Here is a 55,972-nt window from a genome sequence, read left to right as displayed (position 1 = left end):
GGTGATCGACGGGCAGGTCAGCCTGCGGGATCTGGTGGATGGCTTGAACGCGATCGGCATTGGCGCGCAAGAAACCATCTCGATTTTGCAGGCCATCAAGGCCGCCGGTGCGCTTCATGCCGAATTGGAGATCATCTGATGACGCCCGTGACTGCTCCGGTCCTATCCGCCGCCGCCGAACCTGCCGCCATGCCTCGGGCGGAAAACGCATCGGATGACGTCGCGCGCGTGGCAAGGGATTTCGAGGCGATGTTTCTGGGGCTTTTCGTCAATGACATGATGAAGGACACGATGCCCAGCACCATGAGCGGCGGGCATGGCGAAGAGGTGTTCCGCAGCCTGCTTGGAAATGAGATCGGCAAGGCCATGGCCGAGGCGGGCGGCGTCGGCATTGCGGCCTCGGTCGAAAAGGCCATGCGGGCCTATCGCAAATGACCGGTATCACCGCCTCTTCCGCGATTTCGCGTCTGGGCCAGCGTCTGGGCGAGCGCCGCCGCCGCCGAAGCGAAGGCGCGCATCCCGCCTTTACCTCGGACGATCTTCAGAACATTTCCGATTTCGAGAAACTGGTCGAAGACACGATCCGGCTGCTCAATCTTGAGAATGATGGGCTGGCATCGGGGAATGTGCTGCGGGTCGCAGAATGCTACGAGGCCAAGTCTGGCCTGCTCAGGGAACTGACGCTGAAACAGCCGGTCATCGAGCCGTTTCTCAAGGAGGACGTCCCCGAACTGACCCGGCTGCGGGAACTGCTGCGCCAGCTTGCCGAGAACCTGCGCCGCAACGGGGAATTGCTTTCGGCGATGGCAGCGGCGTCACGATCCATCCTGTCCGAGATCGACCATATCCGGCGACGGCAAAGCCTGGACGGGATCTATGACAAATCCGGCCAGCGCCGCCCCGGAATGGGGCCAAGACCCAACGCAACCGGCCAGAAACTATGAGTTTCTCAAAAACCTGAACGCGAAATTGACGCCCTTGGTTCTTACTGGGGTTGCACGGCACAGAAGGCCGTGAGGCTTCGAGAATCGAAGTCCGTTACAGCATTTGATAGGGACAGATCAGAATGACCTCGCTTATCACCAACTCCTCCGCGATGAATGCTCTCAGCACGCTGCGGAACGTCAACAAGAACCTCGCCACCACGCAGAACCGCATTTCGACCGGTCTGAAGGTCGAGAGCGCCGCGGATAACGCCGCTTATTTCCAGATCTCGGAAACCATGAAGGGCGATTCCTCGGCCTATGCCTCGATCAATGAGGGGCTGACGCTGACCAAGAACTCGATCTCGACCGCGCGTCTGGGGTCGGAGAGCATTCAGGATCTGGCCACCCAATTCCTGGAAAAAGTCTCGTTTGCGCAAGGCACCAAGGGTGGTCTGGCTGAAATCAAGGCGGACCTCGACGAACTGGTCAAGCAGATGGAAACGACGCTGAGCCAGTCGACCTTCAACGGCGACGATATGCTGGGCGCTTCTACCTACGGCACCGGCGATGTCTCGGGCAGCGCGATCACGACCGCAGGTGTGCTGACCGGGGCCAGCAACGCCAATACCGAGGTCGGGAACGATCGCAGTGTGGTGACGGGGATCAGCCGCACCGGTGGGACCTATGCCACGACCGACATTACCGTCGGAACTTATGACATGGCGTCCCTGGTCACCGATTTCAAAACCATCGCAACCAGCCTGGTCACCAATGGTGACACCGATGTCGCAGCGGACAATGCAACCTTCCTTGCTGGCGCATTGCAGGCTACCGAAACGACCTTGAAAGCGGTGACTGACATTGCCACCAAGCTTGGCCAATCGGAAACCTCGGTCTCGAACCAGCAGGAGTTCCTGACCAAGCTGGTGGACAATATCGACGCCGGTGTGGGCTCGATGATCGATGCCAATATGGAAGAGGAAGCTGCGCGTTTGACCGCTCTGCAAACCCAGCAACAGCTGGCGACGCAGGCGCTGTCGATCGCCAACCAGGGTCCGTCCAGCATCATGTCGCTGTTCCAGTAAGAAATTACTGACCGGAGGGCCGCCTGACTGGGCGGCCCTGCCATCGGTTTTGTTGCAGAAACGAGGAATGGCATGTCTCTCTCCGCATATCGCCAGACGATCAAGCATACCGAAACCCCGCGCGCGATCGAGCGGCGCATCCTGGCAGAGATCAATGCCGAGCTGACCGCTCATCGCGACGGGTTCGACAGGGCAAACTCGAATGCAGAAAAGCTCGCCATTCTGTCCGGCAGCCTGCGCAGCGCCTTGACGCGAAACCTCAAATTCTGGACGGCCCTGCGCCTGGACCTGATTTCTCCGGGCAATCAATTGCCCGAAAACCTGCGGGCCAACCTGATCAACCTGTCGCTTTTTGTCGAACGCCAGGTCGCCTCGGTGCTGGCCGGGAAAGGCTCTGTCGGGACGCTGGTCGATATCAATGCCTCGATCATCGCGGGATTGGCCGGGCTGCAACAGCAGGCGGCCTGACATGGGGCTGAAGCTCAAGGTCGCGCCGGGCGAGCGTCTGGTCCTGAACGGCTGCATTTTGCGAAATACCGGCGCGCATCGGCTTGAGATCGAGCTTGAGAACCGCGCCGATGTCCTGCGTGGCTCCGAGATGCTCGATGCCGAAACCGCCGACACGCCGGTCAAGCGGCTGTGCTACCTGATCCAGATCGCGCTGGTCAGCACCCGCCATCGCGCAGAGATGCTTCCCGAGATCACCGCCCGCACCGCCGAGTTGCGGTCTGCAATGGCGATCAGCCATGGCGCGGATCTGGACCGCGTGCAGGCGCTGGTCGAGCAGGCCGAGTTCTACGCCGCCACCCGCATCCTGCAGCAAGTCATCCGGCATGAGGCAAAACTGCTGAAACTGGCCGAGATGCGCGTCAGGCAAGCCGCAGAAGCGGCTCAGACCGAGGGCAGCGCATGATCTCGACCGCCGGAATGTCACCGCTCATGGCGCTGTCGCTCATCCAGCGCGAAAGGGCGGTGTTTGAGGACAGCGTGCGGTCGGATGCCGTCGCCAAGCGCGAGATCGCGGCCTTTCGCGACCGCATCGGGACGATCGATTCTGTCGATGCGTTGATCAAGGATCACGAGGTCTTCAGCTTCGTCATGAAATCATTCGGCATGGAAAATCAGATCTATGCCAAGGCGATGGTCCGCAAAATCCTGACCTCGGATCCCGAGGACGAGAAATCGCTGGTGAAACGGCTCACCAATGCGGATTACGAGGATCTGAACGCGGCAATGGGCTTTGCCACGGATGGCACGGCGAATGCCGAAAATTTCACCGACCCGACATGGATCGAGGACATGGTTCAGCGCTATGTCGGCCAATCCCTCGTCGACCAGCAAAGCGACGTGAACGCATCGACGGGGATCGGCCTTGATTTCCTGCAAAACGCGTCCGACCTGACCGGCTGGTACAAGGTGCTCGCCGACAAGAATGCCACCACCGTTCTGCGCATCGCTTTGGGCCTGCCGGAATCCGTGCTTTCGGGGGATATCGACGCCCAGAAGAAGATGTTCGAAAAAAAGATGGACATCGCGGATCTGCAAGACCCGGAAAAGGTCCAGCAGCTTTTGCGTCGCTATGCCGCGATCCAGGGCGCGAACGAGGCCAGCCAGGCCCCGGTCAGCATCCTGACGCTGTTTTCCTCGGCCACGAGTTCTGGGACCTGGGCACCGATCACTTTGGATGTGACCAGCATTTCAAGCTTCAAGGGCTATCGCTAAGGGCAGGGCGGCGATTATGCCCTGACCGCCTCAGATCATCTCGTCTTCGTCCGAAGGTTGGTGGATCAGTTCCAGCCGCAGCAATTCCAGCGTGATGTCGATGATCTGGGCCTGCGCATCGCGGGCATCGCGTGCCCGGACCGGACCCATGGCCTCGATCTCGCCCTGAAGAATTTCGCGCGCCCGCTGGGTCGTGACATTCAGGAACGCATCCCTCACATGCTTTTTCGCACCGCGCAAAGCCAGCGCCAGCGTGTTCCCCTCGCAGCTGCGGGAAATGCGCTGCAGGCTGGCGTCGCTGAAGCGCGCAAGGTCGTCAAAGACGAACATCTTCTGCTTGATCTGTTGAAAGGCCTGCGGGACGCAGGCTTCCAATTCCCGCGACAGATCCTCGAAAACGGATTGATCCATCTTGTTGAAGACATCTGCCATGCGCTGATGCGTATCGGAACCGGCGGATTTGACCGCCGAACTCAGAAGCTCGCTTGAAATCCACTCCTCGATGTCGCGCAGCATCTCGCGCGGCAGGGGTTCGATGCTGATCATGCGCCGGGTGATCGCGACCATCCGCTCCTGCCCGAAATGGGGCAGGGTGCGGGCCGCGACCTGTGGCCTCACATGGGTCAGAATGGCGGCAACGGTCTGGTCCATCTCGCCGCGCAGATGATTGGCGATGACCTGATCGTTCAGCGACGAGAAACTGTCCCAGACCTGCGCGTTCCTTTGCGGCTGATCGTCCCCCGCCAATCCGTCCGAGACCGCCGAATCGGTCAGCAGCCCGGTCAGGATACGCTGCGCCGCATCGACCGAGCCGATGATGCCGCCGCTCTGGACCGCGGCAGTGAATTCCTGGATCACCTGCTCGACCGCGGCGGCGGGAATCGTGCCCAGCGTGGACATGGTGCTGGTCAGAGCGTGGATGTCCTCGTCATCGAGTTCCGCCATCAGCGATGAGCCCTGCTCTTCCTGCAGGCACAGAAACAGGACGGCTGCTTTTTCAATGCCCTTGAGCCTGAGGATATCCGGCGTCGTGTCCATCACATGTCCAAAATGAAAGGCGGGTTCACATGCCCGCGTAAGATTGCATCAACGACCCGGCCAACATGTACCAGCCGTCGATCAGTACGAAGAAAATGACCTTGAAGGGCAGCGAGATCATCACCGGAGACAGCATCATCATGCCCGCCGCCATCAAGATGGCCGAGACGATCAGGTCGATGGCGACAAAGGGAATATAGATCAGGAATCCGATCAGGAAGGCCCGGCGCAGTTCAGAAATCATGAAAGCGGGAACCAGCGTCGACCAGGGAATTTCAGCCCGCTGATCCGCCGGGAGCGCGACCTCCGCCGTGCCTGCCTCCAGCGCAGCGCGGGGGGGCGGAAGGGTTGCGCGCGCCTCTTCATCCGCCTGAGCAAGACGCGCGAAGAGGGCCAGATCCTCGTCCCGGACATTCTTCGCCATGAAGCGATGAAACGGTTCCGCGATGCGCGAAAGCGCCTGGGCTTCGGTGATCGACCCTTGGGTCAGAGGGGCGATGCCGCTTTCCCAGGAATCCTCGAAGACCGGCTGCATGACGAAAAAGGTCATGAACATGGCCAGCGAGGTGATGACCATGTTTGGCGGCGTCTGGCCCAGACCCAGCGCCGAGCGCAGCATCGAAAAGACGATGACGAAACGCGTGAACGAGGTCACCATGATCATCAGCCCGGGTGCCACCGACAGCAGCGAGAGCAGACCGACAAGCTGGATGATCCGTCCGGAAAGCGCGCTGCTCTCGCCGCCCTCTTCCTGCAGGCTGCGCGAGAAACCCTCGAGTGCAGAGCCCAGTTCCGACACCGCGTCCTGCGCGTCGGCTGCGGTCGCAATGAGGCATAAGAGCGCCGTGGCCGCGGCAAGATGCGCGCGATGCATCGTCAACCCGCCGAAGTCACGACTTCTTTGACGATATCGTTCAGCTTGACGCCAATGCCGCCTTCGCCGGCCGCGACCAGCACGCCATGCGCAACGACCCGTCCATTCACCACCACATCCACCATGTCCCCGATCCGGCGGTCCAGTTCGATCACGGCCCCCCTTGAAAGAGAGACGAGATAGGACAGTGGCAGACTGGCGCGGCCGATGACGATCTCGACATCCATCTTCACATTCAGCATGGCATTCACGCTTTCGCTCGAAGGCGCGTCCTCGTTCAACGCCTTGAGCATCATTTCGATCATGCGGGAATTGGCCTTGCTGTCCTCGGCGGTCTGGCCAAGCTCTGCCGTGCTGTTCTCACTCATCAGGGGCAATCCCTTGCTGCTCGGGTTTCATAAACTCTCGCCTCAATTCGGCCAGGATCCTCTGGCTGAGGCGCGAACTGGAATAATCGGATCGTCCATTGCGCCAGGTGGCACGAATGCAGTCAGGCGCACAGGAAGGATCCGCCATGACACGGATCGAGGTCGTCCCGCTTCCGAATGCGGCCATCGCCTGCAGGTCCCTTTCGATCTCGTCGCGAAGCTTGGGCGAGACGCGGATCTCAAGCCATTGGCTGCCCTGCGCCCGACGCAGGATCGCGGCGATTTCGGACGCCATCCGCGCCTTTCCGTAATGCTCCACCAGTTCGGGAAGTGCTTTTTCGCAAATCGAAAGGGCAAAGATTTCGAGATCCCGTTCCAGCGCGGATTGATGCTCGTCCAGATGTTCGCTCATCGCGGCCAGCCGCGCATCGAGAGCCGTCAACGCCAGGTTGCGCGCCTTGGCGATGCTGTCCTCGGTCTCGGCAATGCCCTGGGCACGGCCAGCCATGAGGCCGGCCTCATAGGCTTCGGCACGGGCCTGGGCCAGAAGTTCGTTCACTTCGTCGCGCGAGACGAGCGCCTCCGTGGCCGCCAGCTCGACCTCGGTCTCTCGGGCCAGCTCGGCTTCGAAATCGCGACTGAACAGGGCGGCATGAAGCATTCGGGTCAACCCTTCTGACGGATCCAGCCGCGAATGATGCGCAGGCTTTCTTCACGGTTTTCCGCAACCGCCTGTGACAGCTGCATGATGCTTTGCCGCTCGATCAGCCCCGAGACGGGGGCCAGCACAACATGGGAGTTTTCGATCATCGTCTTGGGCGTGGCGGCGGCTTCCAGGGCCGGGCTGCCGCCACCCTCAAGCTCCAGCACCGCTTCGCGCGGCAATGCGGCCGTTTCGTCCAGCTGTCCCCGGTCCCGCGCGCGCAGCAGGGGCCGCAGCCCAAGGAACAGGATCAGCGCCAGCGCTGCCAGCAGGAAAACCCCACGCAAAATGGTGCCGCCATAGGTCTGGAGCAGGCCGGGGCGATCGGTGTCGCCCGATAGCAGATCAGCATCTTCGGCAAATTGCAGGGAATCGACGGTGACGATATCGCCCCGCGCATCATCGATGCCCGCCGCCGACCGCACCAGACGCGAGATCCGCTCCAACTCTTCGGCGCTGCGTTCGACATAGCTGCCGTCTACGCTGCGACCATTGACCAGGACCGCCACGGTAAGGCGTTTGATGCCGCCCGGCTCAACCGTGCGCTCGGACCGGGTGCTGCCGATTTCGAACTGGGTTTCATCCAGAACCTTGGATTGCGACTCCTCGCGAGAGGGCGTACCCGCAGCATCGGCATCCACGCCAGGGAGATTATTCGCAACATCGACCCCATTGGTTTCGCTGTCCTTGCCTTGACGGCGCTCTTCCAGGGCAGAGATGCTGCGGGCGACCTGCTGTTCGGGATCAAAGCGCTCTTCGATGATCGTTGCGCGCTCATCGTTGATTTCCGCCGCGACCTCGACACGGATATTGCCGGGCCCCACATGGGCCGACAAGATATTCGCAACGTTTTTCGCAATCCGTTGTTCCCAATCGGCGCGCAGGCTGACCAGACTGGCCTGACGGGCATCGCTTTCATCGCCCAGGATCGTCTCGCCGGTCGAAGACAGCACGACGACATTTTCAGCGGCGAGTTCGGGAACGGCTGACGAGACGAGATTACGGATCGCGACAGCCTGGCGCAGGTGCAGTTGCGCGCCACGGCGTGGCCGCAGCATGACCGAGGCGCTCGCCAGCGGACGATGCTGGGAAAACGTCTCTCGCTCGGGCAGGACCAGATGAACGCGGGCCGCCTCGACGCCATCCATGGTCTGGATCGAACGCGCGAGTTCGCCCTCCAGCGCGCGCAAGCGGTTGACGCGCTGAAGAAAGCTGTTCATCCCGATGCTGCTGGAATTGTCGAAGATTTCCCAGCCCATATTGCCCGCCGCGGGCAGGCCGGCCTCGGCCAGGGCCATGCGCCCGCGCGCGAGATCGCTTTCCGGCAGGCGGATGATCGTATTGTCCTGCGAGATTTCCGGCTTGAAGCCCGCGCTTTCGAGCGTCGCGACCATGGCCGCAGCATCTGCCGCCGTCAGATCCGTCGCGACTGCCCGATATTCGGGTTTGAACAGAAAAAGCGTCGCCAGAAAAAGGGCCGCGATGACCCCGATTGCCGTCCCGCCCAGCATGGCGATGCGCCGCGTCCCGAGACTGCCTAAATTCGCAACGAACTGCTTCACGTTACCCTGATCTTCCGCATTTTATTTGAGAGGGGGTGATTTCGTCCTTGCCTCGATTTCGGCCGCTACTCACGATTTTTCACAAATCAGCTATAGCGATCTTGCCCGAGGATGGGAAGTGTCTATGGTGGTATTTACTGACGCTAATAAACGCGCTGGTTGCCTAATATCAGAGAGACAGGATGACAGAAACTGGGGAAGCTCCCCTTGGGACAGGCCGTCGCAGATCACAGATCCTTGCTCTTGTCGCGGTCGCGGCGGTGGCGGGGGTTCTGGGATTGCTCGCGCCTCTGCTGGGCGGCGGAACGGCGCAGTCATCCTCGCAAGCAGAGGCCTCCCGCAGCGAAATCCAGTTGCTCGAGATCGGGCAGATCACGGTGCGGCTGCGATCCAACCTCGCCGGTTCCGAGAGCGTCGCGAAACATCTCGTGCTCAATACCCTCATCGAATACGATCCCGCGCAGCTCGGCCCCCAAGAAAAGGGCCTGGAACAGGCGCAGCATCGCATCCGAGACGGCTTCATCGAATATCTTTCGGGCCTGACGGAAGCCGAGATTCGCGGCAGTTCGGGCATGTCGCGACTGCGCGCGGATCTGCTGCGCCGGGCACGGGCCTCGGCCGGAAATGACGCGGCGCAAAAAGTGCTGATCCACGACTTCATCGTCCAATGACACAGATCGACAATTCCGAACCGTTTTCGCCGCGGGCGGAGCGCGATCACAACGTGGAAGCCGAAATCATCGCGCGCGCTTCGACCGGCATCGAAAAGCTGCCGATGCTGGAGGTCATCTTTGCGCGCCTGACCACGACCCTCGCCTCTGCGTTCAAGAGCCGACTCGGCACGATTTCCGAGGTCAGCTTCGCGGGCATGGAATATATCCCCTGGGGGCTCGCCTTGGGTCGGCTCGATCCGTTCACGCTGTGCTGTTTGACAAAGATCGCGCCGTGGCAGGCGACAACGGTGCTGAGTTTTGAGCCGAAAGTCTTTTTCGCACTTTTCGACAGCCAGATCAGTGCCGGTCCCGGCCCGCAATCCATCCCCGCCCGACAGCCCTCGAGCATCGAGCGACGCATTGCCAAGCGTTTTTCGCAGGTCGTTTTGGATGAGATTTCCGCCGAGTTCGGGCGGCTCGCCGAGATCGGCTTCACGGCCGAGAATATCGAGACGCCGCAACAGGCTGCGACGGTCCAGAACTTCCAGGCCCTTTGCGCCGTCGCGCATATTCGCGTCAAGATCGGCGAAGCCGAGGGCAACATGTCCTTCATCATGCCCAAGGACAGCCTGCACCCGATCAAGTCACAGCTTTCTCGCATGTTTCTGGCAGAGCCAAGCGAGTCCGACGGTCAATGGCGCGATGACCTGACCCGCCGCGTGACCTCGTCCTATGTCGAGATCCAGGCGGTCCTGCACCGGATGCCGATGCAGATCGCGGATATTCTCAGCTGGCAGCCGGGAACGGTCCTGGAGCTTGGGCGCGGGATCGGCGACGAGATTACCATCACTTGCTCGGGACGACGCATCTTTCATGCCGTCGCGGGACATCACAACAATCGCATTGCGGTAAGGCTGGGCGAAGATTGCGTCGCGACACCCAATTCGCAAAACCAGATGGAGCCGCTGCAAAAGGGCTGGGGAGAGGGTCGGTGATGATCGACATCATTGATATCTGCCTTGGCCTCGCCCTGCTGGCCGTCCTGGCGCATAATTTGCGGCTGTCGCGGAAAATCGACAAGCTGATGGCCGCGCTTCGCGACACGGCACCGGCTTTCAAGGAATTTTCGCAAGCTGTTGACCGCTCGCAGCAATCGGTCGCCATGCTGCGGCAGGCGGTGCGGACGGAATCGCTCGCCGCACTCGAGACCTCGGCGCGCCAACCCAAGCGTCTTTCGCTGACCCAGCAATTCTATGCCATTGCCCGGCGGGGAAACCGAAGCTGATGTCGCGGATCTCCAGGTTTGCGCTGGCCTCGATTTGCGCGCTGACATTGTTCAAATTCGGTTCGCTGGCGAGCCAGGCGGCCTCGGGAGCATCCGAGCCGGCATCCGCCCCGGCCGTTGCCGATAGCCAGACCGTGTCCGAGGACCGGCCGACTGCAAACAGAGCATTGCTCGCTCCGGCCTCCTCTCAGCGGAAGGAAGCGGATACCGGTCTCTCCGAGGAATTGCTGGTGGACCTTGCCGCAGAGCGCAGATCCCTGGAAAAGCAACGCGTCGCCCTCGAGGCAAGAGCCGCCGATCTCGCCTTGGTCGAGGAAAACCTTCAGCGCCAGCTCTCCGACCTGACCACGCTGCGTGACGAGGTGAATGCCCTGCTTGAACGGTCGCAGGCGGGCCATCAGCAAGACGTGACACAGCTGGTCAAGATGTATCGCGCGATGAAACCATCTCAGGCGGGATTGATCATGGGCGACATAGATCTGGAGGTTGCGACCCTGGTGATTGCTGAAATGGACGAAAAGGCCGCCGGGCCAATTCTTGCAAATATGGACAAGACCCGCGCACAGACCATTTCGAAAATCATCTATGAACGGTTGAAGCTGCCGGGCGATCAAAAGCCTATCGTTGTGCCCTTTGGCAATCCGCAACGATAGACCGCTCGGTCGCTAGCGCGGCTGGGATGCGCCGAAAAGCTCGCGGCGCATCTCGGCGACGGGATCAGGCTCGGAAGCCCAGGGTTCTAGAATGATCAGCCCGATCAGCCCCGCCAGCAGGACCACAGCCAACGCGGCAATGGACCACTTGCCCAGACGGGAACGAAGCGGAGTCGAACTGTCCTGATGCGTCGGCGTGCCTTGCTGCGGCAGGGCGACGATCGTCATGTTCTGCGCGGTCGCGATCACACGCAGCGGGGCCCGCACGGCATCGGCAAAAAGAAAATCGGTTGCGGATTCGGGCAAACGGATCCGGCCCGGCGCCGAGCGGTCGCCCGGCAGGCTCAGGACAAGCCCACCCGCCGGCAGCACAGAGACCTGATCCACCCCCGGCTCCCATTCCCCGCTGCCGCCGGGAAAGGTCAGTTCGATCCTGCGATCCGGTCCCAAGGATGCTTGGACCCCCGCAACCAATCTGGCATCGCGCAATGCAAGTGAAAGGGGCAGGTGGGACGCCGCGAGGCGCGTTTCGGGTGCAGGCGGGTCCGGCATCGGACTATCTGCCGCATGCGCTTCCTCGTGCAGGGCGAGCCGGTCGACGTGAAATCGCACGGACAACCCCTCGCTCATGGCATATTCGTAATTCATCTCGAAATCATGGGCATGTTCGAGCAATGCCTCGCTGCCGCGAACAGCTTCATGGACGCGATGAAATGCCCCATCAAAGCGCAGGATGTCGCCGTCGAGTTCGGGCCAGCCGGGATGGGGCGGCTCGACATGGACCTGGGTCCGGTCTTTCCCCTCGAGCGCGCGGTCGAATGCAAGATTCAAATCCTCGCCTTCGTGGTAGGGCATCAGGGTCCTGAGCTCTCGCCGGGCAAATTTCGCGATCAGTCCGATCCTGCGCGGCCAGTCGGATGGCCAATCGATCGGCGCATCGGGAGGAATGCGAAGAAGGACAATCCCATCAGCCGACATCAGCCGCTCCTTTTGTAAATAAGCAACGATCATAGAGATTTATCGCAAATTGCTGCAATAGGACTTCAAAGATTTTTTTTCGCAACCTACTGTGCCGGTGCGAATAGACTCGGAACCTCTCAGATGATGATCTTGCTCGGGTTGGTTGTGGTGTTCGGTCTCGTATTTGGGGGCTATTTTCTTTCCGGCGGCAGCATGTCCGTCATTCTGCATGCCTTGCCTTATGAAGGCATGATGGTGGGGGGCGCGGCACTCGGGGCCTTCATCATGGCCAATTCATTTGGTGTGATCAAAGGCACTTTAAGGGCGGGGGGGATGGCATTTCGTGGACCCCATTGGAAGCCCAATGACTATAGCGATCTGCTGAAGCTTTTGCATGATTTGTCGCGCACCTATAAAAGCGGCGGCGCGATGGGCCTTGAAGAACATATCGAAAATCCCGAACGTTCGAGCATATTCAACAAATATCCGCGGATCAGCGCCTCAAAAGATGTGCAGGGGCTGATCGTCGACGCGTTCCGGATGGTGACGATGGAATTTGACGATCCATTGGAAACCGAAGAAATCATCAACCGCAAACTCGAGGCCCATCACAAGCATGTCCATGCCCCGATCGAGGCATTGAACACGCTGGCCGATGGATTGCCGGCGATCGGGATCATCGCGGCGGTGCTGGGCGTCATCAAGACCATGGCCTCGGTCAACCAGCCGCCCGAGATTCTGGGCGGGATGATCGGAGGCGCCTTGGTGGGAACCTTTCTCGGGGTTTTCCTTGCCTATTGCTTCGTCATGCCGCTTGCGCAGCGCGCCACGCAGGTCGAGGAAGAGGATGCTTCGGTCGGTCACGTGATCCGTGATGTCATCGTGGCGATCATCAAGGGCTATCCACCCAGCCTTTGCGTCGAGATCGGACGCGGCAACATCCCGCCCGCCATTCGACCCGATTTCAGCACGGTCGAACGCGAGATCAAGATGGCCGCCTGACGGGCAGAGTTATGGGGCAGGGGCAGGGGCAGGAGAGTTTCGATGAGGACGCGGATCAAGAGCCTTGCGCGGCTGGCGGAACTTCGGGACCGCGAACTGCGCCTGAGGTCGGGCGAGTTGGTCCGACTGCAGAACGATCTGCAACGCCTGAAAGAGACGCGCGAGGCGCTCGACCGGGCGAGGGCCGAAGGCTGTCGTGCCTCGACGCCCGAAGCAATGCCGTATCTGGCGGGTTTTCTCGCAAGTATCGACCGCGAGGACGGCCAGGCCGCGGCCGCAGAAAGCCAGGTCCAGAAGGTGGTCGAGGTCAAGCGCGGCGAGGTTCTGCGCGCCCGCGTCGATTTCGGATCGGTCGATCGGCTGAAAGAGATCCTCGAGGACCGTCAGCGCCGCGATTCGAACATGCGCGAAGCGGCAGAAACCGACGAGCGAAACCTGATCGGCTATGGCCGCGCGGTGAGACAGCGCGCAACCGCCGATGGATGAGGGTGAGCGCGTTTGGATCCCGCTATCACTGCGCCGATAGCTCTGCCGGATCAATGGCATATCCCGCCTCGGTCAGCATGCCGTAAAGCTGGGCAAAGCTTTCTGCCGAGCTTTGCGGATGGTCGAGCTTCTGGGACAGGAATTGCTCGGCCAAGGGGGCAAAACTCGCGGCCATATCGGACTCCGGATCCGTTCCCGGGCGATAGGCACCGACCTTGATCAGGTCCTCATTCTCGGCATGGATCGCGATGCCGCGTCTTGCGGCCGCCATGATCGCCCGCTCGGCCCGGATATGACAATGCGGCAGCATGCGCGAAATGGATCTTTGCAGGTCGATCGCCGGGTAGCGGCCCTTTTCGGCAATCCTGCGATCCAGAATGATATGCCCGTCAAGAATGCCGCGAACCGAATCCGAGATCGGCTCGGACAGGTCGTCGCCCTCGACCAGAACAGTATAGATCGCCGAAATATCTCCCTGGCCCCTGGCGGAATTGCCCGGACCCGATCGCTCCAGCATGCGCGGCAATTCACTGAAGATGGTCGGTGTATAGCCCTTGGTGGTCGGAGGCTCGCCTGCGGCGAGACCGATTTCGCGCTGCGCCATGGCAAAGCGCGTCACGCTGTCCATAAGCAACAAAACATGCTTGCCCTGATCGCGAAAGAATTCGGCGATCGCGGTGGCGGTCCATGCCGCCTGCCTTCGGGTCAAAGGCGGCTGATCGGATGTGGCGACCACAAGAACGGTCCGGGCCAGACCGTCCTTGCCAAGATCGCGCTCGATGAAATCCTGAACCTCGCGGCCGCGCTCGCCGACCAGGGCCATGACGACGATATCGACCTCGGACTGCCGGGCCAGCATGGCCATCAAGGTGGATTTTCCGACACCTGATCCGGCAAAGATCCCCATGCGCTGGCCCCGGCACAAGGGAACGAAAACGTCAATCGCTTTCACCCCGGTTTCCAGTTTCGGACCGACGCGGCGACGCCCAAATGCCTCAGGTGGCGATGCCCGCAACCTGTAGTCGCTCGGGCCGTCGGGCAGGGGCATCCGGTCCATCGGAGCCGCAAAGGCATCGAGAACCCGGCCTTGCCATTCAAGACTGGGCCTGATGCAAGCCTCTTCGCCCAGCAAGCGGATATCCGCGCCTGCGGATACGCCCTCCCAGGTCCCGTAAGGCAGGACACGAAAGCGGCTGCCCTCCAGCCCGACGATTTCGCCGCGGATCCGCCCGGCGACAAGCACCTGCGCGCCGATCGCCGCCGTGTTGCCCAGGCCCTCTCCGGTCAATTCGAGCCCGCTTACCGAATGGACCGTGCCGTGGATTTCGATTTCCACCATCCGGCTGATCCGTGCGCTAAGTGTCGAAAATCTCGTCCTGCGTTTCATGCGAGGGTTTCTTTTCCATCGGGGCTACTTTAACTCATCTCTATAGAAAGATTTTTCGCAAAAGAAGTTGGACCCGCTCGGATGGTTGGAGAAAATTGGTTCAGCATTGCCGCCGCCAAGATGAATTGGGCCAGCGCAAGGCAAAAAACCATCGCTGAAAATGTCGCGAATGCGGATACGCCCGGTTTTGTGGGGCGGGATGTCCACTCCTTTGAGAGTTTTCTGGACGCGGCGCATGACCCGACCCGAGAAAGCCCCGAGGTTGCAGCCGCCACGAATAGCTGGGGTGGCAGTTTCGATGGAAACAAGGTCGTTCTGGAGGAGCAGATGGTCCTGTCCAATCAGGCAGCGTCCAGCTTTCAGCTTGCGGCCAGGCTTTATCGCAAGGGCCATGATTTGATTGGCATCGCAGTTTCGAGCAAATAGGACATTATGAATGGACGATATCACGGCCATTACCCGGACCGCCGCATCGGCCATGCGCGCCCAGTCCATGCGGATGCGCATCGTGGCAGAGAACATGGCCAATGCGGAAAGCACCGGCTCTGGTCCGGGCGAGGATCCGTTTCGTCGCAAGGTCGTCACCTTTGAAACGGTTCTGGACGAGGCCAGCGGCGCCCGGATTGTCGAGGTCTCGAATGTCGCCGAGGATCCTTCGCCTTTCGAAGTGACCCATGCCCCCTCTCATCCGGCGGCGGATGCGGCGGGCAATGTCAAAATGCCCAATGTCAATCCGATGATCGAGCTGGCGAATATGCGCGAAGCGTCGCGCTCTTTCGAAGCGAACCTGAATCTGCTGGACGCGGGCAGGAAAATGCGGTCGCAACTGATTGAACTGCTGGTCTGATGACGATCTCACCGCTTTCGGTCAATGCGGCCGCCCGCGCCTATCAGATTGCGCAACAGACACCGGCGCTTCGGGATGGCGCCGCGCCCGCGCCCAGCGGTCCCAGCTTTGCCGAACTGGTCGAACGGACTGCGGCCAGCACCGTCGAGACCGTTCATGCCGGCAATCATGCCGCCGTGGCGGGTCTGCGCGGCGACATGCCCATCCAGCAGGTTGTCGAGGCGACCATGGCCATGGAATCCGCGCTGAAGGTGACGGTGGCCGTGCGCGACAAGGTTGTCGAGGCCTATCAGGAAATCCTGCGGATGGCTGTCTGACATGTCTGCCGCGGACATTCACCAGCTTGTCACCGCGACATTATGGGCGGTGGTCGTCGCCTCGGCTCCGGTGCTGATCGCGGCCTTGCTGGTCGGTCTGGCCGTTGCGCTGTTTCAGGCACTGACCTCGGTTCAGGACATGACGCTGACCTTCGTGCCCAAGGTGGGGGCCATTCTCGTGGTCATGGGGCTCACGCTGCCGCATATGTATGGCACGTTGAAGGATCTCACCGACGAGATCTTCCAGTTGATCGTCGCGGGCGGATATTGAGCCGTGGCGGGGCGCGGTCTGATCCTTGCGTTCTTGCTGGCCCCGTCCATGGCACAAGCGCAGGATTTCAGCTTCGCCCGCCTCTTTGCATCGCCCCCGCCGGTCGTCGCGGAAACGGCCACGGGCAGCCCTGTCGCAGCACCGGCCATCCTCGACCGGGCGGATCAGGGCATCTGCGTCGCTGCCATTCGCACGGCAGAACAAAGATATGCCATCCCCGAAAACCTTTTGATGGCGATCGGGCTTCAGGAGGCCGGCCGCGCGGTCGGTGGCAGGACGACGATCTGGCCCTGGTCCGTGAATTCGCATGGCAGGACGATGATCTTCGACAATCGCGCCGAGGCGATCGGCTTCGTCAGGGCCGAGCAGGCGGCGGGCAGAGACCTGATCGACATCGGCTGCATGCAGGTCAATCTGCGCTGGCATCCCGAGGCTTTCGCGGATCTCGAGGCCGGATTCGATCCGCAGAAGAATGCTGATTACGCGGCACGATTCCTGAGGCAACTCTATGCCCAGAGTGGAGACTGGCTTCAGGCTGCGGGCAATTATCATTCGACGACGCCCGTGCATCACAACCGCTATCTGGCCGGCATTCGGGACAAGCTGCATCTCGCCGTGGCGGCGGCGGATGATCTGAAGGGGCTGGCGGCCCGGGCCAGATCGGCATTCGGAGCTAGCACGCGCCCGGATGGCGGGACGGTCAGCTATGCCCGCACCCACGGGTTTCGGCGCCAAACCCTCGACCTGCCGGAACAGCCTTTCCAGCCCAGCCGCCGGGCCGAGCCTGTCAAGGCGCCTGTCGCCGGACCCTGGTGGTCGGCCGATCGCAGCAAGGCCGAAGCGCCGCGCACCATCTATTCACAAGAGCCGATCCGGTCTCTTCTCCGGGCCGACTAGGCCCCGAGCATTCATCTGACGCAATGGCCATGCAGAAAGCTAAACCGACACATTCCGGATTCGCGCGGCTGAACCGCTATCTCGACCTCTTTTCCCCGTTCTCGGGCCATTCCGATCTGGGCTTCGCCGCAGCCGTCTGCACGATCCTTGCGATTCTCTTCGTTCCGCTGCCGGCTATGGTCCTGGACATCGGTCTTGCGCTGAGCTTTGCCATTTCGATCCTCGTGCTCATGGTGGCGCTTTGGGTGAAAAAGCCGCTGGAATTCGATTCATTCCCCTCATTGTTGCTGGTCGTGACGGTGATGCGGCTGTCCTTGGGCATCGCCTCGACCCGTCTGATCCTGTCTGAAGGGCAAAATGGCACCGGCGCGGCCGGCCATGTGATCGAAGGGATCGCCTATTTCGTCGTCGGCGGCGACTATGTCATCGGGGCGATCGTCTTTGCGATCCTGGTGGCGATCAATTTCATCGTGATCACCAAGGGCTCGACCCGGATCGCCGAAGTCTCGGCGCGGTTTTCGCTCGATGCCATGCCGGGAAAGCAGATGGCGATCGATGCCGATCTTGGGGCCGGTCTCATCGACGATGCCGAGGCCCGGCGGCGGCGCAAGGAGGTCGAGGGCGAGAGCAGCTTTTTTGGCGCGATGGACGGTGCCGCGAAATTCGTCCGGGGCGATGCGGTCGCCGGGATCATCATCACCTTCGTCAATATTCTGGGCGGGCTGCTGATCGGCACCTTGCGGCATGGCATGGATTTCGCCTCTGCCGCGCAGACCTATACCGTCCTGACCATCGGGGATGGGCTGGTCAACCAGATCCCGGCGTTGATCGTGTCGGTCGCGGCGGGCATGATCGTCACGAAGGGCGCGAGAGAGGGCACCGCCAGCACCGCCCTGACCGAACAGCTTGCCGCCAGTCCGCGCGCGCTATTTGCCTCGGCGGCGCTGATAGCCTTCATGGGGGTCATGCCCGGCTTTCCCTTGCTGCTGTTTTGGCCGATCGCCGCCGGCATCGCGACGATCGGGCTGCTGACGCAAAGACGGATCGAGGCCGCCGAGGCCAAGGCCGCGACGACGCAGGCAGGTCAGTCCGCGCAGGCGCAGGACCCAACTCAGCCCGAGGAAGCCATCCGCATCGACATCATCCGGCTGGATCTGGGCGCGAGCCTCGTCATGATGATCAATGGCGAGGATGCGGCGCTGCCGGGCAAGGTCCGCAGCCTGCGCAACCTCTTTGCGCAGGATTACGGCTTTATCCTGCCGGCGGTGCGGATCGTCGATGCCTCGGATCTCGCCGCCGGGGCCTATCGCATCTCGGTGCAGGGCGTCGCGGTCGCAAGCGGCACCATCGTCGCCGGCTCACGACTGCTGATAGATCCCGCCGAACAGGTGACGGGCATTCCCGGGATCCGGGTCAAGGAGCCGACCTTCGGACTGAGCGCGCTATGGATCGACAGCACGCGCGCCGCCGAGGCCGAGGCCCTGGGGCATACGGTCGTCGATTCCGAAAGCGTGATCGTCACCCATCTTACCGAGATCATCAAAGAGCACATGCCGGACCTGCTGTCGTATCGGGCGGCGCAGGATCTGGTGAACACGCTCGATCGCGACTATCAGAAACTGGTCAGGGATCTTCCCAATCCCGCTCCGGTGATCCTACTGCAGCATGTCTTGCAAAATCTTCTGGCCGAGCGCGTTTCCATCCGCAATCTGCCGCTGATCGCCGAGGCGATGGTCGAGGCCGCGGTGGTGTCGAAAAGCCCCCGGGTCATCACCGAACATGTCCGCCGCAAATTGTCTGCCTCGATCTGCGCGACACTGGAGCATGATGACGGCTTTCTTCCCGTCATCGTGCTGGGCGGCGGCTGGGAGGGGGAATTCGCCAATGCGATCAAAGTGCAGGGCGATGAGACGAATTGCCTGATGAGCCCGAAACGCGTGCAGGATTTCGTTCTGGCCGCGCGGGTCGAGATTCAGAAATTCTCGGCCGAGGATCAATGGCCCGCGATTCTGGTCAACCCGGATTTCCGCCCGGTCATCCGCTCGATGCTTGAGCGTGTCAGCCCGTCCACTCCGGTCATTTCCCATGGCGAGATCCACCGCAAAGCCAAGCTGCGCACCATCGGCAAGATCGGGGAATGACAAGGCGCGCCGATGTTGACTGACTGGCTGGGCCTGAACATCCACATGGCCGTTCTTGCCTTTGCGCGGATCGGCACCGCCCTGATCGTGATGCCGGGTTTTGGCGAAATGCGCATTCCCGCGCGCGCGCGCATCGCGATTGCGGTGCTGGTGACCCTGTGCCTGCTTCCGGCCCTGCCGATGCCCGCGATTCCCGTTGCGGCAGCGCCCTTTGCGGCGCTTTGCGCGCTCGAGGCGCTGGTCGGAGTCTTTCTGGGCATGGGCGTCCGGCTCTTCGTGATTTCCCTGCATCTTCTTGGCGGCATCGCCGGCTTTGCCACGGGCCTTTCCAACGCCTTCGCGCCGCCCGATGCCAATTTCGAGGGCGCGAACACCCTTGCTGCCCTGCTTCATGTGGCGATGATTGCCCTGATCTTCCTGACCAATACCCATCATCTCATGCTCACGGCGGTCTTGCGCAGCTATGGCTTGATCCCGGTCGGGCAGCTCATCCTGGGCGATCTTGTCAGCCAGATGGCGCGGCTGGGGGCGGCGGCATTCTATCTCGCCGCGATGGTGGGCGCGCCGCTCATCGCCTTTGCCATCCTGTTGAACCTGGCGCTTGGCCTGGCGAACCGGGTCATGCCGACGATGCAGGTGTTTTTCGTCGCGGGTCCCGCGATCACCCTGGCCGGGCTGGCCATTCTTGCACTCGCGGCGTCGAGCATCCTGCATATTGTGCTCATGGACCTGTCCGACTGGCTTCTGGCCCTGAGACGCTGATGTCGGAAAAGAACGACGAATCCCAAACCGAAGCGCCGACCGAGCAGAAACTGCGCAAGGCGCGCCGAAAAGGCGATGTCGCGATCACCAAAGAGGCGGGAACGCTGCTGTCCTTCTGTGCCCTTCTGGTGCTGATCGGTCTGGTTGCGCGCTTTGAACTCCCGGCCTTGCTGGCACAGCTTGCCCAGACGATCTCGGCCGCGCCGGGCGCTGTCATATCGGCCGAGATCAACGGGGCAGGTGATCTGCTGACCCCGCTGACGGCAGTTCTGATCGCGACAGTTGTGTTTACCGTCAAGGCCTTGTCGGTCTTTCTGCTCGCAGCCCTTATCGGCGGTCTGGCTCAGGGTTCCTTCGTCGTCTCGCGCGAACGGATCAATCCCAAATTTTCCAAGCTGAACCCTCTGCAAGGGGCCGCGAGACTCGTCGGAGCGCAGAATCTCGTCGAATTCGGAAAGAACCTCGTCAAGCTGGTCGTGGTCATGTCCGTGACGCTCTGGCTGGCTTGGCAGCTGATATCGGGCATGCTGCCCGGCGCGGAAATCCTGCCCGAGCGTCTTTTCGCCGTGATCGGCGGGCAGGCAAAGCAGATGCTGATCTGGATCTGCGCGCTGATGGTCCCGGTGATGCTGGCGGACCTGAGCTGGAAGCGGTTCTCGTATATCAAGAAGCAGAAAATGTCGCGCAAGGAGGTTCGTGACGAGCATAAGGACAGCGAAGGCGATCCGCATATCAGATCCAAACGTCAGCAGATCCGCCGCGACCGCGCGAGGAGCCGCATGTCCCAAGCCGTGCCGACCGCCACGCTCGTCGTCACGAATCCCACGCATTACGCGGTCGCGCTCAGATATGAACGAGGGGTGGATCCCGCGCCGATATGCGTTGCCAAAGGTGCTGATCTGACGGCGGCGCGGATCAGGGCGATTGCCCATGCCCATGAGGTGCCGGTGATCGAAAGCGTCGCCGTGGCCCGCGCCCTCTATGCCGTCGCCAAAGTGGATGAGGCCATTCCCGAGGCCGATTGGCCCGCCGTCGCCGAACTGGTCGGATATGTCTTCGACCTGCGCCGCAAGATCCGGCGACCCGCGCCGAAGAATGCAAGCCTGCGAGTTGATTGAGACCCTTTGCCTGTGGCTGGGCCGCTGATCCGAGAGCGGGTCGCCATCCGTTTCAACTGCTCGAACAGGATCGCAAGCTGGTCGGAAGCTGCGACGCGAGTCCGTCAGCCGTGGCATTTGGGCCGACGATGAACTGAGGGGCGAGCCAATCCATATCAGGTCCGACGGTTCGCGCTATCGGGCAAAGGGCTGCGGCGGCTTTGTCTGAACTTTTCGCCCCCGCTTTCCTGGCATGGTTTGTCGAAACGCACATGTGGTGGGGACAGCAACCAACGGCAGGGCAGGGGCCGCCAACATCGAAGCACGAACGCCGACCTTCGGATCGGTGGCGCATTCCTCGGGTCTGCCCGAAGTGATCCAGGGTGGCCTTTGATCTGCAAGATTGCGAGGGTATTCCGCCTCATCCTCCGACCGGAAACCGGGAAGCAGACATTCAAGGGACTTTGTTGAACAAAAGAGCTGATGGCGGGCGTTGCCCTTCCCCAGATCGGACCTCTCCCACGGCCTCCGTTACAGGGATTCCGCGCGCAGTGTATCCGTTCAGAACGGCGATACGGACTTGAAGCGCGGCGACCAGTCGGTCCAGGTCCTGTGCCATGAGACGCTGCCGCAGCAGTTTCATACAGTGCGTCCAGTCGTCGGGAAAACGATCCGCCGGATCGTTTTCTGATCCTCCTCATATCTCGACGCGGCTTCGGCGGCGGTATCCGCTCTATCGTCGCCAGAGGGCACGACCGAGGTATATTGATGCCCACTGTGCTTCGTTTCGTGCGACCGCGCCGGCGGGGACCGTCTTCCACGGTTTCGCGTTCTTGCGGGATGCAACGACAGCGTGGGCGCCGCGGTCAGCGCTGGCATCGTGGCATTTGCGGGTGTCCTGGGCACCGTCGGCGGTGACGCTGCCGATCTGCTCCTGCGCCCGGATCTGTTTGAGCAGGTCAGGGGACACCGGCGCTGCGCCGAGTGGCTTCCTGTGATCTCCACGGGCTGAACCTCCAGCGTTTTCTCATCCTCCCCAGATGGATCTTGCGCCGTGAGCCATGTCGCGGCATCGGTCCGCGCGACGGTCACGGTGCTGCCGGATTTCCGAAGGGCGTGCCACTCGCCTTCGCCCTCAAGAGGGCCGGACGCCCGCGATCAGCGCCAGCCCAAGGCGGGCGCGACATGTTTGAGGATGCCCTCCAGAACATGGATATTGTAGTCGACGCCCAATTGGTTCGGGATCGTCAGCAGCAGGGTGTCGGCCTCGGCAATGCCCTCATCCCCGCGCAATTCCTCGATCAGGCGGTCGGGTTCGGCGGCATAGCCGCGCCCGAAGATCGCGCGGGTCTGGTCGATCATGCCGATCTGGTCGCTCTCCTTGCCGCCGCGCCCGAAATACATCCGGTCACGATCGTCGAGCAGCGGGAAGATCGAGCGGCTGACCGAGACGCGGGGCGCGCGCTCATGCCCGACCTCGGCCCAGGTCTCGCGATAGGCGCGGATCTGCTCGGCTTGCTGGACATGGAAGGGCTTGCCGTTCTCGTCGTCCTTCAGCGTCGAGCTTTGCAGGTTCATGCCCAAGGTCGCCGCCCATTGCGCAGTCGCATTCGAGGAGGCGCCCCACCAGATCCGGTCGCGCAGGCCCGGCGAATGCGGTTCGAGCCGCAGGAGGCCCGGCGGATTGGGAAACATCGGGCGCGGATTGGGCTTGGCAAAGCCGTGACCCTGGATGACGTTCAGAAAGACCTCGGCATGGCGGCGGGCCATATCGGCATCGGTCTCGCCTTCGGCGGGCTGATAGCCGAAATGCCGCCAGCCATCGATCACCTGCTCGGGCGAGCCGCGGCTGATCCCAAGCTGCAGCCTTCCCTGCGAGATCAGATCCGCCGCACCCGCATCCTCGGCCATGTAGAGCGGGTTTTCATAGCGCATGTCGATCACGGCGGTGCCGATCTCGATCCTGCTGGTGCGGGCCCCCACCGCCGCGAGCAGCGGAAAGGGCGAGCCAAGCTGGCGAGCGAAGTGATGGACGCGGAAATAGGCCCCGTCCGCGCCCAGCTCTTCGGCGGCGACGGCAAGCTCGATGGATTGCAGCAGAACGTCCTGCGCCGTCCGCGTCTGCGATCCTTGTTCCGCAGACCAATGACCAAAGGAGAGAAAACCGATCTTTTTCATGTTATTCCTTCTTCGCTTGCAGTGTTGTGCCATGGCGGCCCGCAAAGTTCCACCGCGACGTGATGGATATAGCGGCGCAACTTCGCGCGCAGGGATCACGCGCGGCGGATGGACAATGGGCGGCGGCGGGTCCTGCGCGCAAATCCCCTCAGAATGGCCGAACCTTCGCCCACGACAGGCACATTTCGTCGCATCAGGGGCCTGAGAGGCCGAGCCGCATAGGCTGTACGCCTTCATGCGGTTGCCCCGGTTTGGGTCAGTTGCCCCGCAGCGACGAGGTGATCGGTGGCGGCGCCACCACCTATTCACCAAGCTGCGGATCCGGCGGCGAGGACGCCCGCGAGAGGGCGTGGGGTCGGCATAGATCGGGACCTGCACCGGTCGCGTCAGGTCCTGACCTTCGCACCGCTCTTGTTGTGCCGCGCGCTTCCTGTCTTTCGCAAGGGCACGGATCGTCGCAAATCGCAGGCGGGCTTGCCTTCGGCGCGAAAGACCACAGAGGCAAGCGGACCGCTCTCAGAGCGGCCACCATGCAGCCTGCGTGAGCCCCCCGCGCAAGGGCTTCGCGTCTGAGGGCCAATCGCTTGTCAGATCCGCCTCACGCACCGGCCGACCGAGATCAATCTGGCCCATGCGGGGCCGTGGTCCTTCCCATACCCATTCCTATCACTTGAGCAGCCCGTGCATCGACCCGGCAGATCTGCCGGGCCTCAATCGGATGATGCGGCCAGCCCGCGGCGGGTTTCGTTGGTCGAAAGCTCGTTGTTCAGCCGCATGAACTCGGCGCGGGCCTTGGTGCGCAGGTCGGCGTTCAGATAGGCATAGGCGCGTAGGATCGCGATGTCGCGCCGGATTCCGCCCGCGATCTGCTCCATCGCGTCGAAATACCGGATCGCGTCGCGAAAGCGCCGCTCGCGATAGGCTTGCACCCCGCGTTGGTCGAGGATCTGGCGTTCGACATCGACGCGTTGCTGATGGGTGAAATCGGTTGCTGCGGCGATCCGCGAGGCCTCTTCTGCCATTCCGAGCTTGAGATAGGCCAGCGACAGCCCGTAGCGGGCCTCGCGCTGCTGCTGGGCGTTCAGGCGACCCGCCAGAGCCGTGCGGAAATCCGCCAGCGCATCCATGGTTCGGTCCAGATTGTAAACGCACCACGCACGTTCAAGCACCGTCGCCGCCGCACGGGCAGTCGCGGTGCGGGCCGCGCATTGCGCGGGGCTTTCCTTGCTGCGGCGCGGCGCGGGCTGGCTCGTGCCGCTTTCGGGGCTGCGGCTCTGTTGCCGCGGCTGAGCGGCCGCCTGTTGGCGCGGCTGCTCGGCCGGGCGGGCGGGCGTCTGGGACGGGGCTGCAGGCTGTGGAACGACGACTGTCCGAGCCGCCCCACGGCCGGCAAGCAGGCGTTGCAAAAGCTGATCGAAGCGCGCGGCTTCCGCCGGGAACCGCCCGGTGACCATAGAGACCATGGCCCGCAACTCGGCCTCGGTGCTGACGGCATCGGCCTTTTCGATCGTCGCGGCGAGGTCGCCCGGGTCGGTGCAGGCGCCCAGAATGGCGCGGTAGGTCGCAAGAGCCTCGGCCTTGTTTCCAGCGCTGGCCTGGCCTTCGGCGATGCGCCATGCATTGTTGATCCGGTCGCAGCGCAAAAGACCCGGCGTGCGCGTCGCGACCGAGCGGGCGGCCTCGACATCGCCGCCTTGCAAGGCGGCATCCAGGGATTTCTGCCCCGAAGCGGTCTCGAGCTGCACGCTCATATCGGCCGGAGGCGTCCAAGTCGGATAATCCCTGCGCATCGCGGCAAGGGTCGCCTGCGCCTGCTCGACCTGTCCCGCCGCAAGCTGCTTGTAGAAGCTGTCGATTTCGGTGCCGGGGCTGGTGGTGGTGCGGGACAATTGCCGCAGATCCGCAGGCGGGGTCCATTGCGGATATTTCACGCGCAAGCGCCGCAATTCCGCCTCGACCGCAGCGCTTTCATTGCGCTGAAGATAGATGTTCAGCGCCAGAAACTCGTCGGGTGACGGGGCCTCCTGGGCAAAGGCGGGAAAGGCCATGACAAATGCCCCGGCAAGCAAAGCGGGGCGGATCAAAGAGGTACGCATCTTGGAAACCCTGTGACTTGTGCGACCAGCGCCATCAGATGCAGCGTCGCGGGATAATAGGGTTGCTCGGCGGTAAAGCGCGGCATCACCGAGCCCGCGCCGTCGCGCATCGCGCAATCGCTCAGGGCTGCGACGGCGCGATAGCCGGCATGGCTGCTGCGCTCGATCACCTCGCCGCTGTCCGGAGCAAATACGACCGGGGGATTCTCGGTCATCCATCCATCGGCCGTGGCCTGCGCGAAATTCCGGACGGAGGCTGATCCGGCATTGCCCGACCAAAGCGCCATCAAGGGCACGCGGATCGCCTCATAGCCCGAGCGGCGCGAGAAATTCTCGGGCGGGGGGACCGGCCCCGAGGCGGTCAGCGCGATCCAGTCGGGGACCAGCCCGTTTTGCGCCAGGGCCTCGATCAGGGTCTCGCCGGTATCGGCAAGCTCTGCCAAGGCCCGGACGCCGGTTGCAGATGCTACCTCGCGCATCGCCCGGGGCATGTAATACGAGGGGTTCACCACCAATTGATCGGCCGTCAGAAATCCGGCCGCCGCGGGCAGCATGACATTGCCCGCGCTGCCATCGGGATGCGGCGCGGCGCAGAGCCTGACAATGTCGCCCGCGATCCGTGTCGCGCGCTCGATCAGTTCGGGACGGCCCTGACGTTCTCCGCCAAGAACCAGCCCCCAGGCAAAGAACAGGTCGCCATCGGTGGCATTGTTGCGATCCTGGATATGCGGATCGGCTTCGGGCAGCCATCGCCATGCCATCAGCGCATCGTCGCGCACGGCCAGATTGGTATCGCTCCATGCCATGATCGCGTCGAAGGCCGCATGATCACCGAACATCGCGGCCAGGGCCAGCCCGTAGCCCTGGCCCTCGGAATGGCTGGCGGCGTTCTGAAAACCGTCGATGACCCGGCCTTCGGCGTTCAGGCAAAGCGCCTTCCACATGCGCCAGGAACCTTGCAGCGGATGATCGGAACCGAAATGGGTCATCCCTTCCTCGGCCAAGGCAGAAGCAGGTCCGCTGAGGAGACTCGCGGCCAGCGTTGTGAACAGGAAGTCACGTCGGTGCATCAGCGAATTCTCCGACTGCGGAAGATGATCACGATCAGCAGCGCCGGGATGACCGAGATAAGGGCGAAGGCCATGATCCCCGCGGTGAATAACAGCGGTGACCACGAGGCGTAATTGCCAAGGACCGGCAGCATGTTGAGCGGCGTCACCGCCTCGCGCATCCGTGGCAATCCGGCCTCGGCCCAGACCTGCCTTGTCCCGTCATTCGAGAGCAATGCAACCCTTCCCTCGCCAAGCCAATCGTCACGCATGGATATGAGCGCCGAACCGATGGCCTCGGCCCTGGCCTGCGGCCCGAGCACCAGCCGTAGGGCGCCGGGCTCAGACGGGTCGGCAGAGATCAGAAGGGCGTCGCCCTTGCGGGCCGCGAGCCAGGTCGCCAGATCCCCGTCCGAGGACATGAAGGCGGCCTGACGGAGGCGCGCGGCCTGCCGGGAGACCCAGTTGGCGATCGACATCTCGCCGCCCTTGCCCGGTTCGGGCTTAGCCGGATCGGTCTGTGGGGCGTCCTCGCTCAGGCGGAAACCGGGGCTGTCGGCGCCGGGCGCGATCGAGGCTGCCGATGCGGCGGCGGGCGGCAAGAGCGCGTCTTGCAGGATGCGCGGGGGGATGCCGCTTTCGGATCGGGACAGGCCGGTCACATCGGTCACGGACAGGCTGACCTGATCGTCGGCATCGCCAGTTCCGGCGAAACGCGCGGCCAGTTCCGTGGCAAAGCGTTGCAGGCTGTCCTGTTCAGCGGCCTCGGGGCTGACCGAAATGCCATCGGCGGTCAGGCCCAAAAGCGGGCCGGAAAGCCCGGACAGGGACATGGCCGGAGAGGTCGGCACCTCGAGCGTCGTGTCCCCTGTGATCACCAGCATGTCGGTCCGGCGGGGTCCGCAGGCGGAGTCCGCCGGATCGCCGGGAACCATCATCTCGAAGCTGAGCCTGTTCACGCCGGGGTGCAAGAGCCGCGCCGCGAAGGGAATGGCCAATGGATCGACGATCCGCCCGCCCTCGCTATCGAGCGGCAAGAGGCGGATCGTCTCGTCATTGATCTTGACGAGCAGCATCGCGCCCTTGGGCAGGTCATCGGCAAAGCCATAGACCAGTCGCATCTGCGCCTTCTGGTTCGCCAGCAGCAGCCAGTCCGAAGGCAGCCGGAAGCGCAGATCATGGCGATAGTAACGGGTATTGCCGATCACGTCCGGCGCGCCCAGTTCGGCGAGGCTGGTTTCCCGACCGGGAGACAAGGACGGAACCGGGGGGCTGGCGGGCATCGCCTCGGCAAGGATCATGCCCTTGAGATCAGGCAGGACACCATCCGCGACCTCGACCACAAGCACGGCGGCGCCACGCGCATCCCGCCGCAAGCTGGCCCGGCTTTGCCCCGAGGGAACCAGAGCGACCGAGGCACCGTCAGAACCCGGCGCGTAGAACGACCGGATCTCGATCCTTCCCAGGCCCTGCATCGCTGCGCCGAGCGTGGTCGCAAGCGCGCGCAGGCTGGCCGGATCGGCCGCCGGATCGGCGAGCAGCGCCAGCGGCCGTCCCGCCGCGATCTGGTCCCCGACGGCACGGGAAAAGGCCTGCGCGTCCAGAGGCAGGGTCGCCGCAGGGTATTCGGCGCCGCTGCGCGCCAGATCGAATTCGGTCCAGACATCGAAACTGGCATCGGGTCCGCAAAAGATCCGGTGCGGCTGGTCCAGCGCGATGCCGATGCGGTTCATGCCGGGCACCAGTCCCGGCGCAGGCAGGCGCAAAGGCTGGAACCCTTCGAAATGGCTGACCGGCAGTTCCGCCGGCGGCGCATCATTCACCGTGACCCGCAGAGCCGCATTATCCGGGAGGACATTGATCGAGGCGCGCGTGGTCAGGACCAGTTCGCGCGGCAAGGGCAGGTCCTCGGGCAGCCACAGGTCGAAAGAGCTGGCCGCGACCTCGCCCGTCAGACGCAGGATGCCCGGCTCGGACAGGCCGGCCCCCATGACCACGCGCGGCGGAACAGGGGCCGAGGGGCGCAGGGGCGCAAAGCTGCGGCGCTCCTGTGGTTCCGTCACTGCTTCGGTCGCGTCGCGCTCTGCCGGAACGGGTGTCGCGGTGGTCTCTGGCCGGGGTTCGGGTTCGGGTTCGGGTTCGGTCTCACTGGTCTCGGGGGGTGCGATCCGGATCTCGGGCACGTCCTGCGCCGAGGCCGCGGCTGTCGTAAGCCCAAGCGCGAGGATCACGGCCAGGATCAGGGCCGGGGCGCGGGCGGCGCGGGTCATCGTAGCTGCTCCATCCCGATGAAGGCCTCGAGCGGCTGCGGCATGGCCTCGCTGCGATGCTCTTCCGTATCGAAATCGGCGCCAAAGGCCATCAGATGCGCGGGCTGCCGGTTCTGCGCGGGCGCAAGCCGGTTGCGCCGCCGCCGCGCCGGTTCGCGCCGGAAATCGGAGAAGGTCCGAGGAATCGACGTCACCATGAGAGCCAGAATATAGGCCAGCCCGGCCAACAGCCCCTTGCCCTCGCGGCTGGCTTCGCGCTGTTTCAGCCAGACCTCGCTATCGCCAAAGATCATCTGCGCGACCACCTCACGAACCACCAGCGGCTGGTCGGCGACAAATCGCAGACCCAGAGTCGTGCCGTTTGCGGCGCTGTTCTTGATCGCCAGCACGGTGGCGCGGATCTCTTGCTCGAGATGTGCGGCATGTTCGAAGCGCGGGCGGAAGGCGATCTCGTCGCCGACACGGACCATGCGCCTGTCCCGGCCCTGGGGTGCCTGGTCAAGGCGAAGCTGCGCGCCGCTGGTCGAGACGTCTAGCACCGTCGCGCTTAGGGGGACCGGACCCGAGCCGGTCCAGTTGACGGTCGCGGGCAATGCGGTTTCGACCCGCGGCGAGGCCCGGCGCTGCTGCTTTTCCGACACCGCGCGAAGCGACAGCGAGACCAGCAGCAGATTGATGATCGCCCAGACCCCCACCACGGACAGCACGCTGCGGTCGCCGGGGAATGCGAGCCAGCGGAAAGCCAGCGCCACGACGCCGGCGACGGTCAGGCCAAACAGGGCCAGAAGCGGCTTGTAGATCGGCGAGATGTAATTCTCGGCCAGGGTCTCGTCCTTGGCGGTCACGTTGAATTTTGCGCCGCGCGGGCGCAGGATCGTGCGAAAGATCGAGACCGCAAGATAGGGCGCCTGCGCGATCTCGTAGATCTCCGAGATCAAGGGCCAGCGATAGCGCGAGAAGATGCCGTTCTGAACCAACAGCACCACGGCCATGTAGCTCAGCACATAGGTCATGGCCTCTTGGAAGGTGGTGACGACGATTTCGACCCCGAAGAACAGGTAAGTCAGCGGCGCGATGATATATACCAGCCGGATCAGCGGAAAGAACCAGAAGGACATCGAGTTGATGTAGCAAAGCCGCTGCATGGGCTTCAGGCCGGGCCGGAACAGCGGGTTCTTGAGCATCAGCATCTGGACCATGCCCGAGGCCCAACGGCCCCGCTGCTGGATGAAGGACACGAAGGTCTCGGGCTGAAGCCCCGCGATCATGGCGCGGTCGATGTAAAGGCTGCGCCAGCCGCGCGCATGGATGTCCAGCGCGGTTTCGGCATCCTCGGTGATGGTCTCGCCGGCAAAGCCGCCGACGCTGTCCAGCGCCTTGCGCCGGATCACCGCCGCCGAGCCGCAGAAGAACGCCCCGCCCCAGCGGTCCAGCCCGCGATGGATCATGCCGTAGAACATCTCGTTCTCGGGCGGGGATTTCAGTCCCAGATTGCGCTGGATCGGATCGGGATTGATGAAGTGATGCGGGGTCTGGACAAGGAACAGCTTGGGGTCCTGCGAGAAATAGCCGACAGTGCGGGCGAGAAAGTCGCGCGAGGGCACGTGGTCGGCGTCAAAAACCACGACCAGATCGCCAACCAGCCGGTCCAGCGCCGCGCTCATATTCCCGGCCTTCGCGTGCTCATTGCGGGCGCGGGTGGAATAGATCACGCCCATTTCCGCGCAAAGCGCCTGCAACTCGGCCCGGCGCGAGCGCGACCGCGCGGCCAGTTCCGGGTCGGGCGAATTGCAGCGCTGATCCGTGCCCCCATCGTCGCAAAGCACCACCCGCCGACGCGAGGCCGGGTAGATCATGTTCTTTGCGGCCGAAAGCGTGATGCTGAGCATCTCGACCGGCTCGTTATAGGACGGCACCAGAATGTCGACGCTGGGCAGATCCTCCAGTTCGACCTTGGGCGGCAGGCCGCGCTCGAGCGGATCGGCGGTGATGAAGCCGCCAAGGAAGAAGACGAGGATCGAATAGGTCTCGACCACCAGAAGCAGCACGGCAAACACGAAGGAGGCGCTGAACGACGGCTCGGGCAGGGTCGCCGTGACACGCCAGAACCAGTAGCGCAGCACCACCACGCTGGCGATCGCGACAAAGCTGGTGCGGGCGAGGATACTCGACGTGAAGGGTTTGAGCAGCGCGACCAGGATGACCGCCATGACACCCAGCATCCCCTGACCCATGTTCGACACCGGGATCGCGCTCAGGGCAAAGACCGGGACAAGCGTCACGGCCCAGAGCGCCAGCAGGGGAAGGCGAAGCGACATGCGTGAGTTCATGGCCGCGCCCCCGATGTCGGGTTTGCGGCTTGCAGATTCCCGGTCGGCGCGGCCAGCGGCGACAGCATCCGGCTGGATCCGTCGGCGCCACGCAGGGCCGCGACGGTGCTGATACTTTCGGCCATCAGCGGGGTCAGCGCCTCTTGCTGGCTGCCGATGACGCAATTGCGCACGATGATGTCCATGATGCCCGTTCCGCCCGGAAGCTGGCGCATCCCGCCATCGACGCGCCGCAATCCCAGAATGCAGTTTGTCGTCTCACCGATCGTCTGGCCGACCCAGAAATATGTTCCCAACCCGTCCTGTTCCTGAAGCAGGTCGCCCGAGGACAGGTTGGTGAAGGGATGAGGTAAGCCGCCGAACCGCGCCACGACATCCTCGAAGCGCAGCCGGCCAAGGTTCGACGAGCCCGCGCGGGTGCGCAGCAGCATGAGGTTGTCGCCCGCAATCGTGGAGCGGTTTTCAAGCCCGATCTGCTGCTCGCTTTCGGTCCCAAGATCGCGCTGCAGGACCGAGCGGATATGCGGAGGGCTGACCCAAGCCTGGCTGGACGGAACCGCGACGAAGGGGGTTCTTTCGTCGATCTGCCCGCGCGTCAGGCCGAAATGATCTGGATCTGCGCTGCAGGCCGTCATTCCGGCCACGGCCGAGATCAGACATAAGGATCTAATCCAGCCTGGAGATTTTCTTGCCATTCGCTTCGCCGTTCGTCCGATTGCCGTCCTTGCTGAGCTTTCCTGCTGTCTTTCAAAGCTCAACGCATCCTAAACGCGTAATTGCCCGTTCTCGGCGGCCTCGTCAAAGAACATCATATGATTGTGGCTAAAAGGACAACTGCCCGCAGCGATTGCAGCAATGAAAACCCGGTTCCAGTGGTGGCTAGGCGGATGAATTCCCGGGATTAAAGCGGACGTTGCCGATACGCCGCTGTTTAATTGGACAATTGCACATCGAAACTGACCAGTCTTTTCCAGATCGTCGCTTGACGCTATAGCGCAAGTTGAACACGGACTGATTGATTTCCAGAGGTTCGGCTCGCGCGAATGTGGAGGACTGTCTTGGCCAATCGACGGCTCAATTTCTCTTTGGCGTCGCAACTCGCGGTTGTTATGCTGGCATTCCTGCTTGTCGTCGGCACAGTCAGTTCCGTGTCCTATTTGGCGACCGAGGATCTGTCACACGCCCAGAACGAAGTGCGCGACCTGACCGGGACACAAACCGCCATCGAGGCGGTCGAGCGCGTGATTCTGGCCCGCGAACTGGCGCTCGTCGACACGCTGTCCCAGGGCACGCCGCAATCCCACGAGAAATTCCGCCGCGCTCATCAAGAGACATTGTCCTCGATCGAGACGCTGATGCGCCAACCCCGCCTTGATGCGCAATCCGTCGCCGATGTGGTCGCCGTGCAGGTCGCGGCGCATGACTGGATGACGCAGACCGCGGAACCGCTTCTTGCGCGCATGACCGAGACGGTGACCCCTGCCGCGCGGTCGCAGGCGCTGGCCTATTTCCTAACCAACAATGCGAACCGCCCGGTCGACAGCTTCCCGCGCGAGAATTTCGACCGCCTGTTCAACATGGTCGAAGACGCGCTGAACGCGGCACGCGGAAAGCGCAACGACGCGATCGCATGGCTGCAAAAGGCAAATATGCTCGCGGCGATCCTGGTCTGCCTGGCGGCGATCACGGCCTATATCGTGCTGTATAAGCGGATCAGTTCGCCCCTCAAACGTCTGGCCACGACGATGGAGCGTCTGGCCGATGACGACCGTGGCGCAAGGGTGCCTTATCAGGATCGCAACGATGAGATCGGCGCCATGAGCCGGTCGCTTCTGGTCTTTCGCAATCTCGCGGTCGAGCGCAGCGTGGATCTGCAGGTGCGGCGTGTCCTGACCGAACTGTCCCAGACCATCCAGCAGCAAAAGACGCTGATGGATTTCGCCAATGCCGCGCTGCAAGGCCTTGCGCCCAAGATCAAGGCCGGGGTCGGCGTGTTTTTCGCGTACGAGGAAGCGAGCCGATCCCTGCGGCTCTATGCCAGCTACGGCTATCGCGAAAGACGGCATGTCGCGACCAGCTACAATCTGGGTGAGGGGCTGGTGGGCCAGGCCGCGCTGGAGCGCAAGACGATCATCCTGTCACCGGTCCCGGAGGATTATCTCAAGATCCATTCCGGCTCGGGCGAGGGCACGCCCGCATCCGTCCTTGTCGTGCCGATCGTGCTTCAGGACCGGCTGATCGGCGTGATGGAATTTGCCACTTACGACGTTCTCGACGAGGTGCGCCAACGGCTGGTCGATGACGCGCCGACCATCGTCAGCCTGCCGCTGGAGAACCTGCGCCGCGTCCTGCGCACCCGGGAATTGCTGGAGCAGAGCCAGAAACAGACCGAGGAGCTGCAAGCCGCCGAAGAAGAGCTTCGGGCCCAGCAGGAAACCTTGCAAGCGACCAATGACGAACTTGAGCGGCGCGGCGAACAGCTGGCCGAGTCGCGGCAGGAGGCGATCACCCGCGCCGAAGAGCTAGAGCGCGCGAACCAATACAAATCGCATTTCCTCGCCAATATGTCGCATGAATTGCGCACGCCGCTGAACAGCATGCTGATTCTGGCCCAGGACCTCGCCGATAACGATCACGGCAATCTCGATGAGGAACAGGTCGAGGCCGCCTCGGTCATTCATGGCAGCGGGGTCAGCCTGCTCCGGCTGATCAACGATATTCTTGATCTTTCGAAAATCGAGGCGGGCAAGCTCGAGGCCAATCGCGAGGCGGTCTCGATCGCGTCCTATTGCCATGTGCTGGAACGGACATTCCGTCCGTTGGCCGAGGACAATGGGCTGGATTTCCGAATTTCCAGCGACCCGGCGCTGCCCGAATATCTCTGGACCGATGGCGTCCGCCTTGAGCAGATCGCCAATAACCTGATCGGCAATGCGATCAAGTTCACGCCTCACGGCGAGGTCCGTGTCTCATTGGGGCTCAGCGCCGACGGCAAGAGTTTTGCGCTACAGGTGTCGGACACCGGCATCGGCATTCCAGCGGATAAGCTCGAGACGATCTTCCGGCCCTTCGAGCAGGTCGATGGCAGCACCCGCAGGCAGTTCGGCGGGACCGGGCTTGGTCTTTCGATCTCTCGGCAATTGGCGGCATTGCTGGGCGGCGGCCTGACCGTCGAAAGCGCCGAAGGCGTTGGGTCGCGCTTTTGCGTGACGATACCGATCCTCGATCAGGACGGCGCGGCACCTGCGACAGAAATCACGCCCCCTCCTCAGCGCCCGGCCGCAAAACCCGAACCTGCGGCCAAGCCCGCACCATGGGCGGACCCCCCTTCGGTTCTGGTGATCGAGGACGATGCCAGCACGCAAATTGCCGTCTCGCAGCTTCTGCACCGCGCCGGGATCGAGGTGGTCTCGGCCCTGACCGGGGAAAATGCGCTGAATCTGGTGGCACGACGCGAATTCGGCTGCGTCATTCTTGATATCGGCCTGCCGGATCTTTCCGGCTTCGAACTGCTCGAACGCATGCAGAAACTGGGGCGCATGCCGCCGGTGGTGATCTATTCCGCGCGCGATCTGTCCTCGGACGAGATCATGCGGCTCAGGGCCTATACCGACAGCATCGTCATGAAGGGAGAGCATTCCCAGAAGCGGCTGCAGGAAGAGGTCGAGCAGTTCCTGCGGGATCATCCCGCCCCGAGCAGGCCCGTGGCAAGCCCGGTCGCGCCCGCACGGGCCGTGCCGGTAAATGGCACCCGGATCAAGGGCAAGCTTCTTCTGGTCGATGACGACATGCGCAATATCTATGCTCTTGCAAAGGTCCTGCGCGGCAAGGGGCTGGAGGTCGTTCTGGCCCAGGACGGACTGAAGGCGCTGGCGGAACTCGAGGCCCATCCGGATGTCGAACTGATCCTGATGGACATGATGATGCCCAATATGGACGGCTACGAGGCCATGACCGAGATCCGCAAGCGCGGCGGCAATTGGGGCAAGCTGCCGATCATCGCCCTGACCGCCAAGGCCATGCGCGAGGATCGCGAAAAATGCCTCAATGCGGGCGCGACGGATTACATGACGAAACCCGTGGATGTGCCGAAACTGATGTCGCTGCTGCAAGAGCATCTGCCGCATGGATGACGAGGCGGCCGCCTTTGCCCGGTCCTTCTATGACCGGTACGGCTATGATTTTCGTGGCTATCGCGGTACCTCTCTGGCCAATAGATTGCGGCATCTTGCGACCAAGCTGCGGCTGTCCGGCATCTCGGAACTGAATGACTGGGCCCTGTCGCATCCGGGCGAGGTCGACTTCATCGTCGAGAACATCACCGTTCCGATCAGCGACTATTTTCGCGAGCCCGAGGCCTTTTCCGAGGTGACGCGGCATGTCCTGCCGATGCTCAGCAGCTTTTCGAACATCACGATCTGGCATGCCGGCTGCGCAGGCGGCGAAGAGGTCTATTCCCTCGCGATCCTGCTGACCGAAGCCGGGCTTTATCCGCGCTGCCGCATCTTTGCCAGTGACATCACCCGACGTCGGCAACCCAAGGCGGCCAACAGTCCCTGCCTCAGCCCTGACCGGATCGAGGAAATCAACCGACGCTATCTGCTTGGCGGCGGAACCCGCCATGTCTCATCCTATGTCGCGCCCAGCGGCAATGGCTATCGCCTTGATCCGGCATTGTTGCGCAATGTCAGCTTCTTCGAACACAACCTTGCCAGCGACGGGGTATTCTGCGAGGCGAACCTCATCTTCTGCCGCAATGTGATGATCTATTTCGGCGATCATCTGCAACGCCGCGTCTTTGACCTGTTTCAGGATTCCCTTGCACGCGGGGGACTGCTTTGCCTTGGCAGCCGCGAGGCTCCGCTTTATGCGAGTCCGGCCTTTGCCAAGGCGCAGGGCTGCAACCGGCTTTACCGTCCGCTTCGGCCCGCCCGCAGCCCGCTTCAGCCCGGATTCGAACCGACAGACGAAAGTGACGAGTGATGACACGTTCCGCGAAACTCGAGATCGACCCTTCGGACCAGAGACCCAAGATCCTGCTGGTCGATGACATCCGCTCGAACCTGATCGCCATGAAAACCCTGCTGCGCGGCGTCGATGCCGATCTGGTCATGGCGGAATCGGGCAATGAGGCGCTGTCTCTGGCGCTGGACATGCAGTTCGCCCTGATCCTTCTGGATGTCCAGATGCCCGAAATGGACGGCTATGAGGTCGCGGAATATCTGCGCGACAATCCGTTCTCGGCCGAGACCCCGATTGTCTTTCTGACCGCGTCGAACGTGGATGAGCTGAGCCAGATCCGCGGCTACATGTCCGGCGCGATCGACTATGTCCAGAAGCCGGTCAACGAGCAGATCCTGCTCTCGAAAGTGGCGATCTTTCTGGAACTCTACCGCAACAAGAACCGGCTGGTCTTTGCCCTGAAAGAGGTGCATCGCCAGCGCCAGATCCTGCGCGCCACATTTGACGCCGTGGGCGACGGGGTCATTGCGACGGATATCGACAATCACATTTCCTGGATGAACCCTTCAGCCGAGCGTCTGACCGGGTGGAGCGCGAAAAGCGCAAGCGGGCAGGGGCTTGACCGGGTCTTTCCGCTGCTTTCCACAAGCGGCGAGCCGCTCAACGACACGCTCTTCGCCCCCGTCGAAGAAGAACAGCAGGCGATGCTGCGCACGCGCTCGGGCGGGCTCCTGCCGGTGACACGCTCGGCGTCTCTGGTCACGGATCCCGAGGGCGAGACATTCGGCGGCGTCGTGGTTTTTCAGGATGCCACGCAGGCCTATAGCCGCCAGCTCAGCCTGATCGGCGAGGCCCAGACCGACCCGCTGACCGGTCTTCTGAACCGCGCCGGTTTCAACAAGCGGCTCGACCTCTTGCTGGCCGAACGCCGGGACGATCTGGCCTTGCTCTTCGGCGATCTGGACCGGTTCAAGCCGGTGAATGACAGATACGGGCATGCCGCGGGCGACGCGGTCCTGCAAGAGATCGCCCGGCGGCTGTCGCAATGCGTGCGCAGCGAGGACATCGTGGCCCGCTGGGCGGGGGACGAGTTCGCGATCCTCATGACCTGCGGGACGCAAAGCGACGCCGAACAGATGGCGTCACGCCTGAACGAGACCGTGGCCCGGCCCATCCCGCTCGCAGCCGATGGTCCCGAAGTCAGGGTCGGCATCAGTTTCGGGGTCGCGATGGCCAGCACGGTCGAGTGGGATCGGGAATTGCTGCTCGCCCGTGCGGATCACCTGCTCTATGCGTCGAAATCGTCCCGCGTCGCTGCGGGCGATCGAAGGGGGGGCTGAACCCGGCGTCTTTCGCAGGCCGCTGGCGGGTCGGGGCGCGCGCGGGCGGATGGTGGCAAAACCCCCACAGATCCCGCGTTTCCGTACAGCAATGCTTGTCATGCCGCGCAGGGGCATCTTTAAGCGTGGCGAAGCTGCTTCTACGCCGTTACCCCTTTGAGCGACGGCCTCGAAATGCGTGCGGTTTCAGCCCAGTTTGTCTGCAACTATAAATTGTAAAGCGACAGGTTTCATGCCCAAGGTAAACATCAGCTTCAAAGCATCCTTTGCCCGGGACATTACCAGCGTTCGCTGGTCGGAATTGCTGGATTACCAACAGGTGTCGCAGAACGACTCGGTCCTGCGCCTTTTCGACAGCGCGTCCGATTACGCGCTGATCGGGGGCACGGCGCTCGCCTTTTCCGGGAGCGGGCTCGGGGCATTGGACTCCGGAACAGTAACATCGCTGCGGATCGTTTCCGGCGGCGTCACGGTTTTCGAAGCATCCGGCCTGAATGTTCCGGCGGCCAGCCTGGCTCAGGCCTTCAGCGCGTTCAACGACCTGAGTTTCAGCCATCTCTTGCTGGCTGCGAATGACCGAATTACCGGCAATGCCCATAGTGAAACGCTTGCCGGATATGGCGGGCATGACACGATCCGGGGCGGTGCCGGCAATGACAAGCTGTTTGGCGGCGACGGCAATGACCTGCTTCTGGGCGATAAGGGCAATGACACGCTTTTGGGAGAGGATGGCAATAACCGCCTTGAGGGCGGCGACGGCGATGACGTGCTTTACGGCAATGCCGGCCATGACAATCTGATCGGCGACAGCGGCAATGACGCGCTTTACGGGGCCACGGGCAATGACAGCATGCTCGGAGGGGAGGGCAAGGACACGATCTATGCGGGTCCCGGAAACGATCAGGTTCAGGGCGGCGGTGGCCGCGACCTCATCTACGGCGAAGCCGGAAACGATTTGCTGTCAGGCGACGACTCGGCGGATACCATCTATGCCGGAGAGGGCCATGACCGCATCGACGGCGGCGATGGCAAGGATATGCTTTACGGCGAATCCGGGAATGACTCCATAGCGGGCGGCAATGGCGATGACCTGCTGGCCGGGGGAATTGGCGCGGATCAGTTGAGCGGAGGGGCCGGAAGCGACCGGCTCTTTGGCGAGAACGGGGCGGACTGGCTTGCCGGTGGCGACGGTGGCGACCTTCTGGAGGCCGGGTCCGGGAACGACACCCTGATCGGCGGCGGCGGCTCCGATACGCTTGTCGGCGGTGCCGGTGCCGACATGTTCGTCTTTTACGTCGCTGGCGAGAGCATGAGCAGTTCCGCCTCGCGTGATCGCATCGTGGATTTCGCCTCGTCCCAGTCGGACAAGATCAATCTGAATGCCATCGACGCCGACACGCGGACCTTCGGCAACCAGGATTTCGAATATATCGAAAATGCCGCATTCAGCGGGGAAGCGGGCGAGTTGCGCTGGGTCAGGACCGCAGAGGCCACATTCGTCTATGGCGATGTCAATGGCGACCGCGTCGCGGATCTGGTCATCGAGATCGCGAAATCCATCGATCTCTCGGAGAGCGATTTCATCTTCTGATCGGCGTTGATGCTGTAACCGCCCTCCGACGGCATCGATGTGCCACGTTGGGATCGCGACAATCCCAATCGGGAGGCGGTCATGTCGGAGATTATCACGGTCGGGCTCGACCAAGCGTCGTAGGGCCGAGGTGCAGGACTTCTGCTAGCTGCCACCCTGCATAGTGGCGATGGAGGCCTGCGGCGGCGCGCATTTCTGGGGCCGCGAACTGGCCAAGCTGGGCCACGAGGTGTGGCTCATTCCGCGGGCCTATGTGAAGCCCTTCGTCAAGCGTCAGAAGAATGATGCTGCAGATGGAGAGGCGATCCGTGAAGCGGCGTAGAGGCCGAGTTCAAGCTGGTCCGCGCCAGCGGATTGAATGAAGGTGGCCGCACGAATTCGGACGAGAGGCTAAGCTTGAGCGCCTGAGGAAGAACGATCCGACATGACGAAACGCAAGCGCTATGCTGCAGAGTTCAAGGCGAAGGTGGCTCTTGGGTCATTCGCGAGGAACCGACGACGGCTGAACTGGCCAAGAAGTTGAACGGCGAGCGCCATCGGTCCGAGAGAGCCGTTCAACGGCATCCATCCGACGACGATTTCGGGGTGGAAGAGAACCGCGATCGAGAACATGGCCGCGGCATGCGGTGCCTCGCGCGCCGCGCCGCAAATCTCTGCGGGGGAGGTCGAGAGGCTGAATGCCAAGATCGGCCAGAACGTCATCGAGCGCGATTTTTTATCGGCGGCCTCCATTCACATTCTCGGCACTGGAGGAAAAAAACTGGTGAAACAGGATCATCTCGATCTCAGCGTCCGACGGCAGTGCCGTCTGCTGTCTCTGGCGCGCTCCGGCCTTTATTACCAGCCGCGCGGCGAAATTGCCGAGACCCTGAAGCTCATGGAGATCATCGACCGGCCGTTTCTCGAGATGCCTTGGGTCATGGCTCCCGCCAGATGGCCCGGCAAATACAGCCCGAGGGCATCGCTGCGGACGGCACCGGGTCCGTCGGCTGATGAGGCTCATGCGCCTGGTGCCGATCTATCAGGGGCCAAGGACCAGCAAGAAGCACCCGGCGCACAAGTTTAGCTGCGCGGCAAACTGGTCCAGATGTCCCGGACATGGTGTGATTGCGGCTGTCGCTCTTCAGCGGCGAGCGAGTGCTGGTACCTTCATCCTCATTTGGAGCCGTCGCGAGGAGAAAGACCATGAAATGCTTTGCTGGGCTTGACGTTTCGCTGAAGGAAGTCTTGATCTGCGTCGTCGATGAAACCGGAGGGGTTCTGGTTCGGGGATGTGTCGCCTGTCAGCCGGAGGCGATCGTCAGTTTTTTTGCCGATCCGCAAATCTCACCCACTCTAACAGTTCATGAAAGGGGTCAACTTTCGATCTGGTTGCAGCGATCTCTCGGCGACTTGGGGCTGGACATGATTTGCATCGATGCCCGGACGGCGCACAAGGTGTTGTCGGCCCGGCTGAACAAATCCCACGCCGCTGATGCCGAAGGTCTGGCGCAGCTGGCGCGTACTGGTTGGTTTACCCCTGTCCATATCCGTAGTCTGGATGCCGACCGGCTCAGAACGCTGCTCGGTGCCCGTGATCGGTTGCTTCACCTGCACAACGATCTCGAGCGACATGTCCGCGGCATCCTGAAAACCTTTGGTTTTCGGCTGACTGCCGTTCACCAGGGCAAGCAGCATCAGGCATTCCGTGACCAACTGGCAGCGGCCGCAAAACATGAACCGATCTTCGCTGTCATCGCGGAGGGATGCATCGCCGCGCATGCCGCGCTTTGCACGGCCGCTGCTGGGATCGACAAGGAACTGCGCGACATTGCGAAGGGAAGCGATCTGGCACGCCGTCTGATGACCATTCCCGGGGTCGGCCCTATCGTCGCGTGCCGACCGGTTTCGCAAGACGTCCAACATCGGCGCTTTTCTCGGGCTTGCGGAGATCGCGCCCTGCGGAGCCTGTTATTCGAGGCCGCCACTGCCCTGATATCCCGGGTAACACGGTTTTCGCCGCTGAAGTCATGGGCTGTGAGACTTGCGGGACGGAAAGGTTTCAAAAAAGCAGCCGTGCCCGCGGCCCGCAAGATTGCCGTGCTGATGCTGGCGCTGTGGAAGAACGGCACCGACTTCAAATGGAAAAATGAGGCCGTCGCCTGAGAAAATATGAATGCCGGGCCAAGAAAGGGCATGGCTGACAGGTCCCGACGGGACGGAGGCCGGATCGATCCCGCAGAGGTGGTTCGGGTAGCAATGACCCAGCGTGCGTCATTCGAGACGATCCACCGCCGAATGCCATCATGAGGCGACTAACACCCTACCTCAAAGAGAACCATGACCCCGGAAGGATCATTCAGACGCGCTGTTGAAAAGGCCGCAATCAGAGAACCACATCAGACCTTATTCTTCGAGGATCGTCGCGAACATGGGGTGGACTTTCGCCCGAAGCAGGTCCTCGATCGGTCGCAAGCTTTGTTCGGGCAAGGCGCAAGAGGCGAGCGGTTGCTAATCGCATGGCTTCACAGCCACTTTCCACTTGACTGCTGCAGAATAGCGCTCGGAATTTGTCAATTCGCATTGGTTCTTGCTCAGGCCGCTGAAGCTTATCACCTCGTCCGAATTCCTTCGACCACCTCTTCCGAAGCCAGATCGAGGCGCGAATGAATTGCTCCACGGTCTTTGACGAAGGTATAACGTCCTGGGGTTCATGACCGCCAAGCTGCGGAAAACCCAAACCCAGATTGCCATCATCAACTTTTCCTCGGCACCCGGCAGCGCCGTGATCGAGGCTTTCACCCGAACTCTCAGCGGCCAAAGGATGACGTGCGGATACTTTGTGCCATACCACCGTGCGATGTAACATGCGTCGTTCGATATTGTTTTTCCAGGACGCCCTCAGACGCCGGGAAGTAAACGTTCGCGGGCATCCGGGCGGGTGAAGGCGCGCAGCCGGGACAGCTTGACTTGGTCAAAGACGACGCCGAGGCAGCGCTGCTTCAGCACGGGGTGGTTGACCAGCGCTGCATCGACCATGTCACGCGGTGTCCTTCCCCATTCACCAAGCACGGCAAAGCTTGGCAATTCATAGAGCAGTTCCAACCCGGCAGCGGTCGGGAAAAGCGGTGGAACATCGATGATGACAGCGGAAAAATCCGCCTGCGCCTCGTGCAGGATCCGGCGCAAGACCTGGGCGGGACGCCCGCTGTCCAATATGCTGGCATTCGACGCGCCGGCGGGCAGGACCGTGAGATTGCTGTCGTGAATGTCGAGTAGCATCGCGCGCCAGTTCTCGGCCGCGGGGTCGACTTGCGCAAGGCCCGGACGATCCGAAAGTTTCAGAATGCGCGTCAGCGTACCATCCCTCGGATCGGCATCGATCACCAGCACCGGATGGCGTGAACTGGCCGAGATTTGCCCGGCCAGATTCAGCGTCATGGCGGCGCGCCCCGGCAGGCGATGGAAGGAGGTGACGCCGATCGCCGTGGTCTCGCCCCGCTGATGCAGGGCAAGCCGGATATGCCGAAGTGTTTCGGCGTAAACCGAATCGGGCTTTTCGAGCACCGGTATCCGCACGGCTCGGGCCAAGGGCCGGCGCAGCGGCAGCATATGCCCCTGCGCGAGGTCGCTTTGGACTTGGCGGGGCAGATCCGCGCCGCGTGGCCCGGGAATGCGCAGGCGGGGCAGATGGCCAAGGAAACGCAATCCCGAGTTTGCGGTCACGTCGCTGCCGCTCCGCAAAACGTTCTCGCGCATCTCGCGCAGGGCCGCCCAAAGCAAGCCCAGGAACAATCCCAGCATCGCCGCCGCCATCACATAGCGCAATGTCGCCGGCCCCGAGGGACCTGCCGGAACTTGAGCCGGAGAAACGACGCGTACATTGCTGACCGGAAACGAACCCTGCTGCTTGATCTGCTGGGATTCGACCAGAGTGGATTGGTAAAGTTCCGCGAGCGTCTCGGCCTCTTGCTGCATGGCGCGCAGACGGACCAGCGCCGCAGCCTGCGCCGCGTTCCGGGATGTGGCCTCATCAAGGCTTTGCCGCAGCGCGGCGACGCGTTCCTCTGCAACGCTCAGGTCTCCGGCGGCCGACTGGCGGCGCGATTGCAGCTCGACAAAGAGTCGGTTGGCCGAACTGGCCAAAGCCATGCGCAACCCGGAGATCTGCGGATGATCCGGCCCCGCATTGACCTGGAGATTTTGAATTTTCGCCTTCAACTCGTTGAAGCTGTCGAGACGGGCCATCAGCAAGGTAGAGAGTTCCTCGTTGCCGAAACTGACGGCATTTCCGTTCAGCAGGGCGCCGACGCCCCCCTCGATCGCGCGGTCATAAATGTCCAGCACGGCCTTGGCGCGGGCGCGGTCACCTATGGCGGCGGTCAGGCTGGCATTGAGCTCGCCCTGGGCCTGTTCGCTCAGCAAAATGCCGTTCTGCGATGTGGCAAGACGATTCTCGGTGGCGAATTGCTCTGCGGCTTGCGCCGCCAATCGGGCGCGTTCCTGCAGGTCGGCGAGCCGCTGCGAGATCCAACCCTGGGTCTGGCCAAGGGCCTGTCCATTCGCGGCCAGAATGTCCCGCATATAGGCCTCGGCATAGGCATTGGCGACCAAAGCCGCCTGTCCGGCAGAGAGGCTCTGATAGGTGATGCCGATCGCGCTGCTTCGGCCGATCCGGTAAACCGACAGGCCCGAACGCAGAAGCATTGCCCCGCGGCGGCGCAGCGGATCGATCTGAGCCTCATTGACAGGGGCCGGCATCACGGGGACGGGCGCGGCCGGCTCGACCCACCAGGAAAGCCTATCTTGCAACCTGTCGACCTGTGTCAGCAGTTCGGCAATCGCCTGACCGGCCCATTTCGAGACTCCTCCTTGCGGCGGAAACAAGAAGGAGGGATCGGACTGCAAGCCCGTCGCATCCAGGACGTCATAGGCCAGCTTGTCCGAGCCAAGGACGACCCGGGCATTCTCGATCTTTCCGTCGGGCGTCGCATCGGGGCCGGCCAGCCCGCCGACCTGCCTCACGGTCGTGCTGAGGGTGCCGTCGATGAGCAGCGTCGCCGTCGCGCTATAGGTCAAGGGCTTCGCCATGGCATAAGCAAGGCCAAGCCCGGCAAAAAGCAGCATCGGGAAAACAATGCGCAGGCGCTGACGGCGCAGCCCGGCCATGATCCGTCCAAGCTCGACCGTCTGCGACGGGTTGGTGAACTGCCCATTGGATGCCTCTGCCGACGGGTCATGCATGATCAGTTTCCTTCGCTTCGCCCCCATTTCCGCCGTAAAGGCTGATCTGCCTCGCGCCCAGAAGATGGGCTGCTACACCGGCATGGAGGCATGCCCGCATCAGTTGGGGATTGCGCCTTGCAGGAATGCCTCCGGCAGCCGCGAGCCCCAGACAGGCGACCATCTTGGCCCCCGCGACTGCGGCGGCGCTCGCCCGTGCCTTCACCCCCTTGCCGCGCATCCCAAGGCTGGCATGGGTATGGCCCATGCGGTAGCGGCGGCGAAGGAGCCAGGAGAGGCGCGCGCGATCCGGGGGAATCTGCTCATCCACGATGGCCTCGGGCGCATGGACAAGGCGGCCGCCTGCGGCCAGGTAGCCCGCGAACCAGGCGGTATCCTCGCCCCCGCTTCGGCCATGCGACAGATCGAAACGCCGCCCGGCCCAAGCGGGATCGGCAAGGTCGGCAAGGTTATTGCCCGTATATCCCCAACGGCAGGCCCCATCACTTCCGCGTTGGGGGCGGGTGTCATGCGGGCGCGCCCGCAGCATCCATTCGGGCGTGTCGCTGCCATAATCAGCCAGCACGGTCCCGAGAACCGCCCCGGCGCCCGCTCGCCATGCCGCGACCAAGGCTGGCAAAGTGTCTTGCCTTACCCGCTGGTCGTCGTCGATATAGACGAGCAGGCGAAAGCCATTCCGGTATGCGTGATCCAAAAGAGCATTGCGCGCGATCGAGATGTTTGCGCAAGGGGCGTGCAGATAGGTGACGGTCATCGGATGCCCGGCCGCATGTCGCGCGACCAGGGGCCGGGCCGAGGGCGCGAGATCATTGTCAGCCACGGCGATCTCGACATCCAGCCCGCAATCGCTTGTCGCGCGCAAGGAGTCCAGCGTTTCGGCAATCGAGTCGCGCCGATAGGTGCATATGCCGACCAGCAGACGATCACTCATGGCGGCGTCCCACGAGGCGGCGGTCAGGAAAGAGCCATTGCCGCCAGTAGCCGGTGGACCAGGCAAGATGCATGGCCCCGGCGAAAAGGCCCGAAAAACAACCCGCGAGCTCATTCTGGCGCAGAGCAATCGCCGCTCCGCTGACTAGGCAGCCGGCCATCCACAATGCAAAGGGGATGGCAAAGCCCCACCACAGCGGTGCCAGCGTCACACAGAGCAAAGCCGGGGCCAAAACCGCCACCAGGGTCTGCCGCGCGCCCGGCCAAGCCCGGTGTTTTGCGAGATTTCGCCGCCGACCGCGACCAAAGGCATGATATTGTCGGATCAGCGCGGCAAGGTTGCGGCGCGGAAAATAGATCAGACCCGTCCGGCCGGTGAGCCAGATCCGGAAACCCGCCGCCGTCAACCGGTGGTCCAGTTCTGCATCCTCATTATGGGTGAAACCAGGATCGTAGCCCCCGATCTCGCGAAAGGCCGAGATGCGCATCAGCGCGTGATGCCCGTGGGAAACCCATTTCCCCGGCCCCTGGCTGCGATGCGCCGAACCGCCATTCCCGATGCGAGAGTTCTGCGCCGCTGCAATCGCCCTGTGCCAAAAGCCCTCGCCCTGCGCGACCATGGAAACCACGACGCTGTCTGCGTTCCTTCCTCGTGCCTCATCCAGAAGAATCTTGGCAAAATCGTCGGGATAGGCGCTATGCGCATCCATCCGCAAGAGCCATGTGGCCTGGGTCCCAAAGGCGGAAACGGCCAAATTTACCCCCGCCGCCTGCAGTTTGCGCGGGTTGTCGAGCAGGTGCACGCGAGGTTCGAAAACGGCCATCTGACGAACGATCAGACGGGTGCCATCTTCCGATCCGCCATCCGCGACCACGATCAAATCCCCGGGATCCGTGCAAAAACCCAGCGCCGAAGACAGAACCTGGGCAATATGGGTCGCCTCGTTAAGGGTCGGGATGACGATCAGAAGCATGGGTCACTCCATCCCTTCAAAGCCGCAGATCGCCTGAGTCAGGACCGCGCATTCCGCGGCGTCCATCCTGAGCGCGGATTGCGGCAGCCGTGCAAGCGCGGCACGGCAATCGCCCAACCGTTCCCGGGCATGACCCAGCACATCGAGAATTTCTGCCGGCTCGACCGATCTCAGCGCGATGCCGCAGCCCCATTCCCGGGCCTTGGCCGCGGCCTCGGTCCCGTCCAGCACGATCGGAACCGCGCCGTGCAGGCAGCCTTCGTAAAGCCGGTTGGGCAATAGCCAATCCGAATTCCGACCGGCCTGATAGCGGTCGATCAACCAAGCCAGATCGACCTCGGCATAGATCCGGGCCAGATCCTCGGGCCAGCGATAGAGGCCGAGAAATTGCATGTCCGGATTTGCCGCGACGATCTGGTGAAAGTCCTGGACCACGTCCAGAGCGGGCCGGCCGCGAAGAATGACCCGGAAGCGGCCCGGCGCGGCGCGGGTCAGGGCGTCCAGTGCCAAAAGCGAAACCTTGCAGCGCAGCATCCCGAACCAGCCGATCGTGAGCGGTCCCTTGGTCGCATCCCTGCCAATGCCGGGCAGGGATATCGCAAGTGGCTTGTTCTCGGCCAGGATCACGGGAATATCCGGCTGGTCATATTGCCGCAGATAGTTCCGGATGAAGCCCGGAGACGAGGTCACCACGGCCGCGCTGCGCCGCATCAGCCCCGCCTCGATCCGGCGAAGCGTTTTTGCCCTGGCTCCGCTACCCAGCATCATGTTGTGAATATCAAGCAGCTCATAGCAGAGGCGCGCCCGCCGCGCCGAGGCGAGACGGGCGCCCAGAACCAGCGTCTCAAGATTTCGCGCGAGGATCGTTTCTCTCGCGCCCGCTGGCGCGATCCTGCACGGAAGGCGGGGCAAATTGCGCAGAACGGCCGCAAGGCGCTGCCACATTTCTCCGTTGACGGTATGACCCAGAACCGTCGCGCTCTGCGGCAGTGGCCCCGCTCCGCGCCGAAAACCGAGGACGCGGACCTTTGCGCCGCCTTGATGCAGCATGTCGATCCGGCGCCAGATGGACGGGTCATCGAGATCATGCGCCAGATAGGTGACGAGCATTACGATGGCCCCGAAAAAAACAAGTTCGATCAATCAAATGAAACAACCTACAGTCCTGAAAAACTTTCGCGCTGAGTTCGAGATAAGACATCATGGGGATATGATCCATCTCTTGGCATGAAATTCTGATCTCGTGGTTAATTTTTCAAGTCGGTCGTGTTTCTAATATTCATCAACAGCCTGATGCCAGAATGCTCATGGGCTAGCGCATTCGGGCGTAGATGCTTTCTCAGGGCCATGAATTTGTCCCGCAAGGTGAGCCGAAATACCGCCCAGAAGCGGTCTGCGGATCCGACGGTTTCACGCGCTGCGCCCAAAAGGCCAACCTCTGCCTTGCGATCCAGAAAGAGCCGATGGTGGTATTTGTCGCGGGTCAATCGTTGCTGGCGGACCAGCATCTTTCGAGCGGCTGGGGGGATCCGCTCGGTCCTTAAAATACACGCGCTGGCCTCGCTGAAGGTGCGGAGATCGTCAGTGCGATGCCGGGCGCTGAGCGAGTCGGCACGTTGAAATGCCACGTAGCCACAGGAATTGATCGTGATGAAACGAGCCCCGCGCGCCATCAGGCGGACATAGAGGATAAAATCTTCTCCAAGCCGCAGATCTTCGTCATAGCTCAGCCCGGTGCGCTGAAGTAAATCTCGCCGTATCAAGGGTTTGAGTAGGCCGGTTTCGTTGCGCCCCATGCCCCCTTGCGTCAGGTTCCCCGCAATGAACTGCGTCAGTGCAAGCTCTTTTGCGCATGCCGGGAGTTGGGGAATCGCCAGTTGCGCCCTGCGGTTCGCGGGTTGATCGGCGATCAAGGCGATGTTGTCGGCCGCCAGATCGAAGGGACCTGCTGCGAAGAGGGTCGTGAAGCGCGCGGGCAGGAACATGTCGTCCGAATCCAGAATCGCGATCCAAGGGGCCGAAGAGGCTGCGATCGCCTTGTTGCGTGCAAGGGCGGGGCCGCCATTGCTTTCAAGACGGAGCACCTTGAGCCGACCGCTGGCATCATCTGCCCGCCAGGCCGCCGCTGCGGTATCGTCGGTCGAGGCATCATCCACCACCACGACCTCGGCGACCTCGGGCTGTAGCAAAGCCGAACTGACTGCCTGCCCAATTGTGCGGAAGGCATTATAAGCCGGTATAATGACCGAAACCTTTTCCATCGTGACGCTCGACGCACCCTTGAAATATTAACCAGTTTGTTTCAAATTTTCCGAGTCGTGATGGTCGACTTATCCCGCGTTCCGTATTAATCAGGCATCCGAACCACTTATTGCAACAGCTAGTACATGTTTTAATTAATCGACCATTAATTTAATGCTCGAAATCGGGAAGTGACTGGAGATGGCTCATCGGCGGCGGATTGATTTTTTCTACCATGGCTACGAAATTCATGCGATCGATCGTCCTTTCGGGCGGATGCAGTCCGGATTGCGGTTCTTGGCGCGCAGTGGCTATCGGAGCCTGCGGCGCCGTCAGCCCCATACGGGGTTCTTCACCGCATTGCGGAACCTTCGTTACGGGCTAGAAGCCTTGGGCGTGGACGTCCGGCTGAACGACTTCTCACACGCCAGGCGCAACCCGGCCATGCCAGTTGGAATTTCCGGCTTCCCGGGCGTCTATGACCGGGTCCGCCTGTCCAATCCCGCCTTGTTCGGACCGGGCTATGTTCCGCCGCCACACGAGCTTGAGATGGTCACGGCCGGCAACAATATCCGCTTGTTCACGCTGCCATCCGAATGGGTCTGCAAGATCTGGAGGCCAGCTTTGGGATCGCGTGTCGAGCCGCTCTTTGCACCGATCATCCTGCGGGACTGGCCAGATGTCGGGGGCGCGAACAAGAGCCATGACCTGCTGATCTATGACAAGATCCATTGGCATCGCGACAACATGGTGCCGCGGGTTGCGGATGCGCTGATCGCGCATCTGACTGCGCGCGGCCTGACATTCCGCTGTATTCGCTATGGCCGACATCACATTGACGAATTCCGCATGGCGCTGCGATCGGTCCGGGCCATGGCATTTCTGAGCGCGCATGAGACACAGGGACTTGCTTATCAAGAGGCCATGGCCTCGGGCATCCCGATCTTTGCATGGGACGAGGGCAAGCTGGTTGACCCGGCAGAGCGGCAGTTCGCCCCCGTCGGTCTACGGGTCTCCTCTGTGCCCTATTTCGACGAGCGGTGCGGAGCGACCTTTCGCGAAGACAACCTTGAACAGCGCTTCGACAGGTTTTGGGCCGGGATGAACTCATACAGGCCGCGCCAGTTTGTCGCCGACAACCTCAGCCCAGAAAAAAGCGCGCGGCGCTATCTGGAGCTTCTGGACCGAGTGGGCTGAGCGGCAAGACCGCAATCCCCGGAAACGGAGCAAGTCGCTATCGGTCGCGCGCGCGCCTGAATAGCGTGCGGGCCCCTTCCGTCTGCCAGCCCAGAACGAATGGCGAAAGCCCCGAAAGGACGGCCTGCGCCATAACGGAGCCGGGGCGCCCCCGCCCGAGCGAGGTCAATAGTTGCCGGCGACGCGGCGAGGTTTCGGGCGAAAGGCGCCACGGCTGGTAGACGAGGTCCCGCAGATCCGACGCGTTCAGACCGCGCAAGCCGGATCCGGTCTCGACCCGCGGACTAGCGGCCGTCACCGCGTCGACAAGCCGCAACGACAATTCCAGAACGCGCCTCTGCCCGGCTTCTTTCGCGATATGCCAAAGCCGGGCCAGATCTTCTGCGCTCAGCTTTCCAAGCCAGATTGCAAGGTCGCGGACAGCCCAGCCGCAGGGCTCTTTCGCCAAAAGGGATTTCGCGATCGAAATCGCCAGCAGCAGACAGCCATCCGCATCTCCGGCGACCGGAATGACCTCGGGCATGACGGGTTCCGCCCGATCCAGTATCGCTTCTGCGTGCCGCCAGCCCGGCAGGCCGAATTGATGCAGGCGATGGTGCAAATCGATCATCGCACCATCCTTGGCACGACGGAAATGCTGCTCGCCCATAAAGGCGAGCCACCATCGCGCCTTTTCTGGCTCGACCACCGCAAAGCCTGCGGCAAGGATCGCTTCAGCGGCCGCCTTGCGCTGGCGGGGTGAAACATAAAGATCGACATCGCCCGAAGGCCGAAGATGCCCGGTGCCATGCAGCCGGATCTGTTGGAATGGCCCCTTCAGCACCAGATGCCGCACGCCAAGAGCGGCAAGCGCATGCGACGTCTCGCAAGCGAGGTCAATGGCCCTGCGGTTCATCTGGGCGGTGGCAATCTGCGCCCGCAGCAGATCGGCCCGGATGGGGCGAAGCGCGGGGTCATTGATCGGCAGCAGATGCAGCAACTTGTTGCAACGCGCGACGTGGAAGAGCCGGATCGGGTCGGACTCAGAGAGCGGGTTCTGACCCAGCAGGGCAAGAATTTCGGCGGTGCAATCCTGGCGCAATTCCGGGGGGATCTGGATCATTGCGACCGCTCGTTTCGGGAGTGCTGCGCGTTGGACTCGACATGGGCCATGGTCAGGCCAGCTTTCGCAACCAGATTGCCCAATCGGGCGCCGTCTCAGGCAGCGCGAAGTCCGAGACGGCAGCCATCGCGGCCAGGTGCGCCGCATCATCGGCGGGTGGGCGCGGCCATCTGCCTTCGACCGGGGGGAGGTCTGGAAGTTCTCCCGACCGTTCCCGATGCTCTTGCGGTTTCTGCGGCCGTCGGCGCCGGTGCCGGTCGGCCAGGCTTTCGCCCAGGCAACCAATCATCGCGGGGTCGAGCATGCCGCGAAGTGCGCGGCCGAAATGGCGCGACTTGATCGCCGCGACGAGCCGTTCATAGCGCAAGGCGGTCGAGAGATGCTGCTGCACCCTTTGCGCCGCAAGCCGACCGGGCGCGTCGCGCATGGGGGGCATCGCGCGATGCGCGGTCAGGATCGCCTCCATGTACTTCACCGTCATGCGATGCGAAATCGAGCCATCATGCCTGCGATACGCATAAAGCGGGTCAGGGGTGACGATGTAGCGGGCACCATCGTGCAGCAGGCGCATGACAAGGGCGAAATCCTCGCCGATCCGCAAGCTCGGATCATATCGTCTTGCGTCCAAGACCCGCCGCGAGATCATCGGCTTAAGGTAACCGTAGCCGGGTACCCGCGCATCGCCACTGTTTGACAGCAGAAATTGCGCCGCATCCAGACGGAAGGGCATTGCCGGCTGCAAGGGCTGCAGAATCGTCCGGGGGGCTGAGACCGATCCGAAACAGACCATGTCATCGGCCACCAGATCCGCGTCTCGTGCCATGGCGAGATGCCACAGCCGGGCCAGTCGAGACGGATGAATCAGATCGTCGCTGTCAACGATCGCGATCCATTCGCCACGGGCGACCTCGATCGCGCTGTTGCGGGCGGCCGCCGGCCCCGCATTCTGCGGCTGCGGCAGAACGCGGACCCGGTCGTCGCGCGCTGCAATGGCCCGAGCGATCGCGACGCTGTCATCGCCCGAGGCATCGTCACAAACGATCAACTCAAGATTGCGATAGCTTTGCGCAAGAACCGAACGCATGGCCGCTCCGATCCATCGTGCAGCCTGGTAATTGGCCATGATGACGCTGATCAATGGTTGGCGCGAAGGGTTGTTCGCATTTTCCATAAGATTGACGATGCCTTTTGATTGACCTGCGTCTGGCGGGATTGATACCCCGGAAGAGCAAAGCGGCGCAATTGGGCGGTCCTGGCTAAGTAGTTAAAACTTTTCATGTTTCTGAGGCAGTGCTGTTCATTTATCTGCTCTGTTGAGCCCGTCGAGGAACCGGATGTGGTGAGGATCTCCGCAGGACGGCGAATGCCTCTGGCGATTGCAGGAGCCGAGCCATGCTGAGCCTGGAGCACCGAGCCTCGCCACATGCCGTGCGCAATCCAGGGCTTTGGGCGGTTCCCTTTTCACTTCCCGCCCTGTTGGCGTTTCTAAGCATTCTCGGCCTGGGGCTGCAGCCGGTCATGGGGTCGCTGGGGGCCCTGATCTTTCTGATCGCTGGCGCAGCGCTGGTCGTCACGGGCCCGGATGCATGCATCCGGGGGCTGCGGCAGGAAGGGGTGCTGGTCGCCCTGGCGGCGTGGTGCCTTGGCTCGTTCACCTGGTCCGACTACCCGGAATTGTCGCTCCGATACGGGCTTCAACTGACCCTGACATTTCTTGTCGCAATCACCATCTGCCAGCGCATTCCTCCCGGCACATTCGTCCGTATCCTTCTGCTTGTGCTGCTTCTTGCGGCCGCGCTGAGCCTCGCCTCCGGTCGCAGCCGGGAGGGGGGGATGGGGTTTCTAGGCATCTATGGCAGCAAGAATGCGCTCGCGATGACGATGGGGGCGTTTTTCCTTGTCTCCTTGGCTGTTGCTGTCGGCCGCGCGGAAAATCGGTTCTGGCGGGCAGTCGCGCTAATCGGAAGTGGAATGGGGCTTGCATTACTCGTGATGGGCAAATCGGCGGGGGCGCTCGTGGCCGTGATCGTTGCGACCGCCTTTCTCATTCCCCTGATGCTCTTGCGACGGATCGACGCGACCTCGCGTCTGGTTCTGGCCAGCCTGACGCTCGTTCTGCTTGCTTCCGTCGGCCTTGCCCTTTCATCCGAGGCAGACAGTTTCGCAACAGCATTCCTGTCCCTGACGGGCAAGGACGTGACGCTGACCGGGCGCACGGAACTATGGCTCGTCGCCTTTGAGGAAATTGCAAGACATCCTCTGATCGGGACCGGGTTCCAAGCATTCTGGGTCCACGGCAACCCCTTGGCCGAGGATCTCTGGGCGCGATTCGGGATCGCTTCACGGGCCGGGTTCAATTTCCACAACACGATGATTTCCAACGCAGTCGAAATCGGGCTTGTCGGGGCCACGCTGCAGGCGGTCGCGTTTTTCTCCGGTGCTCTGGCCGCGCTGTATTGGGTGTTTCGGTCGCATTCGGCAGCAGCGGTTTTCTTTGCCTTGTTCATGGTCCGCCAGACGATCTCGATGGGGGTCGAAGTGGTATTCTTCTTTCAATTCGATCTGACGGGCGTCGTGACGATTGCCGCGATCTGTTATGCCCGCGCGTTCCGGAGGGCCTGCCGGGCTAGCGCGCCCCGCGGGCGGTCAGCAGCGCCGGCACCGTGCGCAGGATGATCCCCAGGTCGCCGATGATGCTCCAGCCCGAGGCGTATTTCCGATCCAGCCTCACCCGCTCGGCGTAGCTTGTGTCGCTTCGTCCGCTGATTTGCCACAGGCCCGTCAGTCCGGGTCGGGTCGCGAGATAAAACGGTGCGGCCTGGCCATAGTTGTCGAGCTCTTCGCGCACGACCGGGCGGGGGCCGACGATGCTCATGTCACCGGCCAGAATATTCAGAAGCTGGGGCAATTCGTCGAGGCTCAGCTTGCGCAGCACCGCACCGATCGGCGTCACCCGGGGATCGTCGGCGAGCTTGCGCTCGGATTTCCAGAGGATCCGATCCGCCGGATTGCGCTGGAAATGCTGCTCGAGCACCACGTCCCCATTGGTGACCATGGTGCGGAATTTCCAGCATCGAAACTCGGCGCCGCCAAAACCGACACGTCTGTGACCGTAAAAGACCGGACCGGGGCTGCTTGCCTTGATCAGCAGGGAAAGCCCCAGCATCAGGATTGCGACGAAGGGCAGGCAGGCCAGCACGAAGGCGATATCCAGAAACCGCTTGCGGCGCCCGCCAAGCGGACCGGCTGCCCCGACAGAGGCCAATTCCGCTCCGTCTGATCCGAATGGCAAAGCGGCGGTTCTTTGCCGCGGCATGGTGTTTTCAATGTCAAAGGGCATCATTAATCATCCTCTCAACCGAGAAAAATAATCACAAGAAACGATGGCGGTCTGATCGGCACGGGGCATGGATCTCAATTCATGGGATGTCGATAAAATTTTATGGGTTCAAGATAATTCGTCAGGGAATGCGTTTGAATTTATGGGAGTGGTTAACCCGGCTGGAAAAGCCATTCATGGTTAATTCAATAATCGCTGGAATTTCTGCGGTGAATCGAATTTCCTGACTGGAAGGACAGGTTGCTCTGGCTCGAGAACCTATTGAACTGGGGGAACTGCGTCCGAATACCGCAGCGTTAACGTAGCAATCTGGATGGTAAATCATGAAAAAAATATACCAAAAGCCTGAGCTTAAACTTCATGGCTCGCTTGAGAAGATGACTCAGGGCGCGTCCACGGGGACCGTCCTGGACCGGGCCTTTGACACGGGCACCCCGATTTCGCATCTCACCTTTTCCTGAAAAACAAACGGGCGCGGCGGGACTTGCCGCGCCCAATATGGTGGTGATGTCATGCTTTACGAAATCTCTCCTGATTGTGTCGCCTGCGAGGTCGAAGACGGCTTTGTCATTCTCAACCTGGAATCAAATCTTTATTTTGGGCTGGACGGAATCGGGGCAGAGATCTGGAAAAATCTGGAAGAGCCAAGATCGATCGACGACCTGATCGAATTTACTCTCTCGAATTATGAAGTTTGCGCCGCCGATTGCAGCAACGATGTCTTGGCGCTGGTTGCCGAGATGCGCCAGAACGGTCTGGTCAGGCAGGTCTAGCGTGATGCGGCGGATCACTTCGCTCTCGTGGCGGCATGTCGGACTGTTTGCGCAAGCGCTCGTCGCGCTGCTCCTGGTGCGATGGCATCTGGATCGTCGTCGCGGCCATCGGCTGCGCCAGCTGGTAGAATGCAACCGCGCGAGGGATAGGGCGCCCGATCATGTGCTTTCCGAGACGGCATGGGCCGTGGCGGCGATCTCCCGCCATTTCCCGAAAGCGACTTGCCTGACGCAGGCGACGGTCGGCCAATGGCTCTTGGCGCGGCAGGGCTATGCGACGACCATCCGGATTTCGGTGCCACGCGGCCCCAGTGCGGCGGCGGACCCTCGGCCCCATGCCTGGCTCATGTCCGGAGATACGATCGTCTTGGGGGGCACGCCGGCGCAATATCATTCCCACGTGATGTTGCATGACTACCCCCTTCCGGCGTCGGGCAGCGCAAGATGAGCCGCTTTGCCGTTCTTTCCAGCGTTGGCGGCCCGGTCTCGATCCTGTCGCATGAATTATCCGCCATCCGCTCTGATATGCGCCGTCGTGACGGCCCTGCGGGAGCGCTGCTTGCCGAGGACGGGCGCTGCTTCATGCAAGCAGAAGGCGGTAAGATCGCCCGGCGCGGCCCCTTGACGCTGTGCGGCGACCTCGGACTCACCGATCTGGCCCAATTGCGGGACTTGGTCGGGACGGCGGATGCTGACAGTCCCGAGCAGCTGATCATGGCGCGCTGGCTTCAACGCGGTGCGGCGGCCTTGCAGGATTTCTGCGGCAGTTTCGCCTTTTGCCTGCATGACCGGCGCTCAAATGCACTTTGGGTCGTGCGCGACCGCATGGGCATTCGTCCGATCCTCTATGCAGCGACCAAAGACAGGATTGTCATTGCCTCGACGATTTCCGCAGTGCTTGCGGGTCTGGACGAGCGGCCGGAAATCAGCGCGGAATGGGTCGCGGATTTTCTGGCCGGGCAGGAAACGGATGCCAGCCGCACGGCGCATTCCGGCATCCATCGTCTGGAGCCGGGACAGGTGATGCGGTTCGCAGAAGGGCGGCGCGTCGCGCCGGAAAAATGGTATGATCTCGGCAGCCGGATCACGCCCTGTGAACGTGATGCCTCCGAGGCGCTGCGCGAGGCGCTGGCCCATGCCACGGCGCAGCGCTGCATGGAGCGCCCGACGGCGGTCTTACTCAGCGGCGGGTTGGATTCCAGTTCGCTTGCCTTGCTGTCGGTCCGGCAGGGGCAGAGCCGTCCCGCCTTGTCCTTGCGCTATGACGACCCGGCGATGGACGAGGGCGGCTATATCGACATGGTCCTGTCTCAGGGCTGCGGGCGGTTGAAGCCGGTGGA

General features: G+C 62.3%; 53 protein-coding genes and 3 pseudogenes (2 of these 56 running past the window's edge). 34 read left to right on the top strand and 22 right to left on the bottom strand.

Annotated elements, in window-relative coordinates:
• From ESZ60_RS11010 to ESZ60_RS10980, 7 genes are all read left to right on the top strand, one after another.
• A protein-coding gene (locus ESZ60_RS11010; RefSeq protein WP_134680654.1) for a flagellar basal body P-ring protein FlgI crosses the window boundary here: on the top strand, positions 1-139 show its 3' end. 947 nt of this gene lie to the left of the window's left edge; only the last 139 of its 1,086 coding nucleotides appear in the window; its start codon lies beyond the left edge, outside the window; its stop codon occupies positions 137-139.
• Entirely contained in the window at positions 139-435 is a 297-nt protein-coding gene (locus tag ESZ60_RS11005) for a rod-binding protein (protein WP_134680631.1), read from the top strand. Before ESZ60_RS11010 ends, ESZ60_RS11005 begins: the two co-directional genes overlap by 1 nt.
• Positions 432-944 carry a hypothetical protein gene (locus tag ESZ60_RS11000; protein ID WP_134680630.1) on the top strand — a complete coding sequence of 171 codons (513 nt, stop codon included), beginning with the start codon at positions 432-434 and terminating at the stop codon, positions 942-944. Before ESZ60_RS11005 ends, ESZ60_RS11000 begins: the two co-directional genes overlap by 4 nt.
• Before the next feature lie 122 nt (positions 945-1,066).
• Positions 1,067-2,011, top strand: a complete 945-nt coding sequence (locus ESZ60_RS10995) for a flagellin N-terminal helical domain-containing protein (protein WP_134680629.1) — start codon at positions 1,067-1,069, stop codon at positions 2,009-2,011.
• Positions 2,012-2,083: 72 nt separating this feature from the next.
• Entirely contained in the window at positions 2,084-2,479 is a 396-nt protein-coding gene (flaF, locus tag ESZ60_RS10990; RefSeq protein WP_134680628.1) for a flagellar biosynthesis regulator FlaF, read from the top strand.
• A gap of 1 nt (position 2,480) precedes the next feature.
• Positions 2,481-2,924: a flagellar biosynthesis repressor FlbT gene (locus ESZ60_RS10985; RefSeq protein ID WP_167620127.1), complete on the top strand. Its 444-nt coding sequence runs from the start codon at positions 2,481-2,483 to the stop codon at positions 2,922-2,924.
• On the top strand, positions 2,921-3,733 hold the full coding sequence (locus ESZ60_RS10980; RefSeq protein ID WP_134680626.1) for a DUF1217 domain-containing protein: 813 nt from the start codon (positions 2,921-2,923) through the stop codon (positions 3,731-3,733). Before ESZ60_RS10985 ends, ESZ60_RS10980 begins: the two co-directional genes overlap by 4 nt.
• 30 nt (positions 3,734-3,763) lie before the next feature.
• On the opposite strand, the gene ESZ60_RS10975 is transcribed toward ESZ60_RS10980, so the two are convergent.
• The 5 genes from ESZ60_RS10975 to fliF are packed head-to-tail and all read right to left on the bottom strand — an operon-like array spanning position 3,764 to position 8,278.
• Positions 3,764-4,771: a flagellar motor switch protein FliG gene (locus tag ESZ60_RS10975; protein WP_134680625.1), complete on the bottom strand. Its 1,008-nt coding sequence runs from the start codon at positions 4,769-4,771 to the stop codon at positions 3,764-3,766.
• A gap of 25 nt (positions 4,772-4,796) precedes the next feature.
• Entirely contained in the window at positions 4,797-5,645 is an 849-nt protein-coding gene (locus ESZ60_RS10970) for a flagellar type III secretion system pore protein FliP (RefSeq protein ID WP_134680624.1), read from the bottom strand.
• Positions 5,646-5,647: 2 nt separating this feature from the next.
• The gene (locus ESZ60_RS10965) at positions 5,648-6,013 is read right to left on the bottom strand and encodes a FliM/FliN family flagellar motor switch protein (RefSeq protein WP_134680623.1); all 366 of its coding nucleotides are present in this window, start codon (positions 6,011-6,013) and stop codon (positions 5,648-5,650) included.
• Entirely contained in the window at positions 6,006-6,674 is a 669-nt protein-coding gene (locus ESZ60_RS10960) for a FliH/SctL family protein (protein ID WP_134680622.1), read from the bottom strand. The genes ESZ60_RS10965 and ESZ60_RS10960 overlap by 8 nt, the downstream gene beginning before the upstream one ends.
• Positions 6,675-6,679: 5 nt before the next feature.
• Positions 6,680-8,278: a flagellar basal-body MS-ring/collar protein FliF gene (gene fliF, locus ESZ60_RS10955; RefSeq protein WP_134680621.1), complete on the bottom strand. Its 1,599-nt coding sequence runs from the start codon at positions 8,276-8,278 to the stop codon at positions 6,680-6,682.
• Between the two features lie 182 nt (positions 8,279-8,460).
• Here fliF and ESZ60_RS10950 point away from each other — a divergent pair, with 182 nt between their 5' ends.
• From ESZ60_RS10950 to ESZ60_RS10935, 4 genes are read left to right on the top strand one after another with little or no spacing between them, the layout of a single operon-like run.
• Entirely contained in the window at positions 8,461-8,949 is a 489-nt protein-coding gene (locus ESZ60_RS10950) for a flagellar basal body-associated FliL family protein (RefSeq protein WP_134680620.1), read from the top strand.
• On the top strand, positions 8,946-9,926 hold the full coding sequence (locus tag ESZ60_RS10945; protein WP_134680619.1) for a flagellar motor switch protein FliM: 981 nt from the start codon (positions 8,946-8,948) through the stop codon (positions 9,924-9,926). Before ESZ60_RS10950 ends, ESZ60_RS10945 begins: the two co-directional genes overlap by 4 nt.
• Positions 9,926-10,216, top strand: a complete 291-nt coding sequence (locus tag ESZ60_RS10940; protein WP_134680618.1) for a hypothetical protein — start codon at positions 9,926-9,928, stop codon at positions 10,214-10,216. The genes ESZ60_RS10945 and ESZ60_RS10940 overlap by 1 nt, the downstream gene beginning before the upstream one ends.
• The gene (locus ESZ60_RS10935; RefSeq protein ID WP_134680617.1) at positions 10,216-10,869 is read left to right on the top strand and encodes a MotE family protein; all 654 of its coding nucleotides are present in this window, start codon (positions 10,216-10,218) and stop codon (positions 10,867-10,869) included. The genes ESZ60_RS10940 and ESZ60_RS10935 overlap by 1 nt, the downstream gene beginning before the upstream one ends.
• A 12-nt stretch (positions 10,870-10,881) precedes the next feature.
• Here ESZ60_RS10935 and ESZ60_RS10930 read toward each other — a convergent pair whose 3' ends face one another.
• Positions 10,882-11,724, bottom strand: coding sequence for a hypothetical protein (locus ESZ60_RS10930; RefSeq protein WP_134680616.1), 843 nt, complete (start codon positions 11,722-11,724; stop codon positions 10,882-10,884).
• A gap of 246 nt (positions 11,725-11,970) precedes the next feature.
• Here ESZ60_RS10930 and motA point away from each other — a divergent pair, with 246 nt between their 5' ends.
• Positions 11,971-12,831, top strand: a complete 861-nt coding sequence (motA, locus tag ESZ60_RS10925; RefSeq protein ID WP_134680615.1) for a flagellar motor stator protein MotA — start codon at positions 11,971-11,973, stop codon at positions 12,829-12,831.
• Positions 12,832-12,873: 42 nt separating this feature from the next.
• Positions 12,874-13,317, top strand: coding sequence for a flagellar FliJ family protein (locus ESZ60_RS10920; protein ID WP_134680614.1), 444 nt, complete (start codon positions 12,874-12,876; stop codon positions 13,315-13,317).
• A 25-nt stretch (positions 13,318-13,342) separates the two neighbouring features.
• Here ESZ60_RS10920 and ESZ60_RS10915 read toward each other — a convergent pair whose 3' ends face one another.
• Positions 13,343-14,704: a FliI/YscN family ATPase gene (locus tag ESZ60_RS10915; RefSeq protein ID WP_134680613.1), complete on the bottom strand. Its 1,362-nt coding sequence runs from the start codon at positions 14,702-14,704 to the stop codon at positions 13,343-13,345.
• Between the two features lie 81 nt (positions 14,705-14,785).
• Here ESZ60_RS10915 and ESZ60_RS10910 point away from each other — a divergent pair, with 81 nt between their 5' ends.
• The 8 genes from ESZ60_RS10910 to ESZ60_RS10875 are packed head-to-tail and all read left to right on the top strand — an operon-like array spanning position 14,786 to position 21,057.
• Positions 14,786-15,130 (top strand): flagellar basal body rod protein FlgB, encoded by a 345-nt coding sequence (locus tag ESZ60_RS10910; RefSeq protein WP_134680612.1) that lies wholly within the window; start codon positions 14,786-14,788, stop codon positions 15,128-15,130.
• Positions 15,131-15,140: 10 nt separating this feature from the next.
• Entirely contained in the window at positions 15,141-15,551 is a 411-nt protein-coding gene (gene flgC, locus ESZ60_RS10905) for a flagellar basal body rod protein FlgC (protein WP_134680611.1), read from the top strand.
• Entirely contained in the window at positions 15,551-15,868 is a 318-nt protein-coding gene (gene fliE / locus ESZ60_RS10900) for a flagellar hook-basal body complex protein FliE (protein ID WP_134680610.1), read from the top strand. Before flgC ends, fliE begins: the two co-directional genes overlap by 1 nt.
• A 1-nt stretch (position 15,869) precedes the next feature.
• Positions 15,870-16,139 carry a flagellar biosynthetic protein FliQ gene (locus tag ESZ60_RS10895; protein WP_134680609.1) on the top strand — a complete coding sequence of 90 codons (270 nt, stop codon included), beginning with the start codon at positions 15,870-15,872 and terminating at the stop codon, positions 16,137-16,139.
• A gap of 3 nt (positions 16,140-16,142) precedes the next feature.
• A complete protein-coding gene (locus ESZ60_RS10890; protein ID WP_134680608.1) occupies positions 16,143-17,036 on the top strand; it encodes a transglycosylase SLT domain-containing protein in 894 nt (297 codons plus the stop codon).
• 29 nt (positions 17,037-17,065) lie between these two features.
• Positions 17,066-19,177, top strand: coding sequence for a flagellar biosynthesis protein FlhA (flhA, locus tag ESZ60_RS10885; RefSeq protein WP_134680607.1), 2,112 nt, complete (start codon positions 17,066-17,068; stop codon positions 19,175-19,177).
• Positions 19,178-19,189: 12 nt separating this feature from the next.
• Positions 19,190-19,939 carry a flagellar biosynthetic protein FliR gene (locus tag ESZ60_RS10880; protein ID WP_134680606.1) on the top strand — a complete coding sequence of 250 codons (750 nt, stop codon included), beginning with the start codon at positions 19,190-19,192 and terminating at the stop codon, positions 19,937-19,939.
• On the top strand, positions 19,939-21,057 hold the full coding sequence (locus tag ESZ60_RS10875) for an EscU/YscU/HrcU family type III secretion system export apparatus switch protein (RefSeq protein ID WP_134680605.1): 1,119 nt from the start codon (positions 19,939-19,941) through the stop codon (positions 21,055-21,057). The genes ESZ60_RS10880 and ESZ60_RS10875 overlap by 1 nt, the downstream gene beginning before the upstream one ends.
• A 433-nt stretch (positions 21,058-21,490) precedes the next feature.
• On the opposite strand, the pseudogene ESZ60_RS10870 reads toward ESZ60_RS10875, so the two are convergent.
• From ESZ60_RS10870 to ESZ60_RS10840, 7 genes and pseudogenes are all read right to left on the bottom strand, one after another.
• Positions 21,491-22,173 (bottom strand): annotated as a pseudogene (locus ESZ60_RS10870) (transposase); the annotation flags it as partial.
• A gap of 21 nt (positions 22,174-22,194) precedes the next feature.
• On the bottom strand, positions 22,195-23,214 hold the full coding sequence (locus ESZ60_RS10865; protein ID WP_134680604.1) for an LLM class flavin-dependent oxidoreductase: 1,020 nt from the start codon (positions 23,212-23,214) through the stop codon (positions 22,195-22,197).
• Between the two features lie 710 nt (positions 23,215-23,924).
• The gene (locus ESZ60_RS10860; protein ID WP_134680603.1) at positions 23,925-25,310 is read right to left on the bottom strand and encodes a hypothetical protein; all 1,386 of its coding nucleotides are present in this window, start codon (positions 25,308-25,310) and stop codon (positions 23,925-23,927) included.
• Positions 25,295-26,299, bottom strand: a complete 1,005-nt coding sequence (locus tag ESZ60_RS10855; RefSeq protein WP_134680653.1) for a family 8 glycosyl hydrolase — start codon at positions 26,297-26,299, stop codon at positions 25,295-25,297. Before ESZ60_RS10855 ends, ESZ60_RS10860 begins: the two co-directional genes overlap by 16 nt.
• An 80-nt stretch (positions 26,300-26,379) precedes the next feature.
• On the bottom strand, positions 26,380-28,629 hold the full coding sequence (locus tag ESZ60_RS10850; RefSeq protein ID WP_134680602.1) for a cellulose biosynthesis cyclic di-GMP-binding regulatory protein BcsB: 2,250 nt from the start codon (positions 28,627-28,629) through the stop codon (positions 26,380-26,382).
• Positions 28,626-30,947 carry a UDP-forming cellulose synthase catalytic subunit gene (bcsA, locus tag ESZ60_RS10845; RefSeq protein WP_245155662.1) on the bottom strand — a complete coding sequence of 774 codons (2,322 nt, stop codon included), beginning with the start codon at positions 30,945-30,947 and terminating at the stop codon, positions 28,626-28,628. Before bcsA ends, ESZ60_RS10850 begins: the two co-directional genes overlap by 4 nt.
• Positions 30,948-30,955: 8 nt before the next feature.
• Entirely contained in the window at positions 30,956-31,594 is a 639-nt protein-coding gene (locus tag ESZ60_RS10840) for a hypothetical protein (RefSeq protein WP_134680600.1), read from the bottom strand.
• 474 nt (positions 31,595-32,068) lie between these two features.
• Here ESZ60_RS10840 and ESZ60_RS10835 point away from each other — a divergent pair, with 474 nt between their 5' ends.
• The 7 genes and pseudogenes from ESZ60_RS10835 to ESZ60_RS10805 all read left to right on the top strand — a co-directional run bounded on the left by ESZ60_RS10835 (position 32,069) and on the right by ESZ60_RS10805 (position 40,997).
• The gene (locus tag ESZ60_RS10835) at positions 32,069-35,092 is read left to right on the top strand and encodes a hybrid sensor histidine kinase/response regulator (RefSeq protein WP_167620125.1); all 3,024 of its coding nucleotides are present in this window, start codon (positions 32,069-32,071) and stop codon (positions 35,090-35,092) included.
• Positions 35,085-35,942, top strand: a complete 858-nt coding sequence (locus ESZ60_RS10830) for a CheR family methyltransferase (RefSeq protein ID WP_134680598.1) — start codon at positions 35,085-35,087, stop codon at positions 35,940-35,942. The genes ESZ60_RS10835 and ESZ60_RS10830 overlap by 8 nt, the downstream gene beginning before the upstream one ends.
• Positions 35,942-37,261: a diguanylate cyclase domain-containing protein gene (locus tag ESZ60_RS10825; RefSeq protein ID WP_134680597.1), complete on the top strand. Its 1,320-nt coding sequence runs from the start codon at positions 35,942-35,944 to the stop codon at positions 37,259-37,261. The genes ESZ60_RS10830 and ESZ60_RS10825 overlap by 1 nt, the downstream gene beginning before the upstream one ends.
• Positions 37,262-37,493: 232 nt before the next feature.
• Positions 37,494-38,852: a calcium-binding protein gene (locus tag ESZ60_RS10820; RefSeq protein WP_134680596.1), complete on the top strand. Its 1,359-nt coding sequence runs from the start codon at positions 37,494-37,496 to the stop codon at positions 38,850-38,852.
• 148 nt (positions 38,853-39,000) lie between these two features.
• A pseudogene (locus ESZ60_RS10815) lies at positions 39,001-39,171 on the top strand (IS110 family transposase); the annotation flags it as partial.
• Positions 39,172-39,276: 105 nt separating this feature from the next.
• A pseudogene (locus ESZ60_RS21840) lies at positions 39,277-39,567 on the top strand (transposase); the annotation flags it as partial.
• A gap of 470 nt (positions 39,568-40,037) precedes the next feature.
• Entirely contained in the window at positions 40,038-40,997 is a 960-nt protein-coding gene (locus ESZ60_RS10805) for an IS110 family transposase (RefSeq protein WP_134680594.1), read from the top strand.
• 735 nt (positions 40,998-41,732) lie between these two features.
• Here ESZ60_RS10805 and ESZ60_RS10800 read toward each other — a convergent pair.
• Genes ESZ60_RS10800 through ESZ60_RS10785 form a run of 4 tightly spaced genes read right to left on the bottom strand, consistent with a single transcriptional unit; the run spans position 41,733 to position 46,690 of the window.
• Positions 41,733-44,075 carry a GNVR domain-containing protein gene (locus ESZ60_RS10800; protein ID WP_167620124.1) on the bottom strand — a complete coding sequence of 781 codons (2,343 nt, stop codon included), beginning with the start codon at positions 44,073-44,075 and terminating at the stop codon, positions 41,733-41,735.
• Positions 44,068-45,006 carry a glycosyltransferase gene (locus ESZ60_RS10795; protein WP_167620123.1) on the bottom strand — a complete coding sequence of 313 codons (939 nt, stop codon included), beginning with the start codon at positions 45,004-45,006 and terminating at the stop codon, positions 44,068-44,070. Before ESZ60_RS10795 ends, ESZ60_RS10800 begins: the two co-directional genes overlap by 8 nt.
• Positions 44,999-45,979, bottom strand: coding sequence for a glycosyltransferase family 2 protein (locus ESZ60_RS10790; RefSeq protein WP_134680591.1), 981 nt, complete (start codon positions 45,977-45,979; stop codon positions 44,999-45,001). Before ESZ60_RS10790 ends, ESZ60_RS10795 begins: the two co-directional genes overlap by 8 nt.
• A 3-nt stretch (positions 45,980-45,982) precedes the next feature.
• Positions 45,983-46,690, bottom strand: a complete 708-nt coding sequence (locus ESZ60_RS10785) for a hypothetical protein (RefSeq protein WP_134680590.1) — start codon at positions 46,688-46,690, stop codon at positions 45,983-45,985.
• A gap of 60 nt (positions 46,691-46,750) precedes the next feature.
• On the opposite strand from ESZ60_RS10785, the gene ESZ60_RS10780 reads away from it, so the two are divergent.
• Positions 46,751-47,164, top strand: a complete 414-nt coding sequence (locus ESZ60_RS10780; protein WP_134680589.1) for a hypothetical protein — start codon at positions 46,751-46,753, stop codon at positions 47,162-47,164.
• Positions 47,165-47,226: 62 nt separating this feature from the next.
• On the opposite strand, the gene ESZ60_RS10775 is transcribed toward ESZ60_RS10780, so the two are convergent.
• The gene (locus ESZ60_RS10775; RefSeq protein WP_134680588.1) at positions 47,227-48,240 is read right to left on the bottom strand and encodes a glycosyltransferase family 2 protein; all 1,014 of its coding nucleotides are present in this window, start codon (positions 48,238-48,240) and stop codon (positions 47,227-47,229) included.
• Between the two features lie 424 nt (positions 48,241-48,664).
• Here ESZ60_RS10775 and ESZ60_RS10770 point away from each other — a divergent pair, with 424 nt between their 5' ends.
• Positions 48,665-49,417 carry a glycosyltransferase gene (locus ESZ60_RS10770; protein WP_134680587.1) on the top strand — a complete coding sequence of 251 codons (753 nt, stop codon included), beginning with the start codon at positions 48,665-48,667 and terminating at the stop codon, positions 49,415-49,417.
• Between the two features lie 37 nt (positions 49,418-49,454).
• Here the strand turns inward: ESZ60_RS10770 and ESZ60_RS10765 are convergent, their stop codons facing one another.
• Positions 49,455-50,519, bottom strand: a complete 1,065-nt coding sequence (locus tag ESZ60_RS10765) for a nucleotidyltransferase family protein (protein WP_167620122.1) — start codon at positions 50,517-50,519, stop codon at positions 49,455-49,457.
• 52 nt (positions 50,520-50,571) lie between these two features.
• Complete coding sequence (locus tag ESZ60_RS10760) at positions 50,572-51,690, bottom strand: glycosyltransferase family 2 protein (protein ID WP_134680585.1); 1,119 nt, start codon at positions 51,688-51,690, stop codon at positions 50,572-50,574.
• A gap of 221 nt (positions 51,691-51,911) precedes the next feature.
• Here ESZ60_RS10760 and ESZ60_RS10755 point away from each other — a divergent pair, with 221 nt between their 5' ends.
• Complete coding sequence (locus tag ESZ60_RS10755) at positions 51,912-53,195, top strand: O-antigen ligase family protein (protein ID WP_134680584.1); 1,284 nt, start codon at positions 51,912-51,914, stop codon at positions 53,193-53,195.
• Here the strand turns inward: ESZ60_RS10755 and ESZ60_RS10750 are convergent.
• Positions 53,146-53,862, bottom strand: coding sequence for a sugar transferase (locus ESZ60_RS10750; RefSeq protein WP_280634000.1), 717 nt, complete (start codon positions 53,860-53,862; stop codon positions 53,146-53,148). The genes ESZ60_RS10755 and ESZ60_RS10750 overlap by 50 nt on opposite strands.
• A gap of 509 nt (positions 53,863-54,371) precedes the next feature.
• On the opposite strand from ESZ60_RS10750, the gene ESZ60_RS10740 reads away from it, so the two are divergent.
• The 3 genes in view from ESZ60_RS10740 to ESZ60_RS10730 are tightly spaced (at most 4 nt apart) and all read left to right on the top strand, a layout consistent with a single transcriptional unit that may run on beyond the window.
• Positions 54,372-54,632, top strand: coding sequence for a PqqD family protein (locus tag ESZ60_RS10740; protein ID WP_134680583.1), 261 nt, complete (start codon positions 54,372-54,374; stop codon positions 54,630-54,632).
• 4 nt (positions 54,633-54,636) lie between these two features.
• Positions 54,637-55,080 (top strand): lasso peptide biosynthesis B2 protein, encoded by a 444-nt coding sequence (locus tag ESZ60_RS10735; protein ID WP_167620120.1) that lies wholly within the window; start codon positions 54,637-54,639, stop codon positions 55,078-55,080.
• Positions 55,077-55,972 carry the beginning of an asparagine synthase-related protein gene (locus ESZ60_RS10730; protein WP_134680581.1) on the top strand. 940 nt of this gene lie beyond the right edge of the window, so only the first 896 of its 1,836 coding nucleotides appear in the window; the start codon lies at positions 55,077-55,079; the stop codon falls past the right edge of the window. The genes ESZ60_RS10735 and ESZ60_RS10730 overlap by 4 nt, the downstream gene beginning before the upstream one ends.

The sequence above is a fragment of the Paracoccus ravus genome (assembly GCF_004522175.1).
Lineage (GTDB): Bacteria > Pseudomonadota > Alphaproteobacteria > Rhodobacterales > Rhodobacteraceae > Paracoccus > Paracoccus ravus.
The sequence above is the reverse complement of the archived record's forward strand: the minus strand, read 5'-3'. Positions and strand labels throughout refer to the sequence as shown.

Bases quoted from the DNA above. Each gene is read 5' to 3' on its own strand.
- ESZ60_RS10785 (WP_134680590.1), bottom strand. From the start codon at position 46,690: ATGCGGCGCAGCGCGGCCGTGGTGACCTCGTCTCCGGGCTTCATCCGG.
- ESZ60_RS10935 (WP_134680617.1), top strand. From the start codon at position 10,216: ATGTCGCGGATCTCCAGGTTTGCGCTGGCCTCGATTTGCGCGCTGACA.
- ESZ60_RS10795 (WP_167620123.1), bottom strand. From the start codon at position 45,006: ATGAGTGATCGTCTGCTGGTCGGCATATGCACCTATCGGCGCGACTCG.
- ESZ60_RS10790 (WP_134680591.1), bottom strand. From the start codon at position 45,979: ATGCTTCTGATCGTCATCCCGACCCTTAACGAGGCGACCCATATTGCC.
- ESZ60_RS10985 (WP_167620127.1), top strand. From the start codon at position 2,481: ATGGGGCTGAAGCTCAAGGTCGCGCCGGGCGAGCGTCTGGTCCTGAAC.
- ESZ60_RS10800 (WP_167620124.1), bottom strand. From the start codon at position 44,075: ATGCATGACCCGTCGGCAGAGGCATCCAATGGGCAGTTCACCAACCCG.
- ESZ60_RS10880 (WP_134680606.1), top strand. From the start codon at position 19,190: ATGTTGACTGACTGGCTGGGCCTGAACATCCACATGGCCGTTCTTGCC.
- ESZ60_RS10830 (WP_134680598.1), top strand. From the start codon at position 35,085: ATGGATGACGAGGCGGCCGCCTTTGCCCGGTCCTTCTATGACCGGTAC.
- ESZ60_RS10960 (WP_134680622.1), bottom strand. From the start codon at position 6,674: ATGCTTCATGCCGCCCTGTTCAGTCGCGATTTCGAAGCCGAGCTGGCC.
- ESZ60_RS10995 (WP_134680629.1), top strand. From the start codon at position 1,067: ATGACCTCGCTTATCACCAACTCCTCCGCGATGAATGCTCTCAGCACG.
- ESZ60_RS10940 (WP_134680618.1), top strand. From the start codon at position 9,926: ATGATCGACATCATTGATATCTGCCTTGGCCTCGCCCTGCTGGCCGTC.
- ESZ60_RS10750 (WP_280634000.1), bottom strand. From the start codon at position 53,862: ATGATGCCCTTTGACATTGAAAACACCATGCCGCGGCAAAGAACCGCC.
- ESZ60_RS11000 (WP_134680630.1), top strand. From the start codon at position 432: ATGACCGGTATCACCGCCTCTTCCGCGATTTCGCGTCTGGGCCAGCGT.
- ESZ60_RS10755 (WP_134680584.1), top strand. From the start codon at position 51,912: ATGCTGAGCCTGGAGCACCGAGCCTCGCCACATGCCGTGCGCAATCCA.
- ESZ60_RS10930 (WP_134680616.1), bottom strand. From the start codon at position 11,724: ATGCCCTACCACGAAGGCGAGGATTTGAATCTTGCATTCGACCGCGCG.
- ESZ60_RS10920 (WP_134680614.1), top strand. From the start codon at position 12,874: ATGAGGACGCGGATCAAGAGCCTTGCGCGGCTGGCGGAACTTCGGGAC.
- ESZ60_RS10865 (WP_134680604.1), bottom strand. From the start codon at position 23,214: ATGAAAAAGATCGGTTTTCTCTCCTTTGGTCATTGGTCTGCGGAACAA.
- ESZ60_RS10765 (WP_167620122.1), bottom strand. From the start codon at position 50,519: ATGATCCAGATCCCCCCGGAATTGCGCCAGGATTGCACCGCCGAAATT.
- ESZ60_RS10970 (WP_134680624.1), bottom strand. From the start codon at position 5,645: ATGCATCGCGCGCATCTTGCCGCGGCCACGGCGCTCTTATGCCTCATT.
- ESZ60_RS10980 (WP_134680626.1), top strand. From the start codon at position 2,921: ATGATCTCGACCGCCGGAATGTCACCGCTCATGGCGCTGTCGCTCATC.
- ESZ60_RS10875 (WP_134680605.1), top strand. From the start codon at position 19,939: ATGTCGGAAAAGAACGACGAATCCCAAACCGAAGCGCCGACCGAGCAG.
- ESZ60_RS10965 (WP_134680623.1), bottom strand. From the start codon at position 6,013: ATGAGTGAGAACAGCACGGCAGAGCTTGGCCAGACCGCCGAGGACAGC.
- ESZ60_RS10820 (WP_134680596.1), top strand. From the start codon at position 37,494: ATGCCCAAGGTAAACATCAGCTTCAAAGCATCCTTTGCCCGGGACATT.
- ESZ60_RS10740 (WP_134680583.1), top strand. From the start codon at position 54,372: ATGCTTTACGAAATCTCTCCTGATTGTGTCGCCTGCGAGGTCGAAGAC.
- ESZ60_RS10860 (WP_134680603.1), bottom strand. From the start codon at position 25,310: ATGCGTACCTCTTTGATCCGCCCCGCTTTGCTTGCCGGGGCATTTGTC.
- ESZ60_RS10835 (WP_167620125.1), top strand. From the start codon at position 32,069: ATGCTGGCATTCCTGCTTGTCGTCGGCACAGTCAGTTCCGTGTCCTAT.
- ESZ60_RS10850 (WP_134680602.1), bottom strand. From the start codon at position 28,629: ATGACCCGCGCCGCCCGCGCCCCGGCCCTGATCCTGGCCGTGATCCTC.
- ESZ60_RS10910 (WP_134680612.1), top strand. From the start codon at position 14,786: ATGGTTGGAGAAAATTGGTTCAGCATTGCCGCCGCCAAGATGAATTGG.
- ESZ60_RS10825 (WP_134680597.1), top strand. From the start codon at position 35,942: ATGACACGTTCCGCGAAACTCGAGATCGACCCTTCGGACCAGAGACCC.
- ESZ60_RS10950 (WP_134680620.1), top strand. From the start codon at position 8,461: ATGACAGAAACTGGGGAAGCTCCCCTTGGGACAGGCCGTCGCAGATCA.
- ESZ60_RS10855 (WP_134680653.1), bottom strand. From the start codon at position 26,299: ATGACCCATTTCGGTTCCGATCATCCGCTGCAAGGTTCCTGGCGCATG.
- ESZ60_RS10735 (WP_167620120.1), top strand. From the start codon at position 54,637: ATGCGGCGGATCACTTCGCTCTCGTGGCGGCATGTCGGACTGTTTGCG.
- fliE (WP_134680610.1), top strand. From the start codon at position 15,551: ATGACGATCTCACCGCTTTCGGTCAATGCGGCCGCCCGCGCCTATCAG.
- flgC (WP_134680611.1), top strand. From the start codon at position 15,141: ATGGACGATATCACGGCCATTACCCGGACCGCCGCATCGGCCATGCGC.
- ESZ60_RS10915 (WP_134680613.1), bottom strand. From the start codon at position 14,704: ATGAAACGCAGGACGAGATTTTCGACACTTAGCGCACGGATCAGCCGG.
- ESZ60_RS10760 (WP_134680585.1), bottom strand. From the start codon at position 51,690: ATGGAAAATGCGAACAACCCTTCGCGCCAACCATTGATCAGCGTCATC.
- ESZ60_RS10775 (WP_134680588.1), bottom strand. From the start codon at position 48,240: ATGGAAAAGGTTTCGGTCATTATACCGGCTTATAATGCCTTCCGCACA.
- ESZ60_RS10840 (WP_134680600.1), bottom strand. From the start codon at position 31,594: ATGACGGCCTGCAGCGCAGATCCAGATCATTTCGGCCTGACGCGCGGG.
- ESZ60_RS10975 (WP_134680625.1), bottom strand. From the start codon at position 4,771: ATGGACACGACGCCGGATATCCTCAGGCTCAAGGGCATTGAAAAAGCA.
- bcsA (WP_245155662.1), bottom strand. From the start codon at position 30,947: ATGTCGCTTCGCCTTCCCCTGCTGGCGCTCTGGGCCGTGACGCTTGTC.
- flhA (WP_134680607.1), top strand. From the start codon at position 17,066: ATGCAGAAAGCTAAACCGACACATTCCGGATTCGCGCGGCTGAACCGC.
- ESZ60_RS10770 (WP_134680587.1), top strand. From the start codon at position 48,665: ATGCCAGTTGGAATTTCCGGCTTCCCGGGCGTCTATGACCGGGTCCGC.
- motA (WP_134680615.1), top strand. From the start codon at position 11,971: ATGATGATCTTGCTCGGGTTGGTTGTGGTGTTCGGTCTCGTATTTGGG.
- ESZ60_RS10945 (WP_134680619.1), top strand. From the start codon at position 8,946: ATGACACAGATCGACAATTCCGAACCGTTTTCGCCGCGGGCGGAGCGC.
- ESZ60_RS10895 (WP_134680609.1), top strand. From the start codon at position 15,870: ATGTCTGCCGCGGACATTCACCAGCTTGTCACCGCGACATTATGGGCG.
- flaF (WP_134680628.1), top strand. From the start codon at position 2,084: ATGTCTCTCTCCGCATATCGCCAGACGATCAAGCATACCGAAACCCCG.
- ESZ60_RS11005 (WP_134680631.1), top strand. From the start codon at position 139: ATGACGCCCGTGACTGCTCCGGTCCTATCCGCCGCCGCCGAACCTGCC.
- ESZ60_RS10805 (WP_134680594.1), top strand. From the start codon at position 40,038: ATGAAATGCTTTGCTGGGCTTGACGTTTCGCTGAAGGAAGTCTTGATC.